Origin of the sequence: Virgibacillus chiguensis, from assembly GCF_900129865.1 — a bacterium.
Taxonomy (GTDB): Bacteria; Bacillota; Bacilli; order Bacillales; family Amphibacillaceae; genus Virgibacillus; species Virgibacillus chiguensis.
On the sequence record NZ_FQXD01000010.1, the window covers coordinates 1 to 57,671 of the forward strand.

Genomic DNA, 57,671 nt, shown 5'->3' on the forward strand with positions numbered 1-57,671 from the left:
ATATTTTTGTGCCACCGTAGGAACGGTAACGGAAGAAATAATAAGAAATTATATAGCAAATCAATTCAATGAAGGTAAGGACGAAATATTCAGGATAGAAGAATGAGTTTAGTCTAGCTTTGAGGATGCTTTAGCTAAGGCCTTTGAGCAGGACTTTAGCCTGGGAAACGACTTTAGTCGTCGACATTTATGTCTAAATCCACCTGCTTTAGCAGGTGGTCGTTTAAGTTATTTAATGTTTACAAATAAGGGGAGTATTAACTTTGAAAATAGGTCTTGTTTATGGACATGTAGCTAGTAACTTGGGAGATTTATGTATTAATAAAGGTGTAGTCAGTTTAATTGAAAGTATATCACCTGACAGTAAATTAAATGTGGTTTTAAAAAACCCAAATCCAAATTATTTGGAGGTAGCAAAAAAATCATTTGAAGGTACTATGAAAATAAATTTTATTGAATTTCAACCTCCCAAAAATGTATACGATGAATATCAATCATTAAAAGAATATTTGGAAGATCCAAAAAAATTCTTAATTGACACAAATCTCTATGACTGTGATGTTATCGTTAATAATGCAGGGGAATTTCTCTTCTCTTATAAAGATAATCCTAGGCTAGATTTTATTTGGAGAACACTTCCGTCTATTGCTGCTAAGAGTGAAGGAATTAAATTTGTTACTTTACCTTCTACTTTAGGTCCTTTTCAAGATGTAGAGGGAAAAAATCTAATTACTAGTTTTTTAACTTGTAACGCTACCATTGGAGTAAGAGATAATGAGTCTATGAATTTATTATCTAAAATTGTTGGTGGACATCCCCAACCTCAATCACTGTTAGATCCTGCTTTTTTTATCAAAAAAAACAGGATACAACTTAAAGAAAAATTTGAGAAGCCAAGATTAGGAATGATTATGCGACTTGATGATTTTGGGTTAAGAACTGGCGGTAAAAAAAGTTCTGTTAATTATAGAATTTCTAAACAGAATAATTTTAAAAATAGTTTATCGTATATTTTTTCTATAAAAGTAATAGAAGATTTTTTAAATAAATTCGGTGGTATAGTTGACCTTTTTATTCAAACAAAGTATGATGATGAATTAGTCAAAACAATTTTTAATCATTGGAAATTTAAAGACTATGATAAGTATGTAAATGTTATCTATCCAACTAATATTGATGATTATTTAGAAGCTATTTCCCATTGTAATTATGTCATATCATCACGCTTCCATGGTTGTATACTTTCCTTTTTAGCGGGAGTTCCTGCTATTGGCGTGTATTTTAATAGTCATGGTCATAAGATGCCAGGTTTATATAAGATGTTGAACGTTTCAGATAGTTGCTTTAAGATTAATAATACTAACATTAGCCTAATTAGTAAATTAATTATTTCAAATTATAATTCAAAAAGTAAACTTATGGAACAAGTAAATAATAAGATTGAAATGTTGAAAATTAAAACTAAGAATTGGGCGGAAAAAGAATTGTTTAGCAGCTATACTGTTAATGAAGAATTAAATCAAATTGATATATTAAATTTTATGGAATATTTAGAAAAATTTAGGTTAAGCAGTATTGCAGATACCAAAAAGGAAATTAATGTCGTTAGAAAAATTGAATATGAATTAGAATGCTTAAAAGAAAATCAATATGCTATAGAATCGCAATTAGAAAAAATTCATACCAAACAAAATTTTATAAAAGAAAAATTAACTGAAATTGAGGGCAACAGTAAAAATAACTTTGATAATATACAAAATCAATTAGTTACATTACAAAAAAACATAAATGAAATTTTAAGTCACGATAATAGAAAGATTTATGAAAAATTTTTAAGAAAATTAACTAAGCTATCTTTCCCGAAAAGAATTTTTTCTTTAAAATTAAATATGGATAATAAAAAAACAAAATTAATCAGTTTTGTTGCAAATAAAAACAAATATTTAATTTGGAATTTAGATGAATTAATATATGATTTACCAGACTATTGCAATGCTTATATTAGTAGTCATTCACACTTCAATTTTGACATACCATCAGATGAAAATTTAATTGTTTTAGAACCTAACACTCGCTATCAAATTAGCGGTGAATTGTTATACGAAGGAGTAAATGTTAACCTTTGGCTAATAGAATACGATAATTTAAAAAGGCTTGAAAATCATAAGTATTCTTTAAAGAGTGGTTTATTTTACAAAGAGTTTGTGACGAATAAAGAACATGTTAAAATGTCTATTGCAATTCAAATCTATGGGAAGGGGAAATTATTTTCGCCAACTAAATCGTGGAATATTGAATAACCATTCTTTTTGTTTTCCCTTTTAACTTATGTTGGCACTAACAATTTTAATATATTTCATAGAGTAACTAGTTATTCTATGATAAACTTATAATGAAGTTTACTTAAAATTAAGTAGGTGTACATATGTTCTACATCCAAGAATGGATAATCGCTTTTATTATTTCGATGTTAACAGCTCTTTTAGTAACACCACTAATAAAAAAACTAGCATTCTATTTAAATGCTGTTGATAAACCTGATAACCATCGCAAGAATCATAAAGGAATTAAAGCGAGTTTAGGTGGGCTAGCAGTCTTCATCGGAGCAGCTGCAGGTTTTTTATACTTACAACCAGAGCATCCGCAAATGAGTACAATCATAATTGGTGCTGTGATTATGTTGCTTACTGGTTTCGTTGACGATATTTTTGAATTGAAACCGTATTATAAACTATTTGGGCAAATAACAGCAGCGATCGTTGTCGTATCTTCTGGATTAATTATCGAAAAATTAACAGTTCCTTTTTTGAGTACTGTTTATTTGGATGGTTGGGCTTATGTCATAACAATACTTTGGATTGTAGGAGCGTCGAATGCGATTAACCTAATTGATGGATTAGATGGTCTAGCTGCTGGCGTTTCGGCAATTGGATTATCTAGCATTCTAGTAATGGCAATCATGGATTACCGAATTGTAGTCGCTTATCTATGTATTGTGTTAGTCGGTAGTTGTATAGGATTTCTTTACCATAATTTTTACCCTGCTAAAATATTTATGGGCGATACAGGAGCGCTCTTTCTGGGGTATGCAATAGCTATCGTATCGATGATGGGGTTGTTTAAAAATGTTGCGCTGTTTAGTTTTATTATCCCTATCATAGTAATTGCAATTCCTATCTTTGATACAACTTTAGCCATTATTAGAAGAATAATTAATCAACAAAGTATTGCAACAGCCGACAAACAGCATATTCACTATCAACTAATGAAAATGGGCTATAGTCATAAAACTACTGTGCTAATCATATATGCATTCAGTGCTTTTTTTGGATTGCTGGCAATTACTTTTAATAGTAGTACAATGCAAGCCTCTATGATTACACTCGTTATTGCTGTGATAGCAATGCAAGTAATAGCTGAATTGTCCGGGATGATATTACAAGGGAAACAGCCAATTTTAGGTAGTATGCGAAAAGTATTTGGAATGCATAAAACAAATCAAATAAAATAAAGAAAGCTCGTTTCATTTTTGTGAAACGAGCTTTTTATTTCTGCTAATTTAATTTGTAATTTCCAAGTGATCTTTTAAAGTTTGTTTTACTTCTTCTAAAGATTGTTGATCAACAATTTGGTAGCTTATTCCGTTAATTCTATCCGGTGTTGTTTCTAGTTGAATTTTATCCATTTTACTAACACTAAAATCAGAATATTCTTTATAAAATGCAAGTCCTTCAGAGATTTTCATATTGGTCTCTACGTTCTTTCCAATTTCTTTTGCCAAATCATCGATTTTTGTAATAGTGCTTACAGACATTGCTTTATCAATGATACTTTTAATAACCTCTTGTTGCCTCTCGTTTCTTCCTATGTCCCCTTTAGGGTCTTCTTTCCTCATTCTAGCATAAGCTAGTGCATGGCGACCATCGAGTTCCATTTTACCCTCATAGAATTGTAGCTTTTCAGCAACTCTATCATCACTATTTTGCTGAAAATCAAATGGTACATTAACAGTTATTCCGCCAAGGATATCAACAACATTCTTAAAAGCATCAAAGTTAACGGTGGCATAGTAATCTATAGGCACATCAAGAAAGTTTTCTACAGTGTCAATGGTCATTTCTTTACCACCAAAAGCGTGAGCATGTGTGATTTTATCTTCTACACCTTTGCCTACAATTTCAACTAATGTGTCTCTTGGGATGCTTAAAAGTTTAAGCCGTTCGTCATTAGGACTAAAAGTAGCAAGCATCAGGGTGTCCGTTCGACCATGATCTCCTTCTGTCGCGTAATCTTCTACTCCCATTAAGAGAATAGATACAGGGTCTTTACTAATAGATACAGCCTGATCACGTAAATCAGACTTATCTCTGCCTAAATCATCATAAGAATCGCTTGCAGCTTGAAGGGTTTGTATGGCCATGTAACCACCAAAACCTATTAATGTAAGGAACAATAGAATTATCACTAAAAGAAGTTTACGTGTGCGCTTCTTCTTCTTTTTTTTACGAACTAATATTCGTTCACCCATTACTAGTCTCCTTTAAAAAAGTTGGTGGCTCTAATTTATTATAAATAGTATTCAGTTAAATATCAAATGAATTTTTGACAAGGGTGCGACACAATGTAACAAAATTATTGGGGAAATAACAGATTACTCCCTTTTGTATATTTTTCTATTGGATTAAATTTATAGGTCAAACCTTTGATGGGTTAGAAACATCTACTAAGTGAAGATTCACTATTAAATACATGAGAAAAAACCACATGAAATAATAGACAGATCATGTGGCTTATCCTTAAATTTGTTTGAAATAAATAGAAACTTTTGTCAGCACAGGTGTAAAACGACTAATTAAAGCTAATATACGTTTACCCTGAAGCTTTTCTTCTTTGATCTATTGGTGTTTGTAAGTCAATAATAAATTTTGCCAATCGTTCACTAGAATTACCTTTAGAGTACTGATTCCAAACATTGGCAAAGGATTTTATCTTTTCTTTATGAAAGGCCTCTTGTTTCATTACTGTAATTATTTCTTCCGTTGATTGAACTACCGGTCCAGGCATTTCGGTTTCATATTCATCAATTAATCCTCTTTCCTTTTTATAAGCCTCCAGGTCATAAGCAAAGAATATCATTGGTTTTTCAAATAAAGCATACTCAAAAGGAATAGAAGAATAATCCGTTATTAATAGATCTGTTATAGTAAGTAACTGATTTGTATTTGGATAATCCGATACGTCATACAAAAAAGTTTCAAATGCGCATTGTAGCTTATTCTTGATAGCAGGGTGCAATTTTATAAATAAAACGTACTCACTTGATAATTCTGTGTACATTTTTTTTAAGTCCATATTTATGTGAAAATTATTAAGCTGTCCCTCTCTGTATGTGGGAGCGTATAAAATGATTTTACGATCCTTAATTTCTGGGTATTTCTGTTTGAAATAAAGAGACATCTGTTTTTTTTCTAAACGATTAAAAAGCAGATCTGTCCGAGGTACTCCTGTTCTTATTATCCTTTTATTTGTCACATCAAAGCTTTCACGAAAGGTAGACGCCATTTTTTCTGAGCCAACAACAATATAATGAAATTTCTTATATACTTTACGAAAGCGTCGATATGCTTTTTGACTTCTATTACTGATGGACGGGTCTTTTAAGCCAAAATTCTTTAAAGCACCAGTAGCATGCCAGAGCTGAATACATGTAGTATCTGCTTTAAAATTCGTAACAGCTAAAAAACCAAAATAGTTATCTACTAAAATGGTTTTCGCTGTTGCTAGATGATAAATAGATTTTAAAAACAAAAGTGGACGCGACAAACTGAATAATAGGAGTTCATTATACGTGCCTTCTTTAAAGGGATACGTACAACTTCTGTCCTTTAATATAACAACTTTACTGTCCTCGGTTTGATTATTTAATGCTTGCACTGTGCAATGGATGTTGTCACCAAAAGATGCAACAGCTACAACCTTTTTTTGTAGAGGAAACAATCTGCATAAGCTGAAAATGATTCGAAAGATAAAAAGGTATATAGTTATGCTGAATTCTCTAACCATGGTTCACTTTTTTTAATTCTGACTTAATTTGGGTTGTAGAAATACCAATTGTTCTAGGCAAGTAAACGACCTCACAATATTTATTTAAATAATCAAATTTCCCTTTCCAATCATCGCCCATAACAAACACATCTATATTGTGTTTGTGTATATCTTCAATTTTTTGTTCCCATGAATTTTCGTCGATAACTTCATCAACAAAACGGATTGCTTCAAGGATAGCCTTTCGTTGTTCAAATGTATAATAAGCTTTTTTACCTTTTTTTAAATTAAACGTATCAGAAGAAATGGCTACAATTAAATAGTCACCATATTCTCTGGCGCGTCGCAATAAATTTATATGACCAGTATGAAGCAAATCAAAAGTTCCATACGTTATTACTTTTTTCATAATATTTTCCTCCAATTAATGAAGAACTATTTTTAAGTTGTTTCACTTAATAGTATAATAACATACCTTTACATAAAATTAATATTAAATTTACATTTCCTATAATTTCTCTGTTGAAATTTTCTGGAGTTTTTAATACGGTATGCATTATTAAAAAAGAGGTGTTCGTGTTGTATAACAAATTTATCTTTAGCCCCAACTACTTAAATGGCTTGGCGATTTATATTTATAGTTATTTACTTGAATCTACAGCAAAATTTGGAACAGATTGTGTATACAAGATCGGAAGAAATATTGATGGTTAATATAATAGAAAGCTTGACAAATATTGTTATGTAATGTAAATACAATGTAAATCCTATGTTAAATTTTTTTTATGTTATAATACTAGTAATTAGATTAATTGAGGTGAATACATTGATATATGCAGGTATTTTAGCAGGAGGAAAAGGAACACGCATGGGGAATGTACCTATGCCTAAGCAATTCCTGACATTAAACGATAAACCAATTATTGTTCATACAGTAGAGAAATTTATCTTGAATAACCAATTTAAAAAAATAATTATTGCAACTCCAAAAGAGTGGCTTAATCATACAAAAAATATTTTGCAGAAATATAAGTTGGATTTTGCAAAGCTTGAAGTCATTACAGGTGGTAGTGATAGGAACGCTACCATTATGAATATTATTGATCATATTGATACAAACTTTTCACTGAACGATGATGATATATTAGTTACTCACGATGCCGTTCGACCATTTTTAACACATCGTATTATTCAGGATAATATTGACGAAGGCCTTAAGCATGGGGCTGTAGACACAGTAATTAAAGCGATCGATACTATAGTTGAATCCAAGGATAATGAGTACATTTCTTCTATACCAAGACGTGACTATATGTTTCAAGGGCAAACTCCGCAAACTTTCAATGCGAAGAAGCTGAAGCAACTGTATAACGAATTAACTGCAGAAGAAAAAGAGATTTTAACAGACGCATGTAAAATATTTTCCATTAGAGGAGAAAAGGTCAAATTAGTGGAAGGTGAGATTTTTAACATTAAGGTAACCACCCCTTATGATTTAAACGTTGCTAATGCTATTATTAAAGGAAGTATAGACCAATGATAAATCAAGTTTATCGTTTAGTCTCACCTAGACAATTTGAAGTGACCTATAAAGATGAATCCATTGTTGATAATTATCTTATCGTAAGACCAACCCATTTATCCATTTGTGCAGCTGATCAGAGATATTATACTGGCACACGTGGAAAAGAAGCGATGAGAAAAAAACTTCCCATGGCTTTAACACATGAAGGCGTTGGTGAAGTTGTTTTCGATCCTAGCAACAGGTTTAAAATTGGTTCAAAGGTAGTCATGGTTCCAAACACGCCTGTTGAAAATGACCCTTATATAAGTGAAAATTACTTAAGGTCGAGTAAATTTAGGTCTAGTGGCTATGATGGATTTATGCAAGACTATGTGTTTTTAAATCCTGACCGAGCTGTACAATTACCAGATGATATAAATATGGATGTAGTAGCTTTTACGGAATTAATGACCATTACTGTACATGCTTTGCGTCGCTTTAAACAAAAAGCGCACCCTCGTGTTGATATTTTTGGTGTTTGGGGTGACGGAAACTTAGGATTTATTACTTGCTTGTTTCTAAAAAAATTGTATCCCAATAGTAAAGTAATTATTTTTGGGAAAACGGATTACAAGCTAAATCATTTCTCTTTTGTAGATGAAACTTTAAAAATTGATGATATTCCTCATGATCTTACTGTTGATCACGCCATTGAATGTGCTGGAGGCAAGGGAAGTCAGTATGCTGTTGAACAAATTATTGATCATATAAATCCCGAGGGTACTATTAGTTTGTTAGGTGTTAGTGAATATCCAATTGAGGTAAATACACGAATGGTATTAGAAAAAGGGTTAACACTTCTGGGTAGTAGTAGAAGTGGTGTGGTTGACTTCGAACGGACGGTGGAGATATTTAAAGAGCATCAAGATATTATTGATTATTTAAGCACTTTAATTGGAGAAGTGTTTGAAGTACGAAAAATAAAAGATGCAATTAATGCTTTTGAAAATGATTTGTCCAACTCATGGGGGAAAACAGTAATGAGGTGGAAAATTTAAATGAGTCATCTTCAGTTATGGAAGAAGATGTATGTTGTATGCTATAAATTGTTATTGCAAGCTACTTATAACCTTGTTTCATTTTTTAGAAAACATAATAGAAATAAGATTATTATTTCGCTTTACCGCTCAAATAAATTAGAAGGCAACCTTAAATATGTGTATGAAGAGATATTAAAACAAATGCCTTATGCTGAGATTCATCTTGTTCGTGGTCAAAACAAGATGAATCTTAGGCTTTTCACTGAAATATTTAAGTTGTCCAACGCCCGTTACGTCATATTAGATGACTATTATTTACCAATATATTTATTAAAACCGAAATCTAATTTAAAAGTTATTCAGCTTTGGCATGCAGCAGGAGCTTTTAAAAAATTTGGTTATAGTACAGTTGGAACGAAATTTGGGCCTAACAAAGATTATTTGAATCTAATTCCAGTTCATAGTAATTATACACATGTTTATGTATCAACTGAAAAAGTGGTTAATTATTATGCTGAAGCCTTTAATATGTCAAAAAGTAGAATATTTCCAGTTGGAATTCCTAGAATTGATTTATTTAATCGGGGAAAAGAATGTGACTTCATTATAAGAAAAATTCATGAAAGATATCCTCAGTTATCAAATAATGACACTGTAAATATCTTAGTTGCTCCTACTTATAGGGCTTATGGTAACCATGGCGAAACGAAATACAATATAGTGAAAACCTTAATACAAATTTTACCATCCATTAATAAGCGCGTTCGGATTATTTTTAAAGCCCATCCATATACGAATGAAGAAGATATAAAAAGCATACAAAAGGATGTTAAAATACTATTGGCAGAAGAATTTACTATTAATGAGTGGATGCTAATATCAGATGCATTCGTCACCGATTTTTCTTCTGCTGTTTTTGAATTTTCCTTACTGTACAGACCAATTGCCCATATGATTCCTGATTTGAACGAATATGAAGCAAATAGAGGCTTATATCAAAATATCCATGATGTTTCAGATGGTGTTATTTTACATGATAACAAGGAATTGCTTTTCTGGATTAATAGTAGAGAGAAAAATGAATATGTAGATACATCAAGAATGATTAAGCAAAATTTTGATAATACGTATAATATTACTGAAAAAATCGTAAGCCATTTTATAAGTGAATGAGTGAGGTGAGGCTGGATGTTTCATACAGCTTTAGATGGTGAACATCTAAAAATAAATGCAGAAAGCGCCGTACTGAATAAAGTTACTAACTTTGAGATACATGGTTCTTATTTAGAGATGGAAGGGTACACTACAGTCAAAAAACAATTAACGTTTCAAGAAGAAGAAATACGTAAGACCCTACTATTAGTTCCAAAGTTGAATATAGAAACATTAAGGGAAGAACACGAAGAATATGATACGCTTACAGACGTTGAAATCTTGGAAAAACATATTATCGGTATACCTTTGGATAATTGCCGTATGACTGAATTGGAAAGTAATACAGATACTGATTTTTCTTCAGAGGAACTAGAGGCGCTTTCTGGCTATAAAGGAGATATAGATTTATCTACGCTAGTGTATGGAAGGCCTTTAGAAAAAGGAGAATACAACTTATTTATTAAACTGGAACAATTGCTTCCTAACAGAAAAGAAAAATTTGAAAAAGTGTTACCATTATCCAGTGTAAAAGAATTTATTGAAGGAAGCAGTATTTTAAATACGAAGTTACAATACTTTTCAGCTAAAAAAGTGCTGAAATATAATTTGATTGTTTCATTTGATAAATATAGTAAGACTTTATTGTTTAAAAATACACTTTTACAATCATATGATCCGACTGAACAGGCAAGTGAGATTGATTATAAAGAGAGTAAAACATTAAAGGCGATAAAGCGGAGACTGTTTAAAGCATTTTACATGTTATTTACCATGCTGCTTCCAATTAAAAAGCGTAAAGTGGTGTTTGCATCAGATAGCCGTTCCGAATTAAACGGGAACTTTTATTTTGTTTACGAGGAATTATATAAACGGAATTTAGATTTAAACATTACATTTATATTCAATGAGCGAATTAATAATAAAAAAACGATAAATGATTTAGTGAAAACAGCTTATCATTTTGCAACGGCTAAAATTATTTTACTTGATGATTTTTATCCTCTTGTGTATCCTTTGAGAATACGTAATAATGCAGATTTAATACAAGTGTGGCATGCTGCAGGAGCATTTAAAACGTTTGGCTATAGTCGTATTGGAAGACCTGGGGGGCCATCACCAAGATCTAAAAATCATAAGAACTATACGAAAGCATTAGTTAGTAGTGAAGGGGTTAGAGAGAATTATGCAGAAGGATTTGGAATTACAGTAGATAAAGTATACGCTACTGGCGTGCCTAGAGCGGATATATTTGCTGATGAAAAGTATAAGTCATATGTACAGAACAAGTTAACTGAAATGTATCCTTTTATTAAAGGGAAAAAGGTTATTCTATTTGCACCAACCTTTCGAGGAAATGGACAGGCTTCAGCGCATTATCCGTTTGAAGTTCTAAATTTAAAACAGCTGTATGAAGATCTTCATGAAGAATATGTGTTCCTATTTAAAATTCATCCATTTGTGAATAATAAATTGCATATTCCTTATAAATACAATGATTTCTTTTTTGACTTAAGTGATTATCGAGAAGTGAATGATTTGTTATTGATTACCGATATTCTTATAACAGACTATTCATCTGTTTGTTTTGAATATGCGTTGTTAAAAAAACCAATGTTGTTCTTTGCTTTTGATGTCGAAAAATATATTGAAGAAAGAGATTTTTATTATAACTATTTTGATTTTATACCAGGTCCTTTAATTAAGACCACTGCAGAGATGGTTTCGACAATTAAAGAAGAAAATTATGATATGGAAAAAATAGATGCATTTGTCAATTATTTCTTTGATAATACAGTAGGTCAAGCATCGAAGAATGTAGTGGATGATGTTATTATACCGAGTCTTCAAGATATGGAACTGGACGATGCGGATCAAGAGGCAATTTTAACACCACCCGCTTCGAGAATTGAATTGTTTGAAAGAAGCATTGGAAATTATGATAAACAAAAAGACTAAATTTGGGATCTCTTTTATGTCTCATGTTATTTAAGAAAGGGAACTATTATGAAATCTGCGATTAAAGTAATAAAAGAACAAGTTGAACATTTTTACTTAATTCGAAGGCTTTCTCTTTTCGAGCTTAAAAGCCAAAATAAAAATAATTATCTTGGCATGCTTTGGGAAATTCTTAACCCGCTTATTCAAATCCTTATTTATTGGTTTGTTTTTAGTACGCTCCGAGCCCGTGCTCCTATTGAAATGGGGGATACAGTTATACCATTCTTTAGTTGGCTCATGGCAGCATTTTTCCTTTGGATCTTCTTTTATCAAGCAACAATTCAAGGGTCAAAATCTATATACACGAGAATAAAAATATTATCAAAGATGAATTTTCCAATGAGCGTCATTCCTAGCTTTGTCATATTTTCTCAATTTTATGTGCATGTGGCAATGCTATTGTTAACAATGATTACGTTGCAATTCATGGGCTTTACAATAAATATATATTACTTACAACTTATATATTTTGTGTTTGCAGCGTTATGTTTATTAATTTCGATTTCTTTAATTACATCTACTTTATCTACAATTGTAAGAGATTTTCATATGCTGTTGAACTCTGTATTAAGGATGTTGCTGTATTTGTCCGGAGTATTGTGGCCATTATCACTGCTGGAGGATTTCCCTAATTTAGTAAGTGTTATGAAATTAAATCCGCTATATTATCTAATTGAAGGATATAGATCTGCTTTCTTTGGACTCGATTGGTACTTTATTACTCATTGGCAGTATTCATTATATTTCTGGGGACTTGTACTATTTTTGTTAATTATCGGTTCTTCCATACATGTGAAATTTAGAAAACATTTCATTGATTATCTGTAAAGGTTTGTGAATATACCATGGAAAAAGCAATTATTGTTAAAGATGTATCAAAAAAATACCGTCTATATAGTAACCCAAAAGAGCGATTACTAGATTTAATTACCCCGAAAGATTTTGGTGAAGATTTCTATGCATTAAGCAATGTAAGCTTTGAAGCAGAAAAAGGGGATATCATTGGATTTGTAGGAGTGAATGGTTCGGGAAAATCCACACTATCTAATATTATTGCTGGTATCATTCCACCTTCATCTGGAGAGGTTTATAGGGATGGGCAGACTTCATTAATCGCTATTTCTTCAGGCTTAAAAGAAGAGTTAAGCGGGAGAGATAACATTGAACTAAAGTTATTAATGCTTGGTTTTAATAAATATGATATAAAGAAACTTGAACCAGAGATCATTGACTTTTCTGAACTGGGTAAGTTTATAGATCAACCTGTTAAGTCATATTCTAGTGGAATGAAATCTAGACTTGGTTTTGCCATATCAATAAATATTGACCCAAATATTTTACTTATTGACGAAGCTTTGTCTGTTGGTGATAAAGCATTTGCAGAAAAAAGCTTTGGAGTAATGAAGAAATTTAAAGAAATGGGAAAGACAATGATTTTTGTCAGTCACTCCATAAAGCAAATGGAAAAATTCTGTGAAAAGATATTGTGGTTGGAATATGGGAGAGTGAAAGACTTTGGTTCAGTTGAGGAGATACTTCCTAAGTATACCGATTTTATTAGGAAATGGAAAAAGATGAGCAAGGAAGAAAAAGAAAGTTATAAGAATGATGTAATAGCCGCTTGCAAAGTTTGATAGAATATTTCTAAGGGGAGAGAATAAACATGAAAAATTTGCTTATACGTGCAGGTATGTCTCCACTAGAGACTTTTGACGCCTCGCATATCATGTTAAATAACTCTATTGGTAGTAATGTTGGTAATCTAATCTATCAATACAGTGTGTTTCGCACATTAATGACAGAAGAAACGATAATTACCCCAAACTATTATAAAGTTTCATTAAAAGAAGCTAACGAGATTAATGAAAAGTATGATGCACTAATTATACCGTTAGCAGATGCGTTCCGAGAAAGCTTTATACCTGAATTAAGAAGATATACAGAGTTAATTAGAAAATTGCGTATTCCTGTCGTGGTAATTGGCGTAGGGCTTCGTGCACCATTTGAACCAAAGCTAGATGAAGGTTTTCCATTTGACGAAGATGTAAAAGCGTTTGTGCATGCTGTATTAGAAAAGTCGTCCATGATCGGTGTAAGAGGTGAAATTACTGCTCGTTATTTGTCACGTCTAGGGTTTCGTGAGGGGATAGATCATACAGTAATTGGCTGTCCTTCTATGTATACATTTGGGAGGCAGTTAAACATAAGGAATACCTCTATTACGAAAGATTCTATGGTCTGTGTGAATTCTTCTCATTTGTCGCCAGAACATGTTTTACGATTCATCGCTAAAGGTATGAATGAATTTCCAAATCATTATTTTATACCCCAATGGATGAAAGAATTACGTCTTACTTACATGGGGACGCCACCAATTGCTGAAGAGAGTGAACATTATCCAGTCAAGATGTCCAATCCTGTATATATGAACAATCGAGTTCGCTTCTTTTTAAACGTGCCCACATGGCTCAATTTTATGCGGCAGGCTGATTTAGCTTTTGGAGCTAGGTTACATGGCAATATTTCTGCTACGATAGCTGGTACTCCTAGTTTAATAGTGCCAAAGGATGCAAGAATGAGAGAATTAGCAGAGTATCATAATTTAACGCAAATTCGAGCAGATGAAATTACTGAAAATATGAATGTAGCAGATGTTGTGGCAAATAGTGACTTTCAATCACCTACTAAAGTTCAAGCCCAAAATTTTGATCACTTTATTGACTTTTTAAATAAGAACCAGTTACCACATATTTATCAACAAACATTTACTCCTAAAAAGGTGCCTTTGGATGATAAAATTGCAGAAATCAGATATCCTGCTCCATTACAACCAATTAGTAGCTGTGATTTAGAAGAATTAGTAAATCGCTTGGAAACATATTATCCAGAATTAGAGAAGAAGCACAATCAATCTATTCAAAATTTGAAAAAGAAGATTAACAAAAAAGAAAAAACAATAAGGAAACAAGAAGGAACTCTGAATCGAAAATCCGTGCGTATGGCATTAAAGACAGCAAATTTGTTTCGATTTAAAAAATAGATAAAACTATGAAAAAAAGTAATTAATAACATGCCTACTAAGGTCAATTAGAAATTATGAAGCATGAGAAAGGTTGCAATAGCCTATGGTAAATACAACTGCAGTAACTATAATGGGTATTGATTTTGTCAATGAAACAAAAGAAAAGTTTTTAACAGAATACGTCTATCCAAAGCTGACCCATAATCAAAAGTGTTTTATCGTAACAGCTAATCCGGAAATTGTAATGAAGACAAGGGAGAGCAATGCGTTTAAAAAATTGGTCAAGCAGGCCAATTATGTTGTTCCAGATGGCGTAGGAATTGTATATGCCTCAAAGTTTAAAAAGCAACTTATTAAGGAAAGAATCCCAGGCTATGATTTAATGCGTGATTTACTAGCAAAAGCGGATCAAGAATCCTACTCTTGCTATTTCCTAGGAGCTAAAGAACATGTTAATGAGAAAGTGGTTGAACAAATTAAACAAAAGTATCCAAATATAACTATTGCAGGTCACCATCATGGCTATATATCAATGGATGATAATTCCATCGCAGACAAGATAGCATCTTCTCATCCAGATCTAATATTTGTTGCATTAGGTTCTCCCCGCCAGGAAGAATGGATTACTACCCACATGGATAAGTTCAATAAAGGTTTATTTATGGGAGTAGGAGGAAGTTTTGATGTTATTGCGGGAGAGGTAAAACGTGCACCAGATGCTTGGATTAATTTGAACTTAGAATGGCTTTATCGCTTATTAAAGCAACCATTTCGCTGGAAGCGCATTTTAAAAGTATTGGAATTTATGGCGCGAATATATTTTAAGAAAGAGTAACCAAGCAGACGCAACTAAAAGTATTGAACCATTAGAAAATTTTACTTATCATCCGATCTTTTTAGTCAAAAATGCCGTCTTTTACTTATACGATAAACTATACTATCCTATAGTAAAACAAAAATCCGAACTTTCATTTGAAATGAGCTTAATTTTGTTTCAAATGAAAGTCCGGATTTATTTAAATTTCAGCTTCAATAACTACTGGAATTTTGTATTTCTTCTTTATTATTTTCTTGAGTGAAATCATAGTTTTTTTCAGTAGACACAGGTAGGTCTAAATGCTCGCGCAACTCGTTCTCAACCTCACTTCTACTTTGTTCATCTACTTGATAATACCAAAGGCCGTCTTCCATTTTACCGCCTTCACCGTCCATTGTTATTGAGTTTATCGCTAAATTTGTGTTCAAACCATAGCTAAGAAAACTTTTCATTTCACTGAAGGTTAGGTTGGTGTTCATATTATCGCCTACTGAAGTAATAAGGTCATCAAGCTTTAGTACCGAAGAAGCTGATGCGGTTTCCTTAATAATTGTTTTAATAATCTCTTGCTGCCGTTTTCCTCTCTCCAGATCACTATCATATTTTCTTGTTCGCGCTAAGGCTAATGCTTCTTCACCATTTAATCTTTGATAACCTGGCATTAAATGTATAGCGTCTTGATTATCGTCAGAATCAAGCTCACTCATTTCAAAAGGTACATCAAATTCAATTCCACCTATGGTATCAACCATTTCAATAAATGCTTCAAAATTTAGTTTGACAAAATAATCAACGGGTACATTTAAAAAATTCTCTACCGTTTCAATGGTTTTCCTATGTCCTCCATATGCATGGGCGTGATTAATTTTTGTATATCCATACCCAGGAATATTTACATAAGAATCTCTTGGAATGCTTACTATGTTTACATCTTTTTCGTCTTTATTAAAGGTTGCAAGCATTAGTGTATCGGATCTGCTATTGTTTTCATTGCGAACTTCGCTATCATCAACCCCAATAATAAGTACAGAAACGTTGTCTTCTACTGGAGTAACAGATTCATCTCTTAAAGCAGACTTTTCTCCATCTCTTCCAATTTTTTCAAATGAGTCGTTGGCTGCTTCTTGTGCGGTGTTATAGACATGAGCACCGTAGGAAACGGTTGTTATTAGCAAGATACTTAGGGGAATGACGATAAAGAATATGAGTTTTTTGCGACTTTTCTGTTTCCTTTTTTTAACTCGAGATATATTTTCACTATTTTTCGACATATTTACACCTCATTAAACATACTACTTTCCATTTTACTACTATATGTACTTGGCGTAAATTACATTTACATTACAATATTGAAAGGTAGGTCACTTTTGATATAAGAGGAGTGGCTTAATGAATAGTGTACCCTAAATGTACAGACATAAACTGCCAATTTTTTTAGTACAAAAATATGGTTTTTATATCATAATGAAAGGATAAGTAGAATACTTCCATACACACCATTGTTAGCTAATTTCATAGATCAAAAAACTATAACATGCATTTCACCACCTCCGAACTACTTCTTTCGATTATAGGTATGAAGGAGGTGATAACATGGCTATTGCAACTTTGATGGATTCGTCTCTTAGATTGGAATTTGACAATGGTATCGATGGAAATAGTGGGAAGCAACTCACAAAGGCTAAAAGCTTCAATAATGTGAAAACGACTGCCACGCCTGAGCAGCTATATACAGTTGCCCAAGCAATTGTTGGTTTACAACAGTTGTCATTGCTATCGATTGAGCGTAAGGATAGCTCAAACATTGTCGAGGAGTAATGAATAAAACGAAAAGGAAGGGAGGGAAAAAGATGAAGAAGCTGGAATTAAAATTTACGAACCAAGATGGTAAAACAGTCAATTATTCCATTGATAAGCCAGTCGAGCCAGTTGATACTGCAACTGTTAACGCAGCTATGGATGAAATCTTGCAACAAAATGCTTTCACTTCTAGTGGAGGAGATTTAGTTGCCAAAAAAAGCGCAAGAATCGTGGAAAGAATTGTTGAAGAAGTAGAAATGCAATAACAATAAGCAAGGCATGTATACGACCAGTAGTCATCTGCTGGTCGTTTGCTTTACATTTCAAATTTTACATGAAATAAACTATTGTTTTATTCTAAGGCGGAGTCTGGATATAAGTTGGTGTAAGAATCTCACTTTAAGAGTTGGAAGCGCAAGTGCTTGACAAGTCTCAGTGGCAAATAATATCACTTAAAACGCCGATGAATTTACGTAACAATCAGTGGAATAAGAGAAACTTGCTAGTAAGTGAATTTTAATTTTATTTCAGGCGAGTGTTGTGAAAAAAATGTATAAACTACCCAGATACCAATTTTTAGTAGCGGCTTTCCAGTATGAAAACGTGTGCTGTTCATAACAGGGGATGTATATTAACAAATATTTATTTAAAGTAGATAGACTTTAGGAGAAAGGAGGCATGGCATATGGATATGTGGATTGCATTTATAACCGAAGTTGGGTTTCCCGTGGCAGTGACCTTTTATCTGCTTCATCGTATTGAAGGCAAGCTGAATGTTTTAATTGCAACCATTTATGAATTACCTGAAAAAATGAACCAATAGATCAAAGGAGTTCGTTATACTGCTTGCATGATAGGAAAACAAAAATTCAAGGCTTATCGTATTAACATAAACTCTTTCGACATAAAGATTTGGCGATAAGCCAAGTTTTTCTACCATGCATGCAATAAACAAAGGGGGGGCAACAAGTTGAGGTCTTCGTAATTACAGATGGTTAATCGCACCAGTAGAATTCCGTTTCCTACTAAGGCAATGCCTCATATCGAAGCTCTCCTACATCATTTCATTCCACGTTTCGTTCATAACTATTTGTCTTTTTTTAGCCCTGCTTTTTTCAATTTCCCGGGAAATATCGACATATTTACAATACCATGTTATAAACAATTATTTATAAATGGAAGAAAAAGGATTAAGTTTTAAACAAAGTGAAGTGTGTTATGTTACATGGTTCTTGTTATAAGCGCTTCCTCATAAATGGTCCATGTAGTTTTCGCAAAGTTTGTGACGATATAGTGAAAAAGCATTATTGGAAAACAAATAGATTATATTCATTGCTGGATCGTGTGTCCATATACGATTATCATTTAGCTAGAAGAAGTGTTTTTTTTATTCTATGAATCATTGTTTGAACGAAGGGATTTACGGTTAACCAATATGAGTCATGCACAATACATAAAGGTATAGTAAAATGTGGAAGTTCATCGTATAATTTTCGACATCAACATGGACAATAAGTAAGATTTGCTAACCGCTTTAGAGTGGTTCTTTTAGAGGATCTTTCGCTTTGTTAATAATAAGGAAAGCTTTCTGAAGGTCATTCTACCTAATCGTTTTGGTTTCATTTCAACTTAATTACAAGTGTTATATAATAAGTGTAGGTAGCGTGGTTAGGGGGGACATAATGAACACAGCAGAAGTTATTGAACGATTGCAACATCGAAAACCGACCATCTTAGGGAGGGAGCATTTTCGTGAATATGCAGTGCTTATCCCACTAATAGAAGTAAATAATGAAACCCATTTGCTTTTTGAGGTCCGGTCGAAGCATATGCGAAGCCAACCAGGAGATGTTTGTTTTCCAGGTGGGAGAGTAGAACCAAGTGACAAAGATGAGTTGCATTGTGCCTTACGGGAAACATCGGAAGAATTGGGGATAGAGCAGACGCAAATTCGTAATGTAATTCCATTAGACTATATTGTATCTGATTTTGGAAGGATTGTGTTTCCTTTTACGGGAACGGTTGAGAATACAGAAAACATTCATCCTAACCCTGGAGAGGTAGAAGAACTATTTTCCGTACCTTTACGTTTTTTCCTTGATACGAAGCCAAAAGCTTATCAAGTGAGTTTTAAAGTGATACCGGAAGAGAATTTTCCTTATCATGATATTCAGGGGGGAAGAGATTACAATTGGAGCACACCGAAAATGGAGGAATTATTTTACTATTACGAGGATAGAGTGGTTTGGGGGCTAACCGCAAAAATTATTGCTCATTTTGTAGCATTATTACAAGATGGCTCTTAAATATAACGCGTTGCCTCGATTTGCGTGAGATCCTTTATTAACGAAAGAAATTTATTTTTAATTTTCTGTGATGAGGGAAATATGTAAATTTCGAGCATTTATAGTAGAGGTAAAACGATGGCGTTTTTCGTCATAAAAATTTGACGATAAGACACATGAGGCTGTAACGGGTGAAGAACCCACAAGAGAGAAAAATTATTTTATAGAATAGAGGGAATAAGGATGAGCCAAGCTCTAAAACTATCCGAATTAATCGACGAGATGGATATGCAATTTGATGATTCCAATGTATTTGTGAATAAGGAAACAGGGGAAATCGTGTACATCATGAGAGAGTTTTTAAGTATGGCAGAAGATGGCGAAAAGGGTGATCATTTACCATCGTGGGAACAAAAACAGTTGAAATTGGCAGAAGATATTGTTTTTTCTTTTGAGAAATATCAAACCATTCCGAGTAAATATGATATGGATGAATACGACATTATGGAAGATTTTTGTCTAGCAGTAAAAAATGAGCGACATCAACAGCAATTGTTAACAGCGATACGAGGAAAGGGCGCTTTTCGTAGATTTAAAGATAAAATAATCGCATTAGACCTAGAGGACGATTGGTATGATTATCATCATAACCGTTTAAAGGAAATCGCGATTGATTTTTGTCATAGACATGAAATAAAATATGAAGATAAATAAGTATTGTAGATAAAATTATCTAGTAAGATTACCTCAAAAATGAAGGTCCTTAAAATATTTTTAGTAGGTCATTATGTTCCCAATTGCTCATGTTACGAAATGGGTAACGTTTGCGATACTTAATAACTAGTATTAGATTTTACCATCTATCTTCAGAAGACAACCAATGATGCTTGAAACCTTAAGGCATCATTGGTATTTAAAATTTTATGGATTAAACCACGGTGTTCCATCGACGATAGCCAATTTTTCTACATGTAGCCTTTTAACCCTTTATCCCAAAGGAAAAAGTAGTTGTTTGATGATACATCTGATTTGGTTCTAACATAATACTTGGAAAATGATTGTAACGAAGTGCAGCTGGAGAACCCTGTGTCTCAAACACACTCCTTGGTAACGAGAAAATGTTGTTTGTATTTGTTTATATGATACAAAACCATGCCAGGTTGATTGGTGGTAACGTGAAGTGTTCTGCCTGTTTTTTAATCGAGTAAGCACTTTTTCGTTCGTGAAACAAAATAATGGTCATACCCATTACCGGCAATGCGGTTTTGTTCATGGTCGGCATTCATACCTGTACATCATTGCTGGTAAGATTGAAAATGAAACGCATGTGCGTTTGTAATAGGCCTCCCTGTTGGAATGGAATGAGGTCTTTATTTAATTCCAAGCAAATATCGCTCCGCATTTTAGCATAATGTTGCTTCACTATTTCTCCTTTACTTCCTCGCAAATTAAAGTAACTATGATTCGTTAAGGCGATAGGAGTTGCTTGATCCGTTGTTGTCGTATAATCGTAAATGTATTTTCATTTGTCAAAATATAGCTGATCGTCACTTCCACATTGCCAGGATAACCATTATCTCCATCAGGTCTATGGTTTTCAGAATAGCACGAATATCCTTTTTCTATTTGCTCTGTAGTAACATGCCAGAGCACATGGCTAAAGCCGTTTATACCACCGTGTAAATGATGATGCCTCGCATTTTTAATAACAAAGTGCCTTTTCCCTTTCACTAAAAATAGGCCTCCTGTTGAATTTTGGTGAAATATTTTATTTATATTAGTTAATTAATTTAATTAATTAACTAACTAACTAATTAATATAAATGAACGACAAAACGATATGTTTGACAATAGGTCTGTATGTTTAAATAATAGAGTATTGTACCTTCACATTTTAAATTCAATATTTTCGCGGAATGCAGATGATGAAATGCGTTTTCATAAAGAATACTAGAAAATGGATCATAGAGGAGATGACATAAAGTGAATCGTGTTTTTGAGAAAAAATGGATTGTGGTGGGCATTGCTATTTTTTGTTCCATCTTATGGGGTAGTGCTTTTCCTGTTTTGAAAGTAAGCTATGATGAGTTACAAATGGCAGCAGATGATACCATTGCTAAGATTGTGTTTGCAGGAATGCGCTTTTTACTAGCAGGTTTAATCATATTAATTGGTCTCTTCCTTGTAGATCGAAAGCGATTAATGGTAACGAAAAGGCAAATGCTGTTTTTGACAATATTTGGTGTTATCCAAACAGGACTGCAATACTTCTTTTTTTATAACGGGTTAGCGAAAGTTTCTGGAATGCAAGGGGCGATCTTAGTTTCAAGCGGTACATTTTTTACCGTTATATTAGCTCACTTTTTCTATAGCAATGATCGGATGAATTGGAAAAAAGGGATTGGCTTAGCGGCTGGTTTTGCTGGAATTATTGTTGCTAATTGGGGGCAAGAGTTCCAACTTAGCTTCCATTTTACAGGAGAGGGCTATATGATTTTAGCGGCATTAACAGGGGCGATTGGTACAATAATGGCAAAAGAGTTAGCCGTTGGTATTCATCCCTTTGCCATAACAGGCTGGCAATTGTCAATTGGTGCTAGCCTGATGTTGATCTTTGGAGTACCACAGCTAGAAAGTGGAGCGATGACTTTCACGCCTTTAGGGTTTTGGTTGTTCGTATATTCTGCTGTATTGTCTGCGGCTGCCTTTGCTTTGTGGTACTCGATCTTAAAGTATAATAAAGCTGGCGAAATAAGCATGTTTAAATTTATTACTCCTGTATCTGGAGCCATTTTATCAGCTATCTTTATTCCAGCGGAGACATTAGATGTATATGTTATTGCAGCTTTAGGGTTAGTGGCAATAGGAATTGTTGCTGTCAATTATAAAGGGAAAAGTAGTGCTAAGCAAAGGTTATCCAAATGATAGGCAATTGAAGTAGGTGAGGCTTTATCTTTTGCAAAGCGTGTATAGGTTGTTAACAGATACGTCAGGCTTGGGGGTTGTCAAGTCTTTTCTTTTTACACTATAAGAAGGTATAAAGTTTTAAGGCTTATAGTAATAAGAAAAGCCACAGTTTCCGCTATAATGATTTGGCGTTAAGCCAAATTTTTCTAACAGTATAGGAAAATATAATTTTATAAGGGCTATCGTATAAGAAACCGCCTCGTCTCGCATTAGGAGAACGACCATCTATTATGAAATATAGGTGCAAAGCCCAAATGCGGTGTTCCATACGCTGCTAGGAAAACATCAGAAATATTTTCCAATAAGCCAAGCCTTTTTCATCTAACAATGAGAATGGTATAATAATTCACAGTAGATTCAAAAAGTCTGATATTTTTTTGCACTATTCAAATAAAACGACGACGTTTTTCTCAAGAGATAAGTTGCACACAAATATTTTGCTATCATTTTGGAGGTTGCTATGCAACGAGGAACATTTCAGTTAATGAAATCAGTAAATAAATCAATTATTTTAAATAAAATTAGGACGTGCGAGCCTATTTCTAGGGCACAAATAGCTAAGGAAACAGAGCTGACTCCCCCTACAGTAAGCAGTATTGTTAAAGAATTACTAGAGCAAGGTATGGTTTATGAACAGAAAAAGGCTACCTCAATGGGTGGGAGAAGACCTACGATGCTTTATATTAATAAAACAGCCTATTATTTGGTGGGAGTGGATGCTGGTCCGGAGACGATGAATGCAATTGTTACTGATTTGGGTGGTACAATTTTAGGACGTATATCATATGTGTTAAACACTCCGATTACAGAGGCCTCCTTTCTAGATGTTATGAAACAGAGTATTAACGAGGTGGTACGTCTTGCGAATGTGAAAATGGAAGAAATTATGGGTATAGGTGTAGCGATGCATGGTGTTGTCGAAGTAGCTACAGGGAAATCTTTATATGCCCCCAATTTAAAATTAACGGATATTCCGATAAAAGAAGCGTTAGAACAAGAGTTTTGTGTGACGGTAAAAGTGGAAAACGATGCGCGTGCAATGGCTCTAGGTGAAGCATGGTTTGGTGGTCATGGTGACTTAGGTAGTATGGTGACTGTTAACTTAGGGCGAGGCGTAGGCGCTGGGATTGTAACAGATGGAAAATTATTTCATGGTGCAAAAGATATTGCTGGTGAAATAGGTCATATGACGATCGACATTAATGGAGAAATTTGCGAGTGCGGAAATCATGGTTGCTTGCAAACTTTTGCTACGGGTCCAGCAATTGTAAGACGCGCACAGCGAAAATTAGCTGAACGAGGAGCGGAGCATTCTTTTAAGCTCACTGCAGAGAGTGTATTTGAGCTCGCAAAAGCTGGAAATACGCTGTATGTAGATGTATTAGAAGAAACAGGCTTTGCTATAGGTATTGGCTTAACGAATGTGATACATATTGTTAACCCAGAAAAGATTGTGTTAGGTGGAGGGGTTATGAAAAGTGAGGAATTCCTTTTACCTATTATTAAAAAGACAGTCAACAACAATGCTTTGACAGAAGGGGCAAAAAATACAGAAGTGAAGGTAACGAAACTTGGGAAAGATGCTACTGTGTTGGGTGCTGTAGCGTTGCTTTTGGTGGAAATATTTGATTCTGTTTTAGGCTAGGAAACAGACATGGCTTGTATGAAGAAAGCAACGTATCGTGTTGTGCCAAGCACTGTATATAATCTCTAATAAATATGTACATCCCCTTTTACAATTGAAAAGGGGATGTCATGTAATAATAGGATAATTAGTCTTGGGGACTTTGTTGAAGAGAAAAACAGAGGGTTAACAAGAAAAAAATAAAGCAAGTCTATCGTTAATTCGAGCTTGCTTGTTTTAGCATATAAATGTCCTTTTTATTTGTCCATACATCTTCTCTCAGTACAGCAAAATTTACATGCATGTTGCTGATTTCTTTCTTCACATAACCAAACTCTTTTGCATTTTCTATACGCATTCCGTCTATCTCTGCTTTTAAATATTCTTGCCCGGAGCGTAGTGCGGTTAAGATATCTTTATGTTCATCCAGTCTTTGTTCAATAGTTGTAATTCTTTGTCCTTGTTCATCAAGTTTGTGTTCGATAGTTGCAATTCTTTGTCCTTGTTCATCAATTCTTTGTTCTTGCTCAGTAAATCGTGATTCCAGATTATCGAAACGCTTCTCGAAGTTATCGAAGCGTGTTTCAAGAGAACCAATTCGTTCCCCTTGTTCTTGTATGCTTGTAGAGATTTGTTCCAGCATCGTAATGATCTTTTCTTCCATTTGCATGTTTATAATCCCTCCTCTCTAAAATATAATACGATTATATCATATAGGGAGGAAAGTTGTAGAATAAAATAGCAATTTGCGCAAAGCTATCAATTTTTCTAAGGGGTGTTGAAACATTTCCATGGATGGAAGATTCGCTTTATTATATAGTATACTTTAATGATGTAAATAAACGTAATGCTATTAAATGTGGGCATTTGTAAAAAAGGGGGGGTAACATGAGTAAACAAAAAATTGAAAAAAGCGTTCGCTATTATGCGGCCCAATTAGTGCAAGAAAAAGGATACATTAGTCCGCTAGATTTATTAATAAAAATGGAAAGAATTACTCCGAAGCAAGTGGAAGATTGGAGGCGTAAAAGGGTTTCCTACTTAGAGCGAATGATACTTGGTAACCTATCCAAACTGCAGTTTATCTTGCAAACGTTAAGAAAGTTTGCCCGAGAACAGGATTTAAAGCCTTCTGAAACGGTATATAAATCTTGGGGAAAAGGAGCAAAACAACAGTTACGATTTTCGAAGTCAGGAAGTCCTTATGTGGAAAAGCTGTATGCAACGCATTATGTGAAAAAATAGATATGTATCTGTATTATACTAGTGGCAACTATGTACATTTCATTCGTATAAAAGCCTTTACATTATTTAAAGTTTATTTTATACTAAAATCAACAACTGGTTATAACCACATAGAGAGGAGGGCATTTAAAGTCTTGGACAAAAGTAGTAAGGTGCCTTTATATTTACAACTTATGAACGAAATCATTGAGAAAATCGAACAAGAGACGTATGAAGAACATGATAAATTACCTTCTGAGCGTGAACTGTGTGATATGTATAAATTAAGTAGGATTACGGTGAGGCAGGCGCTGCAAGAGTTAGAAAGAGAAGGTTATATTTATAAGTTACATGGAAAAGGAACATTTGTATCGGCTACCTCCATTGAACAAAATTTAGTTAAACTGTACAGCTTTACAGAAGAAATGAAAAAAGTGGGAAAGACGCCGATGACCAAGGTTTTATCTTTCAAAGAGATAGCCATTGATACTAGGATAGCAAATAAAATGGGGTTAGAACCATTGGATGAAGTATTTGAGGTCGTACGTTTACGACTTGCAGATGAACAACCACTTATGTATGAAACATCCTATCTACCAAAGAAGTGGTTTCCATATTTAACAAAAGAAAAATTGATGGAAAAGCCTATGTATGATATTTTTTCACATGATTATCAGGTCCACGTTACGAGAGCAATTGAACGTTTTTCAGCAACCCAATTACGGGAAACAGAAGCTGGTTATTTAAATGCTCTAACCCAGCAACCAGCTATGTTAATTAAACGATTTGCCTATCATCACGAGCAACTCATTGAGTATACCATTAGCGTAGCACGAGGCGATAAATTTGATTATACAGTAGAACTAACGTAAAAAACCTCTATTGAGTTCATATTATACTTAATAGAGCTATTTCATAACACAACTGGTTATGACAACATAACCAGATGAATGAAGGAGGAGCATCATGTTTGGCTTAACTCAGAAAGAATTAGAAAAAGGCAAGGCAGGTCATACGGCTCAAGAAATTTATCAGCAGCCTAAAGTTTGGAATAAAGCATTACACATATTTGCAGAGAGAAAGGAGGAAATTCACAACTTTTTACATGCTATATATAGTAAGCATGAGAAAGTGCGAGTAATTTTAACTGGTGCTGGAACGTCAGCGTTTGCTGGTGACATATTAGTTCCTGAATTACAAAAACAAGATCAGGAAAAGGTGCAATTTGAAGCAATTGCAACAACAGATCTCGTTTCTAATCCGACTAACTATATCTTCAAGAAAGTACCAACCATTTTGGTATCGTTCGCAAGATCAGGGAATAGTCCGGAGAGTTTGGCTGCGGTTAAGTTGGCAACAGATAGGATCGACCATTTTTATCAAGTAAATATTACATGTAATCCAGAAGGGAAGCTGGCAGTCAACACAAAAGATGATAAGAACAGCTTAACGATTCTTACACCGGAAGAAGCGCATGATCAAGGATTTGCTATGACAAGCAGCTTTACGAGTATGATGGTCATTTGTTATTTGGCTTTTTCTAAAGATACTAATGCAGGTGAGAAGCTACAGACGGTTATTACTAATGGAGAGAAATTTATTGAAAGCGTTGTGAATACGGTAGATGCGGTGTTAGAGCATGGTATGGACAGGATTGTTTATTTAGGCTCTGGTTCGCTTGGGAAATTTGCTCATGAAGCAGCTTTAAAAATGCTTGAGCTGTCAGCAGGTAAAGTGGTAGCTGTTCACGAGTCTTCGTTAGGATTCCGTCACGGACCGAAATCTATTTTGAATGACAAATCCATCGTCGTACTGTTTATGTCTCAAGATGCTTATACACAAAAATATGATTTGGATATATTAAAAGAGTTATCCGGAGAACCAAAGGACATTAAAACGGTTGCGCTTACTGAAATGGATAATGAAGAAGTAAGTCAATATGCAAACTGGACAGTGTCTGTTAATAATAGCAAGCAGTCACTAGAAAATGATTTCTACCTATCTTTACTATACGTCGTATTTGCACAAGTTTTAGCACTGAAAAAATCGATTCAATTAGGAATTACGCCAGATAACCCAAGCCCAGACGGATCCGTCAATCGCGTAGTGCAAGGTGTAACGATTTATCCTATGACATTCGCATAGTGAAAGGCTGGTTACGTGTAAATAAATATGGGCTACAGCAATAGATGCCTATTTTTGAAGGGATTTACTTTATGGTAAGAAATGAGGTTGGGACATAAGTGAAAGTACGTGTTTTTAAAATGTATTACTGTGTCCTAAAAGCAATTAAATCGATATAGCAGTGCATTTCTACAGTAATTGAAAGAAAAATTTTATTTCTCAACCTTTATTTAAACAAATCGAAAGGATGAAAAAAATGACTACAAAACCAAATATTTTGTTAACAAGAATTGACAATCGCTTAATACATGGGCAGGTCGGAGTTACTTGGGTTAACCATTTAGGAGCAAATCTAGTCGTAGTTGCCAATGATAAAGTTTCACAAGACGAAGTGCAACAGAGTTTGATGGACATGGTGTTGCCAGATGTTATTCAGGCAAGATACTTTTCTATTCAAAAAACCATTGATGTGATCCATAAGGCTTCACCAAGGCAAAAGATATTTCTCGTCGTTAAAGATGTTCATGATGCACTAGCTTTAAAAGAAGGCGGTGTACCAATAGACCATATCAATATAGGTAATATGCATTATGCAGAAGGGAAAAAGCAAATTTCTTCTACTGTCTCTGTTGATGAAAAAGATATTGAAGCATTTAATAAGCTGCATGATATGGGGGTAACGCTTGATTTAAGAGGAGTTCCAAACGAAAAAGGGCAAGACATTATGGATCTTCTTAAATAACTTACGCTTAAAGGAGGAATCAAACATGTTAATGGAAGCGATTTTAATTGCTATTTGGGCAGGTATTATTGGGATTGATTTATATGTAGGTTTAACCCACATGCACCGTCCTGTTGTTACCGGTTTAGTTGTCGGTTTAATTTTAGGTGATGTAACTACTGGTTTAATTGTCGGGGGTACATTGGAATTAATTTGGATGGGAATGGTTCCGCTTGCAGGAGCCCAACCTCCAAATGTAGTTATTGGAGGAGTTATTGGTACAGCCTTTGGTGTGATAGCTGGTCAAGATCCACAAGTGGCTGTGGGGGTAGCAATACCATTTGCTGTCGCGGTACAAGGATTAATTACATTATTTTTCACATTATTTGCCCCTGTCATGCATAAAGCAGATCAATTTGCTTTAGATGCAAATACAAAAGGGATAGACAGGATAAATTATTTAGGTATTGCCATTCTATTTTCTTTTAATGCACTGATCGCATTTTTACCAATTTATTTCGGAGCAGAACAAGCAGCTGCCTTTGTTGAAACTGTCCCCCAATGGATTATAGATGGCCTATCCATTGCAGGAGGAATTATGCCAGCTATTGGTTTTGCAATGTTATTGAGAATTATGATGAAAGTAGAGTATATTATGTTCTTTATCGTAGGATTTATTCTTGCGGCATATTTAGAATTACCAATATTAGCAATCGCTTTAATTGGTTTAGCGATAGCGCTATATGATTTTTATCAAAATAAAAATAAACAAGGTCCTGCGCCTAAAGAGGAGGAGATTACGGATGGCATCTAATAGTTATCATTATGAAGATACAACTTCTGCTCCGGATTTACAACCGAAGGAACTTAGAAAATTAGCATGGAGATCTTTATTATTACAAGCTTCATTTAACTATGAGCGTATGCAAGCAGCAGGTTGGCTTTACTCTATATTACCAGGCTTAAAATCAATTCATAAAAACAAAAAAGATTTAAGTAAATCGATGAAAGACCATATGGAATTCTTTAATACGCATCCATTTCTTGTCACTTTTATTATGGGTATTATTTTAGCAATGGAGCAAAAGAAGGAAGATAGAGAAGCTATTCGTGGAATTAAAGTGGCAACGATGGGACCTTTAGGTGGTATAGGGGATGCGTTATTCTATCTTACATTATTACCTATTACAGCGAGTATCGGTGCTTCTCTGGCGGTAAATGGTAATATTTTTGGCCCCTTTGTGTTTCTAATCATGTTCAATATCATCCATTTTGGAGTTAGATTTGGTTTAATGAACTATGGCTACAAAACAGGAGTAAAAGCAATTGCAAAATTGAAAGAAGGAACACAGCATGTTTCACGTGCGGCCTCTATTGTCGGATTAACCGTTGTTGGAGGATTAATAGCTACGTACGTTTCATTTAAAATTGACTACACGTGGACACAAGGTGAATCTGAATTAAATGTTCAAACAGATATATTAGATCAAATCATGCCTGCTCTTTTACCTTTAGCCTATACACTACTCGTTTATTGGCTGCTTAAAAAAGGTCGTTCACCGCTTACTTTAATTGGATTAACCGTCGTTGTAGGGCTTATCGGATCTTATTTTGGAGTTATGTAGGTAAGGAAATAAATGAAAATGGAAGTCGGGAAGGGTGCATACAATGATTGGGATTATAATAACTGGACATGGTTCGTATCCTGAGGGGATGTATGAATCTATTCGTTTGATTGCAGGAGATGTAGAAGGGTTAAAAACAGTCCCTTTTCATGAAAATCAAGAACAATTGGAGCATGATTTAATAGCAGCAATGGCTGAGGTTGAATATGGAAGTGGTGTTGTTTGTTTTGCGGATTTAGCGGGAGGCACACCTTTTAACGTAAGTTCTAAAATTGCTGCATCAAAAGGTAATGTAAGGGTAATTGGCGGAACCAATTCACCAATGCTATTAAGCAGTTTATTCCAAAGGGAACAAAACCTAGATGATTTTGTACAACATGCTTTATATGAAGGACAAACAAACATTAAATCGTTTGAAATCGCGAAAAAGAACAAAGAAGAGGATTTGGACGGCATATAAAGCTTTTACACGATACGGTTTATTGCATAAGTAAAACAACAACGTTTTTCGCATAAAGCTATATCAATAAGCCAAATTTTTCTAAAATAATCTATTCATTCGTACCCAATTTAAAGGAAGTGTAAGGAATGCAATATTATATAAAGGCAGATCAATTTTTATTAGAAGATAGGTTGGAAGGTCCAGGTTATCTTGCCATTGATCATGGACGTTTTGGCGAATGGAAGAAAAGCCTTACTACACAAGCTAATATCGTGGATTGGAGCGGTTATACCATCGCCCCTGGGTTATTTGATACACATATTCATGGTGTCAATGGCTATGACATTATGGATGGGACCAAAGAAGCTGTGCAGCAAATTTCAGAAGCCTTGTTGCCGCTTGGGGTAACGCGGTTTCTACCAACGACATTAACGTCCTCTTCCGAAAACTTGGAACAATCTATAGCAGCGATTGTGGAGGCGACGGAGGAAGGACTTTCTGGAGCACAGTCAGAGGGGATTTATTTAGAAGGACCTTTTTTTACAGAAAAGCATAAAGGGGCACAAAATCCTATCTATTTTCGTGATCCTGACTTAGAACTGTTTACAAAATGGCAACAGCTTGCGGGTGGTTCTATCGTGAAAATTGCGCTAGCACCAGAACGGAAAGGATCTAAAGAATTTATTACTGCATTAACGGAAGCAAATGTAAAAGTAAGCCTTGGCCACAGCAATGCAGATTATGACTGCTGTAAAACTGCTATTGAAGCAGGGGCAAATACATTTGTGCATCTATTTAACGGGATGGCTGGATTTCATCATCGGAATCCGGGAGTAGCTGGATCAGCCTTAATGGCTAAACAAGCTTTTGTTGAATTAATTTGTGATGGGCATCATGTACATCCTGATGTCGCAGCTTTTACGTGGCGAGTGAAAGGCGATCGTACTGTTCTAATTACGGACTGCATGCGTGCAGGGCTTATGCCAGATGGAAGTTATCAGTTAGGCGAATTCCCTGTTGTAATGCGAAATGGGATTGCGCGGACAGAAACCGGTTCTTTAGCTGGAAGTACGTTAATCTTAAAGGATGCGATTAAAAACTTGAGTCAATGGTCTGATCGCACATGGGATGAAGCTTGGCATTTAGCTAGTCTAAGTCCCGCTCATAGCTTAGGTCGTGAACAAGAACTAGGAAGCATACGTCCAGGAAAATATGCCGATTTTGTCGTCATAGATGAGCAGTGCCAAATTCAAGCTACTGTCATTAGTGGCGAAATTAAATATCAAAAAAACAACGAGAAGTGAGGAGTTTTACGATGGGATATGTCCAAAACACAAAAGAAATGCTTATCAAAGCGAGAAATGAAGGGTATGCCGTACCAGCCTTTAATATTCATAATTTAGAAACGATCCAAACAGTTGTAGAAACAGCAGCAGAAATGAAGTCCCCTGTCATTTTGGCAGCGACACCTGGAACGATGAAATACGCTGGTAGAGCATATGTACAAGCTATTGCAGAAGTAGCAGCCAAGCTGCATGATATTCCAATTGCCTTACACCTTGATCATCATGAAACATATGAATCTATTGTTGAATCTCTTGAATTAGGAACCAAATCGGTGATGATTGATGGTTCGCATCATACATTTGAAGAAAATATTGCTATTACAAAAAAAGTAGTCGAAAAAGCACATGCTTATGGAGCAACAGTAGAAGGAGAATTAGGTAAATTAGTAGGGCAGGAAGATGATCTAGTAGTTGAAGCGAAAGATGCGGCATATACGGACCCAGATACCGTAGTGGAATTTATCGAAAGAACCGGTGTCGATTCTTTAGCAGTAGCAATTGGTACAGGGCATGGCTTGTATGAAACCGAACCGCAACTTGATTTTGAACGGCTTGAAAAAATTAACGATGTAGCGACAGTACCAATCGTTCTCCACGGGGCCTCTGGAATATCAAAAGCAGATGTACAAAAGTGTATTGCTTTAGGATGTGCGAAGGTCAATATTTCTACAGAACTGAAGATTCCGTTTTCAGAAGGACTTCGTGAGCATTTAATCGAGCACTCAAATGAAACAGATCCAAGGAAGTATATGACGCCAGCTAAAGAAAAAATGAAGGCAGCAGTAAAAGATAAAATAGAAATTTGTATGAGTGCAGGCAAAGCATAAAAGGAAGCAATAGAGGTAAGAGGACCTATGCTCTTGCCTCTAATTTCTGTAGATGGACTGGTTGGGTCTACTATGGAAACGATCTTAAACGAAGAACAGCTTTTGTAGCATTTTTCATGAGGTATAAAAGTAAAATATCCTTAGACTTATTGTATAAGAAAAATGATAGCGTCTTTCGCCATAAAGGGATTAGTCCGTTTCTCTACAAAACATACTGATTCGAGTTAGGCTAAGTGTTAAAGATATGCATTGGTAAAAGATTCTAATGAGGAGGAATAAATTTGATTTTGACGATTACCTTAAATCCGTCCGTAGATATTCAATATCGCTTATCAGATTTTAACATAGATACAGTAAATCGCGTTACAGATGTTAGAAAAACAGCTGGTGGAAAAGGACTCAATGTAGCAAGGGTTATTCGTCAGCTTGATGAGAAGGTTAGTGCTACAGGTTTTCTTGGTGGTAGTTTAGGAGATTTTATTAACAGCGAACTAAAACGATTAAACATTGAAAATGGATTTATGCCAATTACAGGGGATACGAGAAATTGTATTGCAATAATTCATAATGGAGAACAAACAGAACTATTAGAGGATGGTCCAGTTATTCAGCAAGAAGAAGCTAGTCAATTTTTACGTCAATTTCGTGAGCAAGCGAAACAAGCAAATTGGATAACCATTTCTGGTAGTCTACCAAAAGGGTTACAGAAAAATTACTATGAGCAAATGTTGGCTATCGCAAATGAAGTTGGCATTCCGGTGTTATTAGATACCAAAGGTGATTTATTAGCACGTTCGTTGCAAGGGGATACAGTCCCTTATTTGATTAAGCCAAACCAAGATGAGCTAGCTGACCTGCTTGGAGAAGAAAAGCTAGATATAGAAGATGTGAGAGTAGCTATTCAGTCAGTATTATTTGATGGAGTTGACTGGGTTGTTATTACGATGGGAGCACAAGGAGCGGTTGTAAAACATAAAGATAAGGTATATCGCGTACATTCTCCAAAAATTAATGCTGCTAATCCAGTTGGTTCCGGTGATTCTGTCATTGCCGGCTTTGCCACCGGATTAGCTAGGCAACTTTCAGGTGAAAATCTGATCAAATTCGGTTTAGCTATGGGTGTATTAAACGCCATGGAAGAGCAGACAGGATATGTTGATATAACGAAAGTTTCTTGGTGCATAGAGCAGATGAAAGTAGAGGACTGGGTTTAAATGCAATGCGCATATAAGCATGTACCGACTCCCGCTTCCGAGCGGGAGTCGCTCTTGCTCGTCGAAAGCTCGCTCTCCTCCGTGTAGAAGTCGCTCCCGTCCGTCGCAAATTCTCTCATGCCTACTCGGAACTCGCTCCCGTTCGTAGCAAATTCGCTCATCTAGCGCGGAACTCGCTCCCGTCCGTCGTAAATTCGCTCATCCCTGCGTGAAGATCGCTCCCGCCCGTCGTAAATTGGCTCATCTAGCGTGAAGATCGCTCCCGTCCGTCGTAAATTGGCTCATCTCCGCGCGGAGCTCGCTCCTGTCCGTCGTAAATACGCTCATCCCCGTGCGGAACTCGCTCCTGTCCGTCGTAAATTCGCTCATCTAGCGCGAAGCTCGCTCCCGTCCGTCGTAAATTCGCTCATCTAGCGTGGAACTCGCTCCCGTTCGTCGCAAATTCGCTCATCTCCGCGCGGAACTCGCTCCCGTCCGTCGCAAATTCGCTCATCTAGCGCGAAAACTGCTCCTGTCTCTCGCAAACTCGCTCATCCCTTCGTGGAACTCGCTCCCGCCCGTCGTAAATTGGCTCATCCCCGCGTGGAACTCGCTCCCGTCCGTGAGAAAATCACTCGCTCTCACGCAGAACTCGCTCTTGTTCCCCGTTACTTTACTTTAAATTCACTTTTTAATGATTTTATAATGCTGTAACAAATAAACAACATAATAAAGGTAAAAGGAGAGGCTACTACAATGGAGATTGTTTTTACGGCATCTAATCCACCAGCTAATAAAAATACGATAGCAGATCCAGATGAAATAATTCCCCATGTCATTTTAATTCGATTAGATGGATTTAAATTTCCTTTATCACTTAGCATGCCAAGTACAAAAGTTGCTGAATCAGCAGAAGTAATAAAAAATGAAAAAATAAGTATAAGTGCTAACACGCTTAAAATAGAACCTAATGGAATTTCATTAAAAAAAGCAAATAGAGCCGCATTTACGTCAGCATTAATATTATCTGCTAAGGCAGTATTTTGAAACTCATGAATCAAGTGAATGGCGCTTCCTCCGAGTATCGAGAACCAGACGAAAGAAATTAAAGATGGAACGACTAATACACCGATGACGAACTCTTTAATCGTTCTTCCTTTAGAAATTCTAGCAATAAATGAACCAACAAAAGGTGCCCAAGTTGTCCACCATGCCCAATAAAATACCGTCCATGAGCCAATCCAATTATTTGCTTCTTGGTCAAATGGCTCCATTTTCAGCCCCATTGGAACAATGTTACCAAGATAATTTCCTGTAGAACTAATAAAAATTTCCAAAATTTGTTTTGTCGGACCGATGAGAAGAACGAAAAGCATCAAAGTAAATAATAGAATGACATTTAAACTAGATATATATTTGATGCCGCGATTCACGCCAGTCGAGGAAGAAATTAAGAAAATAATGGTTGCAAAACTAATAATCATGAGTTGCGTACTAAATGTATTTTCAATGCCCCATCGTGCTTCCATGCCACTAGCTATTTGTAATGTACTTAAACCAAACGTACTAGAAATGCCTACTGCTGTAATAAAAACCGACAGTATATCAATTGTTTTTCCTAAGTTCGTATGAATTTTGTCGCCTAAAATAGGATGGAAAATAGAACTGATTGCTGAAGGTAACCCTTTTCGAAAATGAAAATAAGCTAAGCTTAATGCTACGATTCCAAAGAGAGCCCATGGGTGCAACCCCCAATGAAAAAATGTATATGTCATTGCATTATTTGCAGATTCTATCGTTCCACCTTCCCCATACGGAGGAAATAAATAATGCTTTACTGGCTCTGCTACTCCCCAAAATACAAGTCCTACCCCCATTCCCGCACTAAAAAGCATCGAAATCCAAGCGGTAGTACTAAAGTCTGGTTTATCTGTATCTTTTCCCAGTTTGATATTTCCGTATTTTGAAAAAATTAAAAAACCGCATATGAAAACAAACGAAGATCCAACGAGCAAATAAAACCAATTAAAATAAGTGACTGCAAAATCTAAGAAGATTGCCGCTTTTTCTCCTAACCATTGATTAAATACAACACCTACAACTACAAATAAACTACTTAACGCTAACGAAATCCATAAAACAATATTACGTTTCCACAAAAAATATCACACCTTCATTTCTTCTAGAATAGAGGCTTAAATCCAATAGCATTAAAAATAAGCTAACCTTTATACCAGATAAAAGTTGCTGTAAGACTGTCCACTTTAAAGAAATGGAAATCTTGACCTGGACGAGTCTATGAGGGAGGTAACAGCACCTCAATCCGCATAATAATCAGTGGAAATTAAAGAAACGCCGCTGATGGAAGGCTTTTTTTATACGAATGTATGACCCAACCTCTTTAACAGTCCCCATTATAACACGATGATTTGTACGTAAAAAGGTGAATTAACTACATTTAACAGGGAAATGAAAATACTTGCATTATCGAATCTTTTTTGGTTGCTTGGTTGAAATACATCCCTTTCCTTTCTACCCAAATAAAAGTTTTCTTATTATAACTATGTAACAATAGTTGATAAGTAGGAAGGGGGGGAAGGGGAAGCCAAAGCAGTTTTTATAAAACGAATAGTGGGTTTCTAAGACTTGCGATATGCAAGTTTTTCTAACTGAGGAAATTTGTTATAGTATAGAATAGGAATATCTTGAAACAAAGGAGGCTCATAACATTGTTTTCAGACATAATGTGGGGAAGTTTAGCAATGATACTTATCATTGCAATATATGTAACGATCAAAAAAAGAAAACGAGCTGGGGTGAAAGGCATTAAAAGCGCGCTGACACCGATTTGTTTTTTCTGTATATCCATGGTAAATATCATTGCCTACTTCTTTGAATTTCTCGGTTTGGTGAGTTTTGGGATCACTGTTGCTTTGTTTATTTTAGGTGCATATTTCACTAAATATTTGAAGATACCTGCGAACTGATCTTTTAAAATAAAAGTCTTGATAAATAAATGACTGCTGTTACCGTAATCGTACTGAACATGGTGGAAAATAGAACGATTTGTGCTGCGAAATTTGGATGATTGTTATATTCTTGAGCAATAACGGAACTGTTTACAGCTGTGGGCATTGCTGAGGCAATGAACAGAGCTTGAGCGATAATGCCATCTAGTTGTAAGATACGTATAATACCAAGCGCAATGATTGGACCGAGAATGAGGCGAATAGCTAAACTGATATAAACTGTTGGCAAACTGGAAATTAGACGAAGTTGAGCTACTTGAGCACCTAAAGTAAGTAAGGCCATAGCTACCATTGCATCAGCTACATAATTAGCTGGAACCCAAACGAAAGTGGGTATGGAAACATTTGCAATATTTAATAAAATTCCTGCTAGCATGGCGTATAATACGGGCATTTTAAAATAACTGAATAACGCTCGTAGTTTACCAATTTGGATTGATTGTAAGGAAAAAATGCCATAAGAAAATAGGAGAATATTTTGTAAGGTTAAAATGATGACTTGAATGGACATCGCTACAGGATCACTTTTAAACACTAAATCGTTAACAGGAACGCCATAATTACCAGAATTAAAGAAAAGAATACTATTGGAAAATGTAGTCGACTTTCCTTTATCAAACCCAATAAAGCGTGCGGTAATTGTTGCTACGATATAGAGTAAGGCAATGAATAATATAAAAAAGACGACTATTTGTAGTAAGAGCTGCCCTGAAAATGTTGTATCGTACAGTTTAACAAAAATAAACCCAGGAACAAGAAAGTAAATATTTAATTTTGCCAGCGTCTGTAAATCAAGGTCAAATTTCTTTTGTAAGAAAAAACCTAATCCCATAATAATAAACACAGGTAAAATAATATCCTTTACTATTATTAAAAATGCTTCCAAATTATTTCTCCTTTCACATTCTACAATGATGGTTTTATTTTTTCTCACACATGTAGATATGTCAACTTCATTTTATGTAAATGATAAAATCCGTCCATTGTGGCGATATAGAACAATTTTAAGCTTCACTCAAACGTAAACAATTATTTCATTCGTAAAAGTTACTGTCAACTTCAATCCCAATTATATCATTCTGTGGTCTTAGCATGTTTTTTATTACACTATTTATAAGAAAGCGTTTCTGTAAAACGATAAGCGTAATTTTCTGAAAAATTATTTTATCTAAGATCTTACTGTAAAAAAAGCTGGATAAAAGGCATAATGGAAACAAGGATAAGGCGAATGAGGGGGATGTAATATGGGGTTTAATTGGAATGGAGAGGTTGCAAAGCAATGGGATGAGCGTGCCGTTACTTGGAATGAACGCAGTAAAAACATGTGGGAAACCGGAAGCAGACAGGCTGTTATCCCATTTTTGTGTCGTTTTCTGAGCACTAATCAGCATGTATTAGATATTGGTTGTGGTGATGGGTATGGTGCATATAAGTTATATGAGCAAGGTTATCAAGTAGCTGCAGTTGACATTTCTTCGGTGATGGTTCAATATGCGAAGAACAAACTTCCAAATAGCATCCATGTATTGGAAGGAGATGTACAAAAGATTCCTTTTTCCACAAATACATTCGATGCCATTATGGCAATGAATGTTTTGGAGTGGACGGAAAATCCAAAGCAAGCTTTGCAAGAGTTAAAGCGTGTAGTAAAAGAGGGTGGACATATCTGTGTAGGAATATTAGGACCGACTGCAGGACCGCGTGCGAACAGTTATCCGCGCTTGCATGGGGAAACAGTCATTTGTAATACAATGATGCCTTGGGAATTTCAACAGCTTTGTACGGATATAGATTTGGAATATGTAGATGGGTATGGTGTACCAAAGCAAGGTGTTAGCAAGGAGATGTATAACCATTTGCCGCTTGATTTACAACAGTCGTTATCATTTTCTTGGATATTTATGTTAAGAAATGGTGGGTAAGCGTATGAACGAAACAGAAAAAACGGTCATTGCAAACTATGAGCAAAATGAAAGAATGATGATTTTAGTTTTTGCGCAGTGGTGTGTCAATTATGATGTAGATGCTTTAGAAGTGTATAAAAAGGCGTATCCTCATCAACAAGCTAATAAAGTGTTGGAAGAAATGATGGAGGAGACAGTGCCCAAAGAAGAAGCTGATTTCATCGCAACAGAAACGGTACTTCAAGCGCTTCAGTTATTTGGAAATGATGATTTAGCTTTTGCCGTTCAGCAAGAAGTAGATAACCAAAACATGAATAAAGGAAAATGATCTGTTGGAACGGTTATTACTGTCTTGTCGCAAGTGTGCCATATACATTTTTACATGCGTGCAAACGATGAAAATATTGGGAAATGATCAACTTTAAGCAACCTCTATGCTATATTATTAGCTTTTGTTTAAAAGTAAGTAGATAGGAAAGTATCTAATGTTAGCTTTAAGGTGTCTTATACGAAAAAAGTGATGCTATATCCCAAAAAAGATATGGTCGTAAGCCAAGTGTTACCAATAAACTTCTATACTTTTATAGTTAATACCTTTTGTGTGAATAGCGAACCTACAAGTCTTATAATGGCTTTTTCCATGCGATCAATGGTGATTTCATCCATGAAAAAAAGAAGAAGTTATCAAACGGATAACTTCTTTTGGTATGCCAAAATTTTACTTTACAGGCACACAAATGTCACAATAAGGATGGTTATACATATCGCCAGTATATCTTTCCATTATAGGTTTGTTCGTTATTTGATAACCGTGTTTGTTGAGGTCTGGGAAAATAGCTTTGTACGCTTTGGCAATATCTTTAGCTGTGTGATTGATGTTATAAACAACGTATTTTCCTCTAGAAATCCAACCTTCGCGAATGGCTCTATCCTCTTGTAAAGGGTATTCTTCAGAGAGGGTGATACCCACATCAAATCGGCAATTTTTAGGTGATGTTTTTTTCGGGTTATCCTGAGGTATAGCAAAAATAGTTGCAGATGGAAGGAGACTCTTTTCCGTAGCCCATTTTTTTAAACGCTCCATTACTTGCCTATTTTCGCGACCATAGGGGCCGGTTCGTCGCATAAAAGCAATTCGTTGTTTTGGAATAATTTCTATTTTGGATTCCATTTTACCTTTCTCCCTTCCTTTCCATTGTTTGTACAATACAAGTGTAATTTGCTTTAAAATGTAAAACAACTAAATTTTTAAAAATTTAATAGGGATAAAGCTATAACTTTTCACTCAAAAATGCTTCCTATTACTTGCAAACGTGACAAAAATAAAAACAGAAGGATAGCGTAAGGTTTATGCGTTATCCTTCTGTATGAAAAATTATTACGGTGAGGAAAATAATTTGATTAAGGCTTGTGTGCCGCTATCTGCTTCTCCTTTTGCTTCAAGCTCCTCGTAAAGCTTTAACGATAGAGCTAATCCAGGTGTAGACAGTCCTAGCTCTTCTGCTGATTCTAGTGCGATTTTCATATCTTTAATAAAGTGCTTTACATAAAATCCTGGTGCATCATCTTCTTTTATCATGCGTGGTGCAAGATTAGAAAGTGACCAGCTTCCAGCCGCGCCAGCTGTTATACTATCAAGCACTAACTCAGGGTTAAGTCCTGATTTTTTTGCATAAGCAATGGCTTCGCATACGCCAACCATATTAGAAGCAATCGTTATTTGATTCGCTAATTTGGTATGTTGTCCAGCTCCAGCTTCTCCTTGCAAAATGATGTTTTCGCCCATCGTTTGCAATAATGGGAGTATATCTTTGTATGCTTTTTCTTTCCCACCGACCATAATGGTTAGTTTGCCATTTTTGGCACCGATATCCCCACCAGATACAGGCGCGTCTAATGCATAGCACCCTTTTTCTTCTGCTTCGCTTTCAATTTGCTCTGCTAGTTTAGGTTTAGAAGTTGTCATATCCACTAAGTAAGTACCTTGAGCTACATTTTTTAAAATACCTTGGTCGCTAAAATAAACTTCTTCCACATCACTTGGATAGCCTACCATCGTAATAATGACCTTGCAGTTCTTTGTTAAATTGGCAATGGAATCTTCCCAATCGGCTCCAGCGTTAATTAAGCTCGTAGCTTTTTGCTTTGTGCGTGTATAGATGGAAACATGGTATCCTGCGTTCATAATTCGCTTTGCCATGCTCGCCCCCATGACGCCAGTACCTATAAAACCAATTCGATCCTCATATGTAAGCAAAATCATTCTCCTTTCCATTGGCACTATATATTACATTCATTCGACAAAAAATGGGAAAATCCTGTTATTCTATCTAGAAATAATGAAGGAGAGGACATGACATGTGGTGGATAAAAAAACTTTTCAAGAACTTGATCAACTGGAACTATATACTTTATTAAAGTCTCGAGTGGATGTATTTGTAGTCGAACAGCAATGCGCATATCAAGAAATAGACGCATATGATTTAAAAGCAACTCATGTGCGGCTTCAAGATAACCAAAATTTAGTAGCATACGCAAGAATACTTCCTGCTGGTAGTAAATATGTAGAAGCTTCTATAGGTAGAGTCCTTGTGACAAAAGCTTACTGGGATAGGGTATATGGAAAAGAATAAATGGAGGAAGCGATGAAATATACAGTGAATCATTTTAAAAACAATATTAAGATTCAAGCCCAACAGCATTTAAAGGCGTTTTATCAAGCATTTGGTTTTAAACAGGTATCCACTGCGTACTTAGATGATGGGATTTGGCATATTGACATGATTTGGGAACGGAAATAAAGCATGTCACTCTCTTTTTTTGCGCATAGTATTAAAATAAACAGGATTAAAAGAGGGTGAAAAAATGATTAATGAACAGCAATTAGCAAATTGTAAACAGGCTTTACAAAATCGCCAATCCGAACTTATTTCCCATGTTCAAGAGCATATGGGTTTAACTTTAGAATCCGTGCAACAATCAAGTGGTGAATTGTCCAATTATGATAATCATCCTGCAGATACAGCATCCGAATTATTTGAAAGAGGAAAGGATGTCGCGCTTAATGAGCATGCTGAAAAGGAATTAGAAGATATTAATAAAGCTTTACATGCAATTGCAGAAGGTACTTATGGAATTTGCAAAGAATGTGGCAATGATATCCCTTATGAACGGCTTGAAGCTCTCCCAACTGCAGACCGATGTATGGAGCATACCGTACAAGATTCATTTAACCAAACGCGCACCATGGAAGAGGAAGTGTATAGCCCTAATATAAATCCTGATAAAATAAGTGATGAGACACAAGTTGGCTATGACGCTGAGGATGCTTGGCAGGAAGTTAGCCGTTATGGTACATCGGAAACACCTTCTGATTTTTACGGTGATAAGGCTAGTTATAATAAAATGTATCCGAATAGTGACGAACAAGTCGGCTATGTAGAAGATGTGGAAGGATATTTAGGTGCATCTTCTGATGGGAAATATACGGAACCTGTTATGGACCAAACAGATGATGAGCATGAACGATAAAGAATAAGCAAATCTTTACCTTTTAACGAAAAAATTTTTTAGGTGCGGTTGTCTCTCCTTAACTTCTACAACCGGCATTTTTAACGCTTAAAGCTGGCTCTACAATGCTTTGTATTTGAGATAAATATAAAATGAAGTTTTAAAAATAGTCATAAATAAGATGGATGTAAGAAAGGCTCATTTTCTTTTGCGCGATAGATAAAAAAGGAAATATGCTGAGTTTTCTAAAAGTAAATCTTCATTCCTTGAAACCAAACTTCTATGAGAAACGTATTTTTATACTATAGGGGAGTAAAATTATTTTTAATAATAGTATAAGACAAACTAAGGCAAGACAAGTTTTTCTAATAGAGAGGTGATTAGATTGCAGCAAAAAGGTTGTTTAAAATGCGGAAGTACAAACGCTGATCAAAAGGAAGTGGCTATGACGGGAACCGGCTTGTCAAAGGTGTTCGACGTACAAAACAATCAATTTTTAGTCGTTTATTGTAAAGAATGTGGCTATTCGGAATTCTATAACAAGAAAAGTTCTAAAGGAAGCAATATTTTTGATTTGTTTTTTGGGTGAAGATCAAAGTGCCCGTTCTCAATAACAGGCACTTTTTCACTAGTATTACAAAATTTAGAATATATGGATAAACTCACTAAGTTATTTAGTCACGTCCGGCTCCAGCGCCCAGCAACTAGGCGACTTCACTCCATTGCCCTAAGCTAAGTCATCATCGGTTCGCCCTAAATAGGAAGTCCGACTAAAGGCGGCCTTGCCGGAGGGCGCCGGCATACTCCTGTTGCAGGAACATGATTCCTAAAACTTTCGTTGATTCGTTTCAGTCGCTACGTTGCCAACCGGGCGCCCCGAGCCTTTGTTCCTTGTTTAATACTGCCAACTGTTCCATTGTCCAGTTGCTCTAAAATAAGTCATCATCGTTATACGAAAAAAAGAAAAACAAAGACTGTCCGACAGCCTTTGTTTTTCTTATTAATAACCTTGGAAAAAATCGCCCATTAATCCTCCAAATAACCCCCCGAGTAATCTTCCTATCATTTCTTGTAAAAGGAAAGACATGACTACAAAAGAAATGAAATAAAAGGCGATTAAAACATAAACTCTATCGTAACCGTATTCTTTTTCTTTTGACTCAAGTAAAATAAACGATGGTATGAATATAACTGGGCCAAGTAAACTAATCGGAATAAGCACACTGAAAAAAGGGATTCTAATCCAAGTAAGTAAAATTCCAGCTAAAAAAATAAGAATAAAAGGGATTGTATAAATTCCAACTTTTGTTACTGTTTCTTGCAAAGTCATATGTTGTGCTGTTAATTTTGTAGAAATGAAAGTTAATATAATTATAAAAGCAAATAGTAGAAGATATTGTATAAATGGGATGATAAATCCATCTAAAAAGCCAATATCCAAAAAATAATTACCTACTTGACTCGTTACTACCACATAGAAGCTTATGGTTACTGCAAGTGCGAATAAAACGATGCTTATGATGGCAGGAATGATATCTTGCTGTGTGGCAAAGCGCGCCTTATGTGGAGATTTTAAGTAGTGCATGAAAAAACTTGCAAAATGTTTTCCTACTGTACTTACAGTTGAAGAAAAATCCCCATTGTTTAGTGTGGTATCAGATTGACTTTCCCCTTCTTCAGCTACTGCTGCTTCTTCAAGATAAATATGTGCACCACAATTCGTACAATACTTTCCTTCTTTTGTTTCGTGCTCACAATTCGGACAGATCATACCCTTCCTCCTTTAATTGTAATGAGAGATAGGCCTCTATTATAACAGCATTAGGTAAATTTGGTAAAATAAACATTTCATGTTATTCATTTACCTTATCTGCATTTCGCCTCTTAAGTATCTCATTTCGACATATTCTTGGAAAACCCCTGCTCTTAAGACAAAAGGAATGAATTCGGCATAGCTAAAATTAAGAGAAAATGGATTGCCTTAAAAAGCAGGTTATGATCTAATTGGACCATAACCTGCTTTATTCTATCCTTCTTCTGTTGTGTTTTCACTTTTTGTCTGTTTTGCTTCCAGAGTTAGCTTGGTTGTTTCTTTTTGCCCATCTCGGTAATATTCAACATCTATTTTCTCACCAACAGAAGCATCAGAATATAAAAATTTCCGTAATTCTAAGATGGATGTCACGTCATTTCCATTAATTTTAGTGATCACATCAAATTGTTGTAGCCCAGCTTTGTCAGCAGGAGATCCGTTTTCCACGTTTGCAATAACCATCCCACCTTTTACATCTTCAGGTAATTGGATGTCTGTTCTATATTGAGGTGGTACTTGTTCAATGGCTGCCGTACTAATGCCGATTAGTGGACGTTCAATTTGACCATTTTTCTCTAACTGTTCCACAATTGGAAGTGCTGCGTCTACAGGAATAGCAAAACCAATGCCTTCCACTTCCTGTCTGGCAATTTTCATTGAGTTAATTCCAACGACGGCACCTTTTTCATTGACGAGGGCACCACCGCTATTGCCTGGATTGATGGCAGCATCTGTTTGGATAACCTCGGTAATCCAATCTGCTCGACTGTCTCCGTTTGTATCGATGGGTACAGAACGATCAAGTCCACTTATCACACCTTTCGTTACGGTGTTAGCGAATTCCATACCTAATGGATTTCCAATGGCTAAAACATTTTCCCCTATTTTTAAATCTTTAGAAGATCCCATGTTTGCAACGGTAGTGATAGGATCACCATCAATTTCTAACACGGCTAAATCTGTTAACTCGTCTGTACCTAACACGTTAGCATTTAAGCGTTCTTCAGAATAATTTAAAGCGACTTCTACTTCTTCTGCTCCTGCTACAACATGTTGATTTGTAATTACATACGCTTTGCCGTTTTCTTTTTTATAAATGATTCCTGAACCTGTACCTGCTTCTTGGCTTTCTGTCCAAATATTTTGCTGTTGCTTATTAATAACTCCAACAACTGCTTTAGAGGTTTCTTCGATATTTGTTGACACTTCTGAATCTTCAGAGGCTAGCGTTTTGACGACTTCTTGAGCTTGGTTATTTTCGTCTGTTGAAGCGGATCCATTTCCGTTGTCTTGTGTCATTGGAATAATATTTGTAAACATTAACACTGCTATGATAATAACAGATACAACACCACCAGAAATACCACCTAAAATAAAATGTAACAAGGACTTATTCGCTGTTTTTTTATTTCCTGTGGTGCTATCATAGCTCGTATTTTGTTGCGTATTAGATTGTTCATCCGTTAGTTGGTGAGAATTTTGATTCTGGTTTAATTGTTGAGGTGGAAGGTTTTCGTTATCGGTAAATCCGTTATGTTGATTCGTTTGTTCATTGTTTCTATCATCCATTTTCATCACCCTTTCAGACAGATTATAATGTCAGGCAAGAAACAGACATCAAAAGGCATCGAGGGGAGTAGGGGGATGCTCAAAAGATGTCAAAAGATGTCTGTTTTTCGCCTTGTATGGTGAACGGTTCCTTCACAAAGAGCGAAGTTCCGATTGATACTTTTAGTATACCCGCTTCCTTGGGGAATCATTTGGTATAACTGTGGAATAAATGTGTAAAGTTTAGGTGGAATAATCACATATAAATTGTTGCTATTCCGCTTGTTATTGGTATACCCCTAAAAATAATTTATTAATCGTTCTTGTAAGTTAATTTAACTTGGTATGAGTAGTTTCTATTGCTGAAGATCAGTTTGAGGGTATGGATGACAGAAGAATGATTTCAATCTAATGTCTTTCATTTGTTCTTGTTCATGAAGTTACTTCATTAATGGTACAATAACTAAAGAATAGAAATTTAAGCGGAGTGGTCATTTGGACTTCCTGATGGACAAGCCTAATGGAGAGATAACCGTAAACTTAAATGTCCTTTCCCATAAGAGATGTTTCGATTTGCCACAGACGTATTAGAAATTCTGCAAGGAAAACCCATTTTTAATGAAGTTTTCTTTACGTTATGTGAAAATAGGGACAAAGAATGAAGAGAAAGGTGAAAAAAATGAATCATCATATCGGAATTGTTGAAGATGATCCTAATATACGTAATATTGTTGCGGCCTATTTAAAAAAAGAAGGTTTTACAGTTACATTGTTGGAATCAGCTGAAGCTGCCTGGGAGCTTTGGAAAACAGAGCCTCCGGGTATGTGGATATTAGACATTATGCTTCCAGGAATGGACGGCTATGAGTTTTGTAAAAAAATTCGTATGGAAAGTGAAGTTCCCATCATTATTATTTCCGCGAAGGACGAAGAAATTGATAAAATCCTTGGTTTGGAGCTTGGAGGGGATGATTATTTAACAAAACCTTTTAGCCCAAGGGAACTGGTCGCTAGAGTGAAACGATTATTTAAACGGTCGAATATTAGATTGGCTCATACAGAAGAAAACGATGCAAGAGTCACAGTTGACGAATTAACCATAGATAAAGAAGAACGGCGTATTTTCTTTCGGGATGAAGAATACGAGGTAACCACAAAGGAATTTGATATGCTACTTATTTTAGTAGAGAATGTGAACCGAGCTTTTTCAAGAGAAGAGCTGTTAATCAAGATTTGGGGCGATAATTACTTTGGAAGTGATCGTGCCGTAGATGACCTTGTAAAACGTATTCGGAAAAAGCTTCCTGATTTACCGTTAGAAACGGTATGGGGCTATGGATATCGTTTAAGAGATGAAGGAGAAACTTCATGAAGTTGCAATCGCAATTAAATGTAGCTTTTACAACTTTGCTTTTCGTTATTATGGCAATTACGGGGTATGTGATCTATTCTTTACTCTTAGATTTACTCATTCAAGATGAGCAGCGGCAGTTAAAGCAAAAAGGCGACTTAATTGTGGATGTGCTAAATGATCAATACGATAGCACGAGTGTAGAGAACTTAAATAGTTTGTTGGAAGATCAAGGTTTGCAAATGTTTATTTATGATAGGAATCAAGATGTCGCCGTTTCTCCTTCGCTTCCTGATAGTGTAGTTGCAGGTTTTTTTAAGAAAAACGACTTTTCTGATACTAATAAAGCATTATGGGAATATAAAGGTTCTAAGTTTGTCACGTCGCGCATTATTTTTAGACCAGAGAGTACAGGGGTTGAGCTGATTCTTTTGACTCCTTTAAGTGATTTAGAACTCGTTCAACAAAGTTTTTTCTTTCGTTTGCTAATTGTGTTTTTCATTGGCGGTGCTATTGCGATTATTCTGAGCTATTTTTTCACACGCAAATTAGTCACGCCGCTTTCACAATTAAAAAAGCAATTGAAAAAAATTGAAAAACGGCAATTCCATTCCATTAAACGAATTAAAGCAACAGGCGAAATTAAAGAAGTCGAACAGAGTGTTTATGATATGGCCCAAGAGCTGGAAAGATATATTAATTCACAACAAACATTCTTTCAAAATGCGAGTCATGAGTTAAAAACACCTCTGATGACAATTCAAGGGTATGCGGAAGGAATTCGAGATCATATTTTTGATGCAGAAGAGGAAGAAAAAGGTCTTGAGATGATGGTAACAGAAGTTAACCGTCTAAAAAAAATTATAAACGAGATGATATTATTAGCTAAATTAGATAGTGAACCAGACGTTTTTACTCCAGAACGATTCCAGTTAAAACAAATAATGGAACAAGTGGTTGATAGGGCACTTCCAATCGTTAATGAGCAAGGTATTGAATTGAAGCATACCGTTACAGGGTCTCCAGAAATCACAGCGGATGCGGAGAAAATGTTACGAGCATTGTTGAATTTGACATTCAATGCCATTCGTCATGCCCATCAACAAGTTCAGATCGAGATGAAGAAGGAAAATAAAAAAGTGCTTATTCGTATAGAAGATGACGGAGAAGGTGTGCCTGAAGATTTAATTCCTCATATTTTTCACCGTTTTGTGAAAGGAAAAGGTGGAGAAACGGGGCTTGGACTTGCTATTGCTAGAGCCATCATTGAACAATCCAATGGAAAAATATCGGTTGGTCGTTCAGAGTTAGGTGGAGCTAAATTTGAAATTGTATTTGGAACAAAGTAGACGTTTTTGCTTTATAGTGGATATAATTTAGCAAGTTTCATAAGAGAGCATTTTTAGTAGCTTTGCTGGATGAATAGAGCGTGAAAACCGCTTGTTATTGGAAGTATTACTGTAACACGGAATGATCACATACACCTAGGAAGTTAAAAAATTTTAGGTGTATGTGTCTTTTAACTTTCAATTAAGAACAATGCACTAACAAAATAGTTCTGTCTTTTCAGTTTGAAATATTTGCGCTGTATGCGCATCAATCATTCGGATAACGCCAGCTAATTTTGGAAAAGTGGGTGCATACACTAATTTATAATCGCTTTCTCCATCTTGAAACCAACGTAACTCCATTTGTACATCGTCGGCGTATATTTGTTTGACCGTTTGCTTAGAAAGTGTCGGTGTCGTATGGACATGCTCATATCGTTGTTTACATAACGGTTGATGATCAAAGCTACAAATCCGACCTGAATATTTCCCAACATCTATAGAAATGATATCGTGTAAAATACGGATGCTGTTATATTGCCAGCGGAAATCAAAGCAATAAACATCCTCTATTTCCCCCTCACCATCAATTCTAATCAATTGCTTGTGCGCTTCAGGATAAAGGTAGAATAATAACTGATACGCTATTTCTTCGGCTTGGTCTACGCCAATAGGTTTACTTATGTCTTTTGGAGGCAGTTCTTCACTCGTTATTTGTAGCAATCGATCTTGCTTATCAAAGCATAATTTCATAAGACAAGGATCTATTTCCTCCATATCAAAATCTGTTTTATTCTGAATGACATTTGGTAGGGTAGACCAAACCTCTATTCGTTTGTTCTTTGCTTGTTTTTTCTTCATTAGCTTATAACCCTTTAAACCAATGATATCGTGTAAATTCGTTTTAACTTTTTCTGGTTTATGAAAAGGAATTTGTTTTATAGCATCTTTTTGCACATAGATTTCTCCCCCGTCAGCTGGTATGTAGAATGCACGTTCAATTATGCTGTAAACGAGTCGAAATTTGCCATTATTGTTTATATAATATGTATCCATTGGAGCAATCAGTAATTCTGGTTCCAAATGGTGCAAGTATTGTTTCTTTGCTGCTTCAGCAGAGATCATGACATCAGGATAATGTATGTTCGTATTCTTATCATGAAAAGAAATAATCGTACTGATTTTACCGCTTTTCGTTAAAAATAATGTAACTCCTGTTTCAGGGAGAAATAAATGCAATTGTTCATCCTGATAGGCGAAGTGAACCGTGTATGCATTTCCTAATTTTAAAAAAGAAGCTAGTTTGCAATTTTTATACATCTCAGGGTAAAATGTTTTTACAAAATGACTTGCTTTTTCGATTAATTCATCACGTTTTAATGTGTAATTTGATCGTTTTAAAACTTCATCTTCTACAGAAAAGTAAAGCAGCTTTCCTTGATTATCCACGGAGAATACTGCTACGTTTTTGTTCGTAGTGTTTGAGAAAATATCATATTGCACGCCTGAAATAATTTTATCAGGTTGGTATGCTTTTCTCATGTTCATGTTTGTCGCTGGAATATACGATATCAAAGATTGGAATAGTTGATTTAAGGTCATGTACAAGCTCTCCTCTACGGTTACAGTTTGATCCCAGATATAAGGTGCTGTCCGTTTTCTTACTTTAAAAATGGGACGTTGTGAGCGCTGAATAAGTCAAAGTGGGATTTAAATCTTCAGTTTAATTAAAAGCCTTTACGTCAATCAATAATCCGTATGATATAAAAATCCCACTAATTGAAGTTTCATTTTATGTATACAATTAAACAATATTTTCCATCTATAATCAATGATATAGACAACTCGGCTTGTAACAACCATTGAAAAAACATGTTTTAGTAAGTCTAGCTGCGAAATGCTATGGTGCGCTGCACAATAGATGAAACGAGCCGTTTGCTTATGCGAAGCAGACGGCTCGTTTCATGGGCGCATTATTAAATCTTAGATACGGATTTGTTAAGTCTTTTTTCTACTATAGGAAAGAATACATTTTTATGGATTCTAGTATAAGCAAAACTACGGCTATCGCCAAGTTTTTCTGTTCGAATTCATTTCTTCTGTGGCTACTAAAAATACCCCCATGAGAAAAATAAATACAGCTCCCATAACGGTTCCAATACCAATTCCAGTAATGTAACTGTAATCGCTTACAAAGAAACCATAAAGGAAAATGGCGATACCGGTCAACAATATACTTGCTCCGACATATTTTGTTGCTTTTAACAGCTTTTCGTTTTTCATGTACCGTAACTCCTTTTAAAACGTAGTTAGACTGTATTAAAATGTAACAATGGTTACGAGTTAATATCCAAATTTAAAGTATTTTCTTTATTATCAATCATGTTCACAAATTTGTCAAATTTAAATTTGAATTTGGGATACATATAGTTGACAATAAAAGGACTCATTCATACACTATAAACAAACAGTCAAACAACTATTTGATTATTAGGGGGATAAATTATGGGCGCTTCTAAAGAAAAACCAATCGACGTTTGCGAGACGTTTTGTTATGACGAGGATACGGTAAGCCGAATTCGTCCTAAAATAGATAAGATGGATGGGGTTGAACAAATATTTAAAGCGTTGGCTGATGCGACAAGATTAAAAATTGCTTATGCGCTTACACTAGAAAGAGAGTTATGTGTATGTGATATAGCTACGATTATTGGTGCAACGAAGGCAACTGCATCGCATCACTTACGTTTGTTAAAGAATATGGGGCTGGCGAAACATCGAAAAGAAGGAAAACTTGTTTTTTATTCTTTAGAGGATGAGCATGTGCATCAGCTCGTAACAATAGCTACAGTTCATGCAAAAGAAGGTGTCGATCGTGGAAGAGAATAAAAACGTTTATCGTCTGCAAGGGTTATCATGCACAAATTGTGCAGCAAAGTTTGAAAAAAATATTCGTGCCATTGAAACCGTTGACGACGTGCAACTAAATTTTGGTGCATCGAAAGTTATGGTGCAAGGCGAAGCTTCTGTGCGGCAGTTGGAAGCGGCTGGAGCTTTTGATGATATTAAAGTCTTTCCAGAAAGAGAGCGATTAACGGAAGATAAGCAATCGTTTTGGAAAAATAAAAGTAATTTGACGACGTTATTTTCCTTTTTATTCACTGCACTTGGATATGTGTTTTTCTTTCAAGTGGGCGAAAGTAATCTTGCAACAGTAAGTACATTTGCAGCTGCTATTCTAATCGGGGGTTGGAAGCTATTTCGTACTGGCTTTAAAAACTTAGCTAGATTTGAATTTGACATGAAAACGTTAATGACGATTGCAGTTATAGGTGCTGCTATTATTGGAGAATGGGCAGAAGGTGCTGTCGTTGTCTTTCTATTTGCTGTAAGTGAAGCGCTAGAAGGATATTCCATGGAGAAGGCTCGGCAATCCATTCGTTCATTAATGAATATTGCCCCAAATCGTGCAACAATTCGTAGGGGCGATGAGCTAATTGAAATGGATGTCAAGGATGTACAAGTGAATGATGTCATGGTGATTAAACCAGGTGAGAAAATTGCCATGGATGGCGAAGTTCTTAAAGGAGAATCGTCTATTAATCAAGCAACCATAACTGGTGAATCTATCCCTGTCTTTAAACGAGCTGGTGATGAAGTATTTGCTGGTACTTTGAATGAAGAAGGTTCCTTGGAAGTGCGTGTTACCAAATATGCGCAAGATACCACAATTGCTAAAATTATTCATTTAGTAGAGGAAGCACAGGCGGAAAAAGCGCCTTCTCAACAATTTGTCGATCGTTTTGCGAAATATTATACTCCAGCCATTATCGTTATTGCTATGTTGGTGGCTACGATTCCACCATTGTTGTTTAGTGCAACGTGGTCTGATTGGACCTATAACGGGCTAGCGGTATTAGTCGTAGGATGTCCGTGTGCGTTGGTTATTTCTACTCCTGTAGCTATTGTAACAGCAATTGGCAATGCTGCTCGACATGGTGTGTTAATTAAAGGTGGCATTCATTTAGAAGAAACAGGAAAAATAGATGTAGTTGCTTTTGATAAAACAGGCACGATAACCGAGGGAAAGCCTGTTGTTACAGAAGTTATTTCATTTGGAGATATGTCAGAATCAGACGTGTTAGCGCATGCAGCAGCGATTGAAACTTACTCACAGCATCCACTTGCTTCATCTATATTACGAAAAGCTAAAGCAGATAATGTAAATAACTTACATGCAGAAAATTTTCAGTCTTTTACGGGGAAGGGCGCCCAAGCAACAGTGAATGGCTCTATGTACAGAATTGGAAGTCCTTCCTTATTTCAAGGGAAAGCACCTCTTCCTAAAGAATTGCAAATGCAAATTCGCACATTACAAACGCAAGGTAAAACGGTGATGCTATTTGGAACGGATCATCGTATCGAAGGCTTAATTGCCGTGGCCGACCAAGTTCGTAAAGGAAGTCTGTCTATCATTGAAAAGCTGCACCAACTAGGTAAACGAACGGTGATGATTACAGGAGATAACCAAGCAACTGGCTCTGCGATTGGGCGCGAAGTAGGCATCAGAGAAACAAAGTCGGAGCTTTTGCCGCAAGGTAAATTAACAGCAATTAAAGAATTAAAGCAGCAGTACGGCAAGGTTGCGATGGTTGGAGATGGGATCAATGATGCCCCCGCTTTAGCAGCAGCAGATGTCGGTGTTGCTATGGGAGGTGCTGGTACGGATACCGCCATGGAAACAGCTGATATTGCGTTAATGGCTGATGATTTAAGCAAAGTTCCATATACAATGGGGTTAAGTCAACAAACGTTAACGATCATCAAACAAAATATAGGGTTTGCGCTACTTTTAAAAGTAATTGCCCTTTTATTAGTTATTCCAGGATGGCTCACCTTATGGCTAGCTATACTCGCTGACATGGGAGCTACGTTATTAGTTGTATTCAATTCCTTGCGCTTAATGCGTGCCAAAAAGCAACCATAAAGAGATTGAACTCTTTATGGTTGCTTTATGTTAATGAGATGGATAGGAAATCGCTTGCGTTTGTAAAAAAGTTGCTGAAGTTCACAATTAAATATTGACAATCCGATACAATCGGAGTAAATTATAGCTTATTAAAAGATTTACTCATAATTAACTATGAACCTTTGCTGAATCTTGTTTTGAACGGGGGAACCACAGGAATTTGGTCGTAGAAATGATTTATTGCGGCCTTGGGGTGAATTCTCATAATAGAGAAAGGGGTGCTCTCCATCCCGAACCCGACAGCTAACCTCGTAAGCGTATGTAATATTAGGAGAGAGGTCCTAGGGAAATCGCGACCTTTGAGACCATGTGTTTTTGCTGGTCTTTTTTTATGGTCTATGAAATTGTGAAATTTTGCAGCTGTGGATAAACTTACTAAGTTATTTAGCCACGTATGGCTCCAGCGCCCAGCAACTAGGCGACTTCACTCGATTGCCCTAAGCTAAGTCATCATCGGTTCGTTCGAAATAGGAAGGCCGACTAAAGACGGGCTTGCCGCCCTACGCCGGCATACTCCTGTTGCAGGAGCATGATTCCTAAAACTTTCGTTGATTCGTTCCACTCGCTACGTTGCTAACCGGGCGCTTGCACCTTTGTTCTTTCAAATAATCGGTGTTGTAACACTCCCTTTAACAAAGATTTTGCAGGATGCATGGGAAATAACAGCACCTTCATGTTCATTTAATGAAAGCCTTAGGGGACACTATAGGAGTGTATTGTGATTTTGCCATAAACATTTGGTGAAATCTAAGTTTTTCTAAGCAATGTGCGTAGGTATCTGTTCACTTATAGAAAGAGGTGGGGATGATGAAAAAAATTATCTCATTACATCCAATACGTGGAATTATTATTCATTGTAATCCGCCACAAATTTTAGCATTGACGTTTTTATTTTTTATTGTCGTAGGCGCATGCTTGCTAAAAATGCCTGTAGCTACGTATACGTCTATAACTTGGTTAGATGCTTGGTTTACGGCTACTTCTGCCATAACTGTCACAGGTTTAGTTGTTGTTGATACTGGCTCAACTTATACCTTGTTCGGAGAAATTGTCATTATGTTTTTAATGCAAATTGGCGGGCTAGGTCTCATGACTTTCTCTGTACTTATTTTAATGATGATGCGTAAAAAGATTGGGTTACGACAAAGGTTGTTAACACAGGAGTCCTTAAATTTAAATCAAACCTCGCTAGGTGGACTCCTTCGTCTTGTGAAATTATTATTTATTTTTTCGATTACGATAGAAGCAATTGCTTTTATATTCCTTGCTGTAAAATGGGTGCCCACGTACGGTTGGGCTGACGGGTTAAATTATAGTTTGTTTCATAGCATATCTGCTTTTAATAATGCAGGGTTTTCGCTTTGGTCTGACAGCCTCTCGCAATATGTAGGTGATCCGTTAGTAAATATTGTTATTACAGGATTATTTATTACAGGTGGTCTAGGATTTACGGTTTTGGTAGATATTTGGGATAAAAAAGGATTTCATCGATTGTCTTTGCATTCTAAATTAATGCTCGTTGGTACGTTAGTTATTAATGTTACTGCTCTATGCATATTATTTGTTTTAGAATATAGTAACCCAGAAACGATTGGTAACTTTTCATTCGTTGATAAACTATGGGGGTCGTATTTTCAAGCGGTAACACCAAGGACGGCTGGTTTTAATTCTTTGGATATTGCTGCAATGAACGAATCTTCTATACTTGTTACGATGCTACTGATGTTCATTGGGGCAGGAAGTGGGTCTACTGGTAGCGGAATTAAAGTGACCACATTTGTTGTTATGTTGCTAGCAACGATGTCGTTTTTACGTGGAAAAAATGACACAACAGCGTTTAAGCGAACAATAAAATCTCACGTTATTGTTCGTGCCCTTTCGATCATGATGATTAGTATTAGTTGTATATTTATAGCTATTTTCATGTTGACAGTCACTGAAAATGCGCCATTTCTAACGATTGCATTTGAAGTGATTTCTGCTTTTGGTACTGTAGGGCTATCCATGGGACTGACGGGCGAGCTTACTACTCTTGGGAAAGAGGTCATTATGATTATGATGTTTATTGGACGAATAGGACCACTTACCATGGCGTTTGTGTTTGCTAAAAAAAGGGAGTCGTCAATTCGGTATCCAGAAGAAGATGTGTTTACTGGTTAAAGAGAGGAGTATCCTCTCTTTTTCGAAGAATGAGGAAGTATAAAATTTGTTTCTTTTGTTGGATGCCGATTTAGCGGAATAGCGACGTACGGCTCTAGCACCCAGCAACTAGGCGACTTCACGAAATCGCTCTACGATAAGTTATCATCGGTTCGTGCCTTACCGTGGTTCATTTATGTCAGTTGATTCGTTCCAGTCGCTACGTTGCTAAACGGGCGCCCCGAGCCTTTGTTCCTATAGGGAAGGTGTAATAAAAGTGAAACGACGGCTTTCACCGTAGAGTAAAGATTTCACGATAAGCCAAGTGTTTGTCTCCATTTTTCGTGGTTATAATAAAAAGTTCAAGCCATTGCTTATGGAAGCGTGGTTTCTAACATAGGTAAAACAATAAACTTTATCTTAGTACCTTGCAATATTCAGTACTAAAGTATATTATATATATAGGTACTATTTAATGTATAATAGTGAGTGATAAAGTGTACTATGCCGAATATTATATACCTTCGTCACACCTGTGCAAGTTAATGAATAAAGATTTAGTTCGTTACATTGTTTTAAGCCGACTAAAAACGGATTTGCCGTAGGGCATCGGCATACTCCTGTTGCAAGAGCATGATTCCTAAAACTTTCGTTGATTCGCACCACTCGCTACGTTGCTGAACGGGCGCTCCGAGCCTTTGTTCATGGTTTTAGTGCAGAAGGTAGAAAGTTAAATATAAGAAATGAGGTGCTTAAACTACATGAATGTTCAATTTAAAAAAGGTGCTCTGGAACTGTGTGTGCTTGCTTTATTAGATAAGCAAGATCATTACGGCTATGAGCTAGCAAATAAAATATCGAAAAGAATCGCTATTTCGGAAGGGTCCGTTTATCCATTATTAAGAAGGCTTGCAAAAGAGGAATATTTTACAACCTATCTACAAGAATCAAAGGAAGGGCCATCTCGGAAGTATTATTGTCTGACGGATAAAGGAAGAGACTATTTGCATCAATTGATTCATGAGTGGGTGCAGTTTACTAGTGGCGTAAATAAGTTGTTGCAGGAGAGTGATCATATTGAATAAAGATGTATTTATGAAAAAGTTAGCTGCAGGTATTAAAAAACTTCCTAAAGAGGAGCAAAAGGAAATTCTTCAAGATTTTGCAGAGCATTTTTCCGTTGGTGTGGCAGAAGGTAAAACAGAAGGGGAAGTTGCCGCTGCTTTAGGGGCTCCGAATCAGGTTGCTAAAGAGCTTGTAGCAACCTACCATTTGGAAAAAGTGAATCATAGTTCTAATGCGGGGGATGTATTTCGTGCGGTTTGGGCTGTTATTGGTTTAGGTTTCTTCAATTTAGTCATTGTATTAGGGCCATTTATTGCTTTAGTTTCATTGATTGCTTCTGGGTGGGTAATCGGCGGATCGTTTATATTATCTCCGTTAGTTGTTTTAGTAAATGTCGTTTTATACCCTGAGACGTTGCTTTTATTTGATGTATTTGTCTCTATTGCCTTAACAGGTCTTGGCATTCTTATTATTATCGGCATGTACTATGTTACCCGTTATATGTTTAAGGCTTTTATGAAGTATTTACACTTTAATGTTAAAATGGTCAAAGGTGGTCTGAACAATGAGTAAATTGAAAAAACTTATTTTAGTTGCTATTATACTCATTATTATAGGGGGTGTTGGATGTTTGTTTACATTTAAATCATTAGTTAGAGAAAAAGTCGATATTACGGAAGAATTTTCTGCTGATGAAATAACAAATTTGGAACTTGATATGATTAATGAAGAAATAACTATTATCCCTACTGATGGTTCAGACATCGTTTTAGAACTGAAAGGGAAAAGTAACGAGCCAGATAAAAAATTTCTGGACATTGACAAAAAAGAAAATACGTTAAAAGTACGGAAAAAGTCGGAAAAATTCAAGTTTCGTTTTTTTAACCAAGGTGATTCACTGACACTTACGGTACATTTACCACAAAAAGCGTATGAAACGATCCAAGCTGATACGAAAAATGGAACAATTCACGGGAAAAAGTTCACTGTAAAAAGCTTACAAGCCTCAGGAGCAAATGGAGAAATTGTGCTGGATGAAGTCATAACAGACACGACAGAAGTTTCCACGCAAAATGGCGGCATTGAACTGAATGATGTAGCAGGAAGCCTGCATGGAGAAACAAGTAATGGATCAATTACTTTGACTGCTAAAACCTTGGATCAATCGATGGAAATGAATACCGAAAATGGAAGTA

General features: G+C 35.7%; 55 protein-coding genes, 1 pseudogene and 1 riboswitch (1 of these 57 running past the window's edge). Of the genes and pseudogenes, 42 read left to right on the forward strand and 14 right to left on the reverse strand.

The window, feature by feature from the left end; all coding sequences use genetic code 11:
* The first annotated feature begins 263 nt into the window (after positions 1 to 263).
* Together BUB45_RS11865 and BUB45_RS11870 are read left to right on the forward strand one after the other, a co-directional pair.
* Positions 264 to 2,300, forward strand: coding sequence for a polysaccharide pyruvyl transferase family protein (locus BUB45_RS11865; protein ID WP_073009468.1), 2,037 nt, complete (start codon positions 264 to 266; stop codon positions 2,298 to 2,300).
* 125 nt (positions 2,301 to 2,425) lie between these two features.
* On the forward strand, positions 2,426 to 3,511 hold the full coding sequence (locus BUB45_RS11870) for a glycosyltransferase family 4 protein (protein WP_073009471.1): 1,086 nt from the start codon (positions 2,426 to 2,428) through the stop codon (positions 3,509 to 3,511).
* A gap of 48 nt (positions 3,512 to 3,559) precedes the next feature.
* Here the strand turns inward: BUB45_RS11870 and BUB45_RS11875 are convergent, their stop codons facing one another.
* The 3 genes from BUB45_RS11875 to tagD all read right to left on the reverse strand — a co-directional run bounded on the left by BUB45_RS11875 (position 3,560) and on the right by tagD (position 6,454).
* Complete coding sequence (locus BUB45_RS11875; RefSeq protein ID WP_073009474.1) at positions 3,560 to 4,528, reverse strand: LCP family protein; 969 nt, start codon at positions 4,526 to 4,528, stop codon at positions 3,560 to 3,562.
* 341 nt (positions 4,529 to 4,869) lie between these two features.
* Positions 4,870 to 6,063 carry a CDP-glycerol glycerophosphotransferase family protein gene (locus BUB45_RS11880; RefSeq protein ID WP_073009477.1) on the reverse strand — a complete coding sequence of 398 codons (1,194 nt, stop codon included), beginning with the start codon at positions 6,061 to 6,063 and terminating at the stop codon, positions 4,870 to 4,872.
* Positions 6,056 to 6,454 carry a glycerol-3-phosphate cytidylyltransferase gene (tagD, locus tag BUB45_RS11885; protein ID WP_073009480.1) on the reverse strand — a complete coding sequence of 133 codons (399 nt, stop codon included), beginning with the start codon at positions 6,452 to 6,454 and terminating at the stop codon, positions 6,056 to 6,058. The genes BUB45_RS11880 and tagD overlap by 8 nt, the downstream gene beginning before the upstream one ends.
* Before the next feature lie 417 nt (positions 6,455 to 6,871).
* Here tagD and BUB45_RS11890 point away from each other — a divergent pair, with 417 nt between their 5' ends.
* The 8 genes from BUB45_RS11890 (at position 6,872) to BUB45_RS11925 (ending at position 15,599) form a co-directional block, all read left to right on the forward strand.
* Entirely contained in the window at positions 6,872 to 7,585 is a 714-nt protein-coding gene (locus BUB45_RS11890) for an IspD/TarI family cytidylyltransferase (protein WP_073009483.1), read from the forward strand.
* Positions 7,582 to 8,607, forward strand: coding sequence for a ribitol-5-phosphate dehydrogenase (locus BUB45_RS11895; protein ID WP_073009485.1), 1,026 nt, complete (start codon positions 7,582 to 7,584; stop codon positions 8,605 to 8,607). The genes BUB45_RS11890 and BUB45_RS11895 overlap by 4 nt, the downstream gene beginning before the upstream one ends.
* On the forward strand, positions 8,608 to 9,762 hold the full coding sequence (locus tag BUB45_RS11900; RefSeq protein ID WP_073009488.1) for a CDP-glycerol glycerophosphotransferase family protein: 1,155 nt from the start codon (positions 8,608 to 8,610) through the stop codon (positions 9,760 to 9,762). It abuts the gene before it with no gap.
* A 15-nt stretch (positions 9,763 to 9,777) separates the two neighbouring features.
* A complete protein-coding gene (locus BUB45_RS20440; RefSeq protein ID WP_073009491.1) occupies positions 9,778 to 11,700 on the forward strand; it encodes a CDP-glycerol glycerophosphotransferase family protein in 1,923 nt (640 codons plus the stop codon).
* Positions 11,701 to 11,748: 48 nt separating this feature from the next.
* Positions 11,749 to 12,570, forward strand: coding sequence for an ABC transporter permease (locus BUB45_RS11910; protein WP_073009503.1), 822 nt, complete (start codon positions 11,749 to 11,751; stop codon positions 12,568 to 12,570).
* Between the two features lie 17 nt (positions 12,571 to 12,587).
* Positions 12,588 to 13,376 (forward strand): teichoic acids export ABC transporter ATP-binding subunit TagH, encoded by a 789-nt coding sequence (tagH, locus tag BUB45_RS11915; protein ID WP_073009506.1) that lies wholly within the window; start codon positions 12,588 to 12,590, stop codon positions 13,374 to 13,376.
* A 29-nt stretch (positions 13,377 to 13,405) separates the two neighbouring features.
* On the forward strand, positions 13,406 to 14,782 hold the full coding sequence (locus tag BUB45_RS11920; RefSeq protein ID WP_073009509.1) for a polysaccharide pyruvyl transferase family protein: 1,377 nt from the start codon (positions 13,406 to 13,408) through the stop codon (positions 14,780 to 14,782).
* An 85-nt stretch (positions 14,783 to 14,867) separates the two neighbouring features.
* Positions 14,868 to 15,599, forward strand: coding sequence for a WecB/TagA/CpsF family glycosyltransferase (locus BUB45_RS11925; RefSeq protein ID WP_073009512.1), 732 nt, complete (start codon positions 14,868 to 14,870; stop codon positions 15,597 to 15,599).
* A gap of 194 nt (positions 15,600 to 15,793) precedes the next feature.
* Here BUB45_RS11925 and BUB45_RS11930 read toward each other — a convergent pair whose 3' ends face one another.
* On the reverse strand, positions 15,794 to 16,852 hold the full coding sequence (locus BUB45_RS11930; protein WP_073009515.1) for an LCP family protein: 1,059 nt from the start codon (positions 16,850 to 16,852) through the stop codon (positions 15,794 to 15,796).
* 322 nt (positions 16,853 to 17,174) lie between these two features.
* On the opposite strand from BUB45_RS11930, the gene BUB45_RS11935 reads away from it, so the two are divergent.
* The 5 genes from BUB45_RS11935 to BUB45_RS11955 all read left to right on the forward strand — a co-directional run bounded on the left by BUB45_RS11935 (position 17,175) and on the right by BUB45_RS11955 (position 20,380).
* Complete coding sequence (locus BUB45_RS11935; protein WP_073009518.1) at positions 17,175 to 17,399, forward strand: DUF1659 domain-containing protein; 225 nt, start codon at positions 17,175 to 17,177, stop codon at positions 17,397 to 17,399.
* A 32-nt stretch (positions 17,400 to 17,431) separates the two neighbouring features.
* A complete protein-coding gene (locus BUB45_RS11940; RefSeq protein WP_073009521.1) occupies positions 17,432 to 17,647 on the forward strand; it encodes a DUF2922 domain-containing protein in 216 nt (71 codons plus the stop codon).
* 419 nt (positions 17,648 to 18,066) lie between these two features.
* Positions 18,067 to 18,204 (forward strand): YvrJ family protein, encoded by a 138-nt coding sequence (locus BUB45_RS11945; RefSeq protein ID WP_073009524.1) that lies wholly within the window; start codon positions 18,067 to 18,069, stop codon positions 18,202 to 18,204.
* Between the two features lie 859 nt (positions 18,205 to 19,063).
* Entirely contained in the window at positions 19,064 to 19,687 is a 624-nt protein-coding gene (locus BUB45_RS11950; RefSeq protein ID WP_073009527.1) for an NUDIX hydrolase, read from the forward strand.
* Positions 19,688 to 19,909: 222 nt separating this feature from the next.
* Positions 19,910 to 20,380, forward strand: a complete 471-nt coding sequence (locus tag BUB45_RS11955; protein ID WP_073009530.1) for a UPF0158 family protein — start codon at positions 19,910 to 19,912, stop codon at positions 20,378 to 20,380.
* Positions 20,381 to 20,948: 568 nt separating this feature from the next.
* Here the strand turns inward: BUB45_RS11955 and BUB45_RS20795 are convergent.
* Positions 20,949 to 21,397: pseudogene (locus BUB45_RS20795) on the reverse strand (aldose epimerase family protein).
* A 252-nt stretch (positions 21,398 to 21,649) separates the two neighbouring features.
* On the opposite strand from BUB45_RS20795, the gene BUB45_RS11970 reads away from it, so the two are divergent.
* Both BUB45_RS11970 and BUB45_RS11975 read left to right on the forward strand, forming a co-directional pair.
* Positions 21,650 to 22,591, forward strand: a complete 942-nt coding sequence (locus BUB45_RS11970) for a DMT family transporter (RefSeq protein WP_073009536.1) — start codon at positions 21,650 to 21,652, stop codon at positions 22,589 to 22,591.
* Positions 22,592 to 23,093: 502 nt separating this feature from the next.
* Positions 23,094 to 24,278, forward strand: coding sequence for an ROK family transcriptional regulator (locus BUB45_RS11975; RefSeq protein ID WP_073009539.1), 1,185 nt, complete (start codon positions 23,094 to 23,096; stop codon positions 24,276 to 24,278).
* Between the two features lie 196 nt (positions 24,279 to 24,474).
* Here the strand turns inward: BUB45_RS11975 and BUB45_RS11980 are convergent, their stop codons facing one another.
* Entirely contained in the window at positions 24,475 to 24,927 is a 453-nt protein-coding gene (locus BUB45_RS11980; RefSeq protein ID WP_073009542.1) for a hypothetical protein, read from the reverse strand.
* A gap of 218 nt (positions 24,928 to 25,145) precedes the next feature.
* On the opposite strand from BUB45_RS11980, the gene BUB45_RS11985 reads away from it, so the two are divergent.
* From BUB45_RS11985 to pfkB, 10 genes are all read left to right on the forward strand, one after another.
* Complete coding sequence (locus tag BUB45_RS11985; RefSeq protein WP_073009545.1) at positions 25,146 to 25,502, forward strand: hypothetical protein; 357 nt, start codon at positions 25,146 to 25,148, stop codon at positions 25,500 to 25,502.
* A 134-nt stretch (positions 25,503 to 25,636) separates the two neighbouring features.
* Complete coding sequence (locus BUB45_RS11990; protein WP_244527726.1) at positions 25,637 to 26,353, forward strand: GntR family transcriptional regulator; 717 nt, start codon at positions 25,637 to 25,639, stop codon at positions 26,351 to 26,353.
* 94 nt (positions 26,354 to 26,447) lie between these two features.
* Positions 26,448 to 27,626 (forward strand): SIS domain-containing protein, encoded by a 1,179-nt coding sequence (locus tag BUB45_RS11995; protein WP_073009548.1) that lies wholly within the window; start codon positions 26,448 to 26,450, stop codon positions 27,624 to 27,626.
* A gap of 235 nt (positions 27,627 to 27,861) precedes the next feature.
* Positions 27,862 to 28,347, forward strand: coding sequence for a PTS N-acetylgalactosamine transporter subunit IIB (gene agaV, locus BUB45_RS12000; protein WP_101932810.1), 486 nt, complete (start codon positions 27,862 to 27,864; stop codon positions 28,345 to 28,347).
* 25 nt (positions 28,348 to 28,372) lie between these two features.
* Positions 28,373 to 29,140, forward strand: a complete 768-nt coding sequence (agaW, locus tag BUB45_RS12005) for a PTS N-acetylgalactosamine transporter subunit IIC (RefSeq protein ID WP_073009554.1) — start codon at positions 28,373 to 28,375, stop codon at positions 29,138 to 29,140.
* On the forward strand, positions 29,130 to 29,951 hold the full coding sequence (locus BUB45_RS12010) for a PTS system mannose/fructose/sorbose family transporter subunit IID (RefSeq protein WP_073009558.1): 822 nt from the start codon (positions 29,130 to 29,132) through the stop codon (positions 29,949 to 29,951). Before agaW ends, BUB45_RS12010 begins: the two co-directional genes overlap by 11 nt.
* Positions 29,952 to 29,994: 43 nt before the next feature.
* Positions 29,995 to 30,411 (forward strand): PTS sugar transporter subunit IIA, encoded by a 417-nt coding sequence (locus tag BUB45_RS12015; RefSeq protein WP_073009560.1) that lies wholly within the window; start codon positions 29,995 to 29,997, stop codon positions 30,409 to 30,411.
* Positions 30,412 to 30,539: 128 nt separating this feature from the next.
* Complete coding sequence (gene nagA / locus BUB45_RS12020) at positions 30,540 to 31,697, forward strand: N-acetylglucosamine-6-phosphate deacetylase (RefSeq protein WP_073009563.1); 1,158 nt, start codon at positions 30,540 to 30,542, stop codon at positions 31,695 to 31,697.
* 11 nt (positions 31,698 to 31,708) lie between these two features.
* A complete protein-coding gene (gene gatY, locus BUB45_RS12025) occupies positions 31,709 to 32,566 on the forward strand; it encodes a tagatose-bisphosphate aldolase subunit GatY (protein WP_073009566.1) in 858 nt (285 codons plus the stop codon).
* Between the two features lie 281 nt (positions 32,567 to 32,847).
* Positions 32,848 to 33,780: a 1-phosphofructokinase gene (gene pfkB / locus BUB45_RS12030; protein WP_073009569.1), complete on the forward strand. Its 933-nt coding sequence runs from the start codon at positions 32,848 to 32,850 to the stop codon at positions 33,778 to 33,780.
* 647 nt (positions 33,781 to 34,427) lie between these two features.
* Here the strand turns inward: pfkB and BUB45_RS12035 are convergent.
* Positions 34,428 to 35,918, reverse strand: coding sequence for a BCCT family transporter (locus tag BUB45_RS12035; RefSeq protein WP_073009570.1), 1,491 nt, complete (start codon positions 35,916 to 35,918; stop codon positions 34,428 to 34,430).
* Positions 35,919 to 36,488: 570 nt separating this feature from the next.
* Here BUB45_RS12035 and BUB45_RS12040 point away from each other — a divergent pair.
* Entirely contained in the window at positions 36,489 to 36,746 is a 258-nt protein-coding gene (locus BUB45_RS12040) for a hypothetical protein (protein WP_240458753.1), read from the forward strand.
* A gap of 4 nt (positions 36,747 to 36,750) precedes the next feature.
* Here BUB45_RS12040 and BUB45_RS12045 read toward each other — a convergent pair whose 3' ends face one another.
* On the reverse strand, positions 36,751 to 37,674 hold the full coding sequence (locus BUB45_RS12045; RefSeq protein ID WP_073009572.1) for an AEC family transporter: 924 nt from the start codon (positions 37,672 to 37,674) through the stop codon (positions 36,751 to 36,753).
* Between the two features lie 358 nt (positions 37,675 to 38,032).
* Here BUB45_RS12045 and BUB45_RS12050 point away from each other — a divergent pair, with 358 nt between their 5' ends.
* A complete protein-coding gene (locus BUB45_RS12050) occupies positions 38,033 to 38,710 on the forward strand; it encodes a class I SAM-dependent methyltransferase (protein ID WP_073009574.1) in 678 nt (225 codons plus the stop codon).
* 4 nt (positions 38,711 to 38,714) lie between these two features.
* Positions 38,715 to 39,020, forward strand: coding sequence for a hypothetical protein (locus BUB45_RS12055; RefSeq protein ID WP_073009579.1), 306 nt, complete (start codon positions 38,715 to 38,717; stop codon positions 39,018 to 39,020).
* A gap of 390 nt (positions 39,021 to 39,410) precedes the next feature.
* On the opposite strand, the gene BUB45_RS12060 is transcribed toward BUB45_RS12055, so the two are convergent.
* Together BUB45_RS12060 and BUB45_RS12065 are read right to left on the reverse strand one after the other, a co-directional pair.
* Positions 39,411 to 39,863 carry an AraC family transcriptional regulator gene (locus tag BUB45_RS12060; protein WP_073009582.1) on the reverse strand — a complete coding sequence of 151 codons (453 nt, stop codon included), beginning with the start codon at positions 39,861 to 39,863 and terminating at the stop codon, positions 39,411 to 39,413.
* 207 nt (positions 39,864 to 40,070) lie between these two features.
* Entirely contained in the window at positions 40,071 to 40,955 is an 885-nt protein-coding gene (locus BUB45_RS12065) for an NAD(P)-dependent oxidoreductase (protein ID WP_073009585.1), read from the reverse strand.
* 97 nt (positions 40,956 to 41,052) lie between these two features.
* Here BUB45_RS12065 and BUB45_RS20445 point away from each other — a divergent pair, with 97 nt between their 5' ends.
* The 4 genes from BUB45_RS20445 (at position 41,053) to BUB45_RS12080 (ending at position 42,791) form a co-directional block, all read left to right on the forward strand.
* The gene (locus tag BUB45_RS20445) at positions 41,053 to 41,325 is read left to right on the forward strand and encodes a GNAT family N-acetyltransferase (protein WP_244527727.1); all 273 of its coding nucleotides are present in this window, start codon (positions 41,053 to 41,055) and stop codon (positions 41,323 to 41,325) included.
* Between the two features lie 12 nt (positions 41,326 to 41,337).
* A complete protein-coding gene (locus BUB45_RS20450) occupies positions 41,338 to 41,493 on the forward strand; it encodes a GNAT family N-acetyltransferase (RefSeq protein ID WP_244527728.1) in 156 nt (51 codons plus the stop codon).
* Between the two features lie 64 nt (positions 41,494 to 41,557).
* Positions 41,558 to 42,223, forward strand: a complete 666-nt coding sequence (locus BUB45_RS12075; RefSeq protein WP_073009588.1) for a TraR/DksA C4-type zinc finger protein — start codon at positions 41,558 to 41,560, stop codon at positions 42,221 to 42,223.
* 364 nt (positions 42,224 to 42,587) lie between these two features.
* Entirely contained in the window at positions 42,588 to 42,791 is a 204-nt protein-coding gene (locus tag BUB45_RS12080; RefSeq protein ID WP_073009591.1) for a zinc ribbon domain-containing protein, read from the forward strand.
* 411 nt (positions 42,792 to 43,202) lie between these two features.
* On the opposite strand, the gene BUB45_RS12085 is transcribed toward BUB45_RS12080, so the two are convergent.
* Entirely contained in the window at positions 43,203 to 43,973 is a 771-nt protein-coding gene (locus tag BUB45_RS12085) for a zinc ribbon domain-containing protein (protein WP_073009594.1), read from the reverse strand.
* A 255-nt stretch (positions 43,974 to 44,228) separates the two neighbouring features.
* On the reverse strand, positions 44,229 to 45,584 hold the full coding sequence (locus BUB45_RS12090; protein ID WP_073009597.1) for a S1C family serine protease: 1,356 nt from the start codon (positions 45,582 to 45,584) through the stop codon (positions 44,229 to 44,231).
* A gap of 658 nt (positions 45,585 to 46,242) precedes the next feature.
* On the opposite strand from BUB45_RS12090, the gene BUB45_RS12095 reads away from it, so the two are divergent.
* Positions 46,243 to 46,935: a response regulator transcription factor gene (locus tag BUB45_RS12095; protein WP_073009600.1), complete on the forward strand. Its 693-nt coding sequence runs from the start codon at positions 46,243 to 46,245 to the stop codon at positions 46,933 to 46,935.
* On the forward strand, positions 46,932 to 48,263 hold the full coding sequence (locus BUB45_RS12100; RefSeq protein ID WP_073009603.1) for a sensor histidine kinase: 1,332 nt from the start codon (positions 46,932 to 46,934) through the stop codon (positions 48,261 to 48,263). The genes BUB45_RS12095 and BUB45_RS12100 overlap by 4 nt, the downstream gene beginning before the upstream one ends.
* A gap of 195 nt (positions 48,264 to 48,458) precedes the next feature.
* On the opposite strand, the gene BUB45_RS12105 is transcribed toward BUB45_RS12100, so the two are convergent.
* Positions 48,459 to 49,844, reverse strand: a complete 1,386-nt coding sequence (locus BUB45_RS12105) for a YcdB/YcdC domain-containing protein (protein ID WP_073009606.1) — start codon at positions 49,842 to 49,844, stop codon at positions 48,459 to 48,461.
* A 462-nt stretch (positions 49,845 to 50,306) separates the two neighbouring features.
* Positions 50,307 to 50,525, reverse strand: a complete 219-nt coding sequence (locus BUB45_RS12110) for a hypothetical protein (protein ID WP_073009609.1) — start codon at positions 50,523 to 50,525, stop codon at positions 50,307 to 50,309.
* Positions 50,526 to 50,747: 222 nt separating this feature from the next.
* Here BUB45_RS12110 and BUB45_RS12115 point away from each other — a divergent pair, with 222 nt between their 5' ends.
* From BUB45_RS12115 to BUB45_RS12140, 6 genes are all read left to right on the forward strand, one after another.
* Entirely contained in the window at positions 50,748 to 51,131 is a 384-nt protein-coding gene (locus BUB45_RS12115; RefSeq protein WP_073009612.1) for an ArsR/SmtB family transcription factor, read from the forward strand.
* On the forward strand, positions 51,118 to 53,229 hold the full coding sequence (locus BUB45_RS12120; RefSeq protein WP_280157481.1) for a heavy metal translocating P-type ATPase: 2,112 nt from the start codon (positions 51,118 to 51,120) through the stop codon (positions 53,227 to 53,229). Before BUB45_RS12115 ends, BUB45_RS12120 begins: the two co-directional genes overlap by 14 nt.
* 155 nt (positions 53,230 to 53,384) lie before the next feature.
* Positions 53,385 to 53,544, forward strand: a riboswitch (cyclic di-AMP (ydaO/yuaA leader).
* Positions 53,545 to 54,078: 534 nt separating this feature from the next.
* Positions 54,079 to 55,431, forward strand: coding sequence for a TrkH family potassium uptake protein (locus tag BUB45_RS12125; protein WP_073009639.1), 1,353 nt, complete (start codon positions 54,079 to 54,081; stop codon positions 55,429 to 55,431).
* Positions 55,432 to 56,171: 740 nt separating this feature from the next.
* Positions 56,172 to 56,495 carry a PadR family transcriptional regulator gene (locus tag BUB45_RS12130; protein WP_073009642.1) on the forward strand — a complete coding sequence of 108 codons (324 nt, stop codon included), beginning with the start codon at positions 56,172 to 56,174 and terminating at the stop codon, positions 56,493 to 56,495.
* Complete coding sequence (locus tag BUB45_RS12135; protein ID WP_073009645.1) at positions 56,488 to 57,048, forward strand: HAAS signaling domain-containing protein; 561 nt, start codon at positions 56,488 to 56,490, stop codon at positions 57,046 to 57,048. The genes BUB45_RS12130 and BUB45_RS12135 overlap by 8 nt, the downstream gene beginning before the upstream one ends.
* A protein-coding gene (locus BUB45_RS12140; RefSeq protein WP_073009649.1) for a DUF4097 family beta strand repeat-containing protein crosses the window boundary here: on the forward strand, positions 57,041 to 57,671 show its 5' portion. Its footprint extends 167 nt past the window's final position; the window shows 631 of its 798 coding nt (coding positions 1–631); its start codon is at positions 57,041 to 57,043; the stop codon falls past the right edge of the window. The genes BUB45_RS12135 and BUB45_RS12140 overlap by 8 nt, the downstream gene beginning before the upstream one ends.

What these genes read in the sequence shown, in the direction of transcription:
- BUB45_RS11870 (WP_073009471.1), top strand. Translation starts at nt 2,426, where the DNA reads ATGTTCTACATCCAAGAATGGATAATCGCTTTTATTATTTCGATGTTA.
- BUB45_RS11875 (WP_073009474.1), bottom strand. Translation starts at nt 4,528, where the DNA reads ATGGGTGAACGAATATTAGTTCGTAAAAAAAAGAAGAAGAAGCGCACA.
- BUB45_RS11880 (WP_073009477.1), bottom strand. Translation starts at nt 6,063, where the DNA reads ATGGTTAGAGAATTCAGCATAACTATATACCTTTTTATCTTTCGAATC.
- tagD (WP_073009480.1), bottom strand. Translation starts at nt 6,454, where the DNA reads ATGAAAAAAGTAATAACGTATGGAACTTTTGATTTGCTTCATACTGGT.
- BUB45_RS11895 (WP_073009485.1), top strand. Translation starts at nt 7,582, where the DNA reads ATGATAAATCAAGTTTATCGTTTAGTCTCACCTAGACAATTTGAAGTG.
- BUB45_RS11900 (WP_073009488.1), top strand. Translation starts at nt 8,608, where the DNA reads ATGAGTCATCTTCAGTTATGGAAGAAGATGTATGTTGTATGCTATAAA.
- BUB45_RS20440 (WP_073009491.1), top strand. Translation starts at nt 9,778, where the DNA reads ATGTTTCATACAGCTTTAGATGGTGAACATCTAAAAATAAATGCAGAA.
- BUB45_RS11910 (WP_073009503.1), top strand. Translation starts at nt 11,749, where the DNA reads ATGAAATCTGCGATTAAAGTAATAAAAGAACAAGTTGAACATTTTTAC.
- tagH (WP_073009506.1), top strand. Translation starts at nt 12,588, where the DNA reads ATGGAAAAAGCAATTATTGTTAAAGATGTATCAAAAAAATACCGTCTA.
- BUB45_RS11920 (WP_073009509.1), top strand. Translation starts at nt 13,406, where the DNA reads ATGAAAAATTTGCTTATACGTGCAGGTATGTCTCCACTAGAGACTTTT.
- BUB45_RS11925 (WP_073009512.1), top strand. Translation starts at nt 14,868, where the DNA reads ATGGTAAATACAACTGCAGTAACTATAATGGGTATTGATTTTGTCAAT.
- BUB45_RS11930 (WP_073009515.1), bottom strand. Translation starts at nt 16,852, where the DNA reads ATGTCGAAAAATAGTGAAAATATATCTCGAGTTAAAAAAAGGAAACAG.
- BUB45_RS11935 (WP_073009518.1), top strand. Translation starts at nt 17,175, where the DNA reads ATGGCTATTGCAACTTTGATGGATTCGTCTCTTAGATTGGAATTTGAC.
- BUB45_RS11940 (WP_073009521.1), top strand. Translation starts at nt 17,432, where the DNA reads ATGAAGAAGCTGGAATTAAAATTTACGAACCAAGATGGTAAAACAGTC.
- BUB45_RS11945 (WP_073009524.1), top strand. Translation starts at nt 18,067, where the DNA reads ATGGATATGTGGATTGCATTTATAACCGAAGTTGGGTTTCCCGTGGCA.
- BUB45_RS11950 (WP_073009527.1), top strand. Translation starts at nt 19,064, where the DNA reads ATGAACACAGCAGAAGTTATTGAACGATTGCAACATCGAAAACCGACC.
- BUB45_RS11955 (WP_073009530.1), top strand. Translation starts at nt 19,910, where the DNA reads ATGAGCCAAGCTCTAAAACTATCCGAATTAATCGACGAGATGGATATG.
- BUB45_RS11975 (WP_073009539.1), top strand. Translation starts at nt 23,094, where the DNA reads ATGCAACGAGGAACATTTCAGTTAATGAAATCAGTAAATAAATCAATT.
- BUB45_RS11980 (WP_073009542.1), bottom strand. Translation starts at nt 24,927, where the DNA reads ATGCAAATGGAAGAAAAGATCATTACGATGCTGGAACAAATCTCTACA.
- BUB45_RS11985 (WP_073009545.1), top strand. Translation starts at nt 25,146, where the DNA reads ATGAGTAAACAAAAAATTGAAAAAAGCGTTCGCTATTATGCGGCCCAA.
- BUB45_RS11995 (WP_073009548.1), top strand. Translation starts at nt 26,448, where the DNA reads ATGTTTGGCTTAACTCAGAAAGAATTAGAAAAAGGCAAGGCAGGTCAT.
- agaV (WP_101932810.1), top strand. Translation starts at nt 27,862, where the DNA reads ATGACTACAAAACCAAATATTTTGTTAACAAGAATTGACAATCGCTTA.
- agaW (WP_073009554.1), top strand. Translation starts at nt 28,373, where the DNA reads ATGTTAATGGAAGCGATTTTAATTGCTATTTGGGCAGGTATTATTGGG.
- BUB45_RS12010 (WP_073009558.1), top strand. Translation starts at nt 29,130, where the DNA reads ATGGCATCTAATAGTTATCATTATGAAGATACAACTTCTGCTCCGGAT.
- BUB45_RS12015 (WP_073009560.1), top strand. Translation starts at nt 29,995, where the DNA reads ATGATTGGGATTATAATAACTGGACATGGTTCGTATCCTGAGGGGATG.
- nagA (WP_073009563.1), top strand. Translation starts at nt 30,540, where the DNA reads ATGCAATATTATATAAAGGCAGATCAATTTTTATTAGAAGATAGGTTG.
- gatY (WP_073009566.1), top strand. Translation starts at nt 31,709, where the DNA reads ATGGGATATGTCCAAAACACAAAAGAAATGCTTATCAAAGCGAGAAAT.
- BUB45_RS12050 (WP_073009574.1), top strand. Translation starts at nt 38,033, where the DNA reads ATGGGGTTTAATTGGAATGGAGAGGTTGCAAAGCAATGGGATGAGCGT.
- BUB45_RS12055 (WP_073009579.1), top strand. Translation starts at nt 38,715, where the DNA reads ATGAACGAAACAGAAAAAACGGTCATTGCAAACTATGAGCAAAATGAA.
- BUB45_RS12060 (WP_073009582.1), bottom strand. Translation starts at nt 39,863, where the DNA reads ATGGAATCCAAAATAGAAATTATTCCAAAACAACGAATTGCTTTTATG.
- BUB45_RS12065 (WP_073009585.1), bottom strand. Translation starts at nt 40,955, where the DNA reads ATGATTTTGCTTACATATGAGGATCGAATTGGTTTTATAGGTACTGGC.
- BUB45_RS20450 (WP_244527728.1), top strand. Translation starts at nt 41,338, where the DNA reads ATGAAATATACAGTGAATCATTTTAAAAACAATATTAAGATTCAAGCC.
- BUB45_RS12075 (WP_073009588.1), top strand. Translation starts at nt 41,558, where the DNA reads ATGATTAATGAACAGCAATTAGCAAATTGTAAACAGGCTTTACAAAAT.
- BUB45_RS12085 (WP_073009594.1), bottom strand. Translation starts at nt 43,973, where the DNA reads ATGATCTGTCCGAATTGTGAGCACGAAACAAAAGAAGGAAAGTATTGT.
- BUB45_RS12090 (WP_073009597.1), bottom strand. Translation starts at nt 45,584, where the DNA reads ATGGATGATAGAAACAATGAACAAACGAATCAACATAACGGATTTACC.
- BUB45_RS12095 (WP_073009600.1), top strand. Translation starts at nt 46,243, where the DNA reads ATGAATCATCATATCGGAATTGTTGAAGATGATCCTAATATACGTAAT.
- BUB45_RS12100 (WP_073009603.1), top strand. Translation starts at nt 46,932, where the DNA reads ATGAAGTTGCAATCGCAATTAAATGTAGCTTTTACAACTTTGCTTTTC.
- BUB45_RS12105 (WP_073009606.1), bottom strand. Translation starts at nt 49,844, where the DNA reads ATGACCTTAAATCAACTATTCCAATCTTTGATATCGTATATTCCAGCG.
- BUB45_RS12110 (WP_073009609.1), bottom strand. Translation starts at nt 50,525, where the DNA reads ATGAAAAACGAAAAGCTGTTAAAAGCAACAAAATATGTCGGAGCAAGT.
- BUB45_RS12115 (WP_073009612.1), top strand. Translation starts at nt 50,748, where the DNA reads ATGGGCGCTTCTAAAGAAAAACCAATCGACGTTTGCGAGACGTTTTGT.
- BUB45_RS12125 (WP_073009639.1), top strand. Translation starts at nt 54,079, where the DNA reads ATGAAAAAAATTATCTCATTACATCCAATACGTGGAATTATTATTCAT.
- BUB45_RS12130 (WP_073009642.1), top strand. Translation starts at nt 56,172, where the DNA reads ATGAATGTTCAATTTAAAAAAGGTGCTCTGGAACTGTGTGTGCTTGCT.